The organism is Halomonas sp. ATBC28 (assembly GCF_005937175.1).
Lineage (GTDB): Bacteria > Pseudomonadota > Gammaproteobacteria > Pseudomonadales > Halomonadaceae > Vreelandella > Vreelandella titanicae.
On record NZ_VCQL01000025.1, the window covers coordinates 1 to 57671 of the forward strand.

Consider the following 57671-nt stretch of genomic DNA (forward strand, 5'->3'; position numbering starts at 1 on the left):
GGCAATTTCGCAGAAAGGGTTCATGGCCATTTTGACGTTGGTAAGATCGACGTCCGAATGATCCGCCTTAACGCGGATTTTGACGTTATAGTCGATGACGCGTTTCACCGCGACGAGTACTTTCATAAGGCGTGCTCCTGGCGATTAAAAATATTCAACCTAGATTATTTCGCATAGCAGAATTATGTTTCACTTTATAAAAAGAACAATAAAAAAACACTGCACAAAGGTCAAGCGCTTCCTCATTCTTACCCCCCTTTAAAAGGGTGCCCATACAAACCACGCTGCCAATAGCGGAATCGAGGCGACCAGAAATCTGCCGTTCCAGCGGTAGCCGATACGCGTGGCGGGTACACCGGTAAATCGGGACAAAATCAGCATTGATGCGGTCATCGGCGACGACATTAGCGCCAGCGCCCAGCCTACCATCAGCGATGCACCTATCAGCGCAGGCGTTAGCCCCTCAATGGCTAGCTGTGGTAGCAGCCCCACCAGCAGCGTTACCGTCACGATAGGATTAACGCCTACCTGGGCTAGCCCCACTACCATCAGCATCGCCAGCACGGCATTGAAGGCGCCCCACGGGTTCAACACCGTTAGTAGCGGCGCCAACTGCTGAGTGTCCACCAGCCCAACGCATAAATGCCCCAAATAGCCCGCCGCCCCTAGCACCACGATCTCATTGGCACTGGGCGAAAGCAGCCACGGCAACTGACGATGCACCGCGCTAACCGCTGCAGGCAGCCCGCCGAAGCCAAGCCTGCGCCGCTGCCAGGCAAGCCAAATCAGCGCCCCCGTGGGCGCACCTAACAGCGCGGCAATGGGTAAGCGCAGTGTTAATAGCCAGGCAAGGCTAAACACCAGCGCCACAATTCCCAGCAGCAACACGCTGAACTGAGCCAGCGGGCGTAACGAAGGAGCAGCTACCGGGGCTTTATTGGCAGGTGGATGCGGGCCGGTGAGAAAATCTACCGCCCATCCGGCCAGAAAAATTAGCACAGCGGCACCCAAAATATACGGCGCAAGCTCAAGCCAAGTGACCTGGGGAAGGCTCGACAGTACGACGGCAACGCCGATACCCATGGGCGAAATAAGCGGCGCCAGTGAAAACCCGCGCAGCAGCGCCAACATCATGCGCCGCTGACGAGCCTCTCGCACCCAGGCACGCCCCTGGGCCGCGCCTAGGGTGTTACTCTTCTCAATCATGGCAGCAAACAAGTTAAGCACGCCGATATTGAGAATAATGCCAAACAGTGCTGAACCGAGCGATAAAATTGGGTAGCGGCGGCTAGGCGGTTGAAGCAGCATGCTTTGCCCACAGCGGCGCACCAGGCGTGAACGGTAGGCAGGCAAACGTAGCATGCTCAACGCCACCACAAAGGTAGCAAAAAACGCAAAACGCCCACTGGCTTCAAACAGCAGTTGGCCTGGGTTCGACGAGTGCCAGAGCGATAGCAGCGACACTATCCCCGCGGCTAGCAGTAACCCTTTGGCCATCCGCGTTAGCTTGCCAACAAGCGTTAATAGATAGAGCGCCAGCGCGGCAATGCCGACGGCTTGCCAAAACAGGCTGCCAACCACCAGATGAAACAGCGTTGCCAAGGTGACCAGCAGTAACAGAGAAACCCGCAGGCGGGCTGGGCTCACTCAGTTGGCTCCCGGGGTTTGTTTTCTGGAAATCCCTCTGTGGATTCACTGCCACTGCGACGCCGAAAGGAGCCTTCTCCCATGGCCACTAAGCTGCCCTGCTCATCGACTATCTCACCGCTGCTCATATAGGTTTTCTGTCCGCCGCCGCGAACCGTGCCGATTGCCTTCAACACACCTTGCCGGGCAGGGCCCACAAAGGTCGTGGTTAATGAGAGTGTCATTCCTCGGCGAATATTGCCCGGTACATCGCAGTGCAGACCGGCAAGGCTTAAAGCGCTATCCAGCATTGAAGCCAATACGCCGCCGTGAACATTACCGCTGCGGTTTAGATGTTTGGGCTCGATAGTGAGCTCCACCACGGCACGATCTTGCTGCCACTCAACCACCTGCATACCTAGCAACTCGTGATAGCCCATAAGTGCTTGTTGAGGCGTATCTGGCCTGTGTATTTGCGAAGAACTCATGAGGCGCTCTCCTGCTGGGCTAAATCCCGCAGCCGCCCTTTAAGAATTTTGCCGCTGGCAGTGGAAGGTAGCGTATCCATCAATACAATTTGAGTAGGTCGTTTGTAAGGCGCCAACCGTTCGGCGATAAACGCCTTTAGCTCCGCCACATCAACGTCAACGCCTGGCTCACACTGCACAAACGCCACGACTTCTTCATTACCGGCGATTTGACGCCCCACTACGGCGGTAAGCGTTACCGCAGGGTGCTCGTTAATCACCGCTTCCACATCCGGCGGGTAGATATTGAAGCCAGAGCGGATAATCAGCTCTTTGCTACGCCCTACAATATAGAGTTGGTCATGGTGATCGAGTTTGGCGATATCACCGGTATTGAGCCAACCATCTTCGGTTAGGGTGGCGCGGGTAGCTTCCGGCTGGCGGAAGTAACCCTTCATAATATTAGGCCCGCGCACCCATAGTTCACCCACTTCATCTCCAGGCTGCTCGGCAGTTCCGCTGTCGCTAAGCGGTTCCAGGCGGTACTCAAGTAAAGGCAATACCCGGCCAACGGTGCTAGTTGCATGGTGGTCATCGATGCGGGTCTGGCTGATGGTAGGGCTGGCCTCGGTTAAACCGTAGCCGTTATGCAGCGTCAGCCCAAAGGCTGCCTCTACCCGCACTTTGGTGTCGCTATCTAACGGTGAACCTCCTGCTGACATATAAATTAGATCAGGCGCTTCTAACGGGCGCTGTTCACGTTTTAAAAACTCTAACGCCCGGGCATACATCGCCGGCACTCCCTGGAGAACGGTAATGTGCTCCTGCTTTAGCGTCGCCAACATATGGGCGGCATCGAAGCGCGGCACGGTATACAGGCAGGCGCCGTTATAGAGCGACCCCATACATACCGAAGAGAGGCCAAACACATGAGACATGGGCAGCACGCCGTAGACCCGCTGCCCTTCGCTTAAATGACGCATGCCCCCAGAGATTGAGGCAATATACAGAATGCCACGATGGGTCAGCATGACGCCTTTAGGTGTGCCAGTGGTGCCTGAGGTGTAGATCATCGCCGCCACCTGTTCGGCGCCGCTCGCGCAGACCGGCTCGGGCTCGCTGTCATACAGCTTCGAAATGGCCAGCCCACCCAACTGAGGGTGCTGGTAGCAGTCAGCCGCGTGGCGCTCGGCGTGCTGACACGCCTCTGGGGATGCTTCACAGGTATAGAAGACTCGCCGGGGCAGGCAGTTGCCCTGAATCAGGTCAACTTCCTGTGCTGACAGGCGCGAGTTCACAATCGCTACCCAGACATCCAATTCACTGGCAGCCAACAGCAGCACGACCAGAGCGCGGCAGTTTTCACTCACCGTCATAATACGGTCGCCGGGACGAATACCTAGATCGCTTAACCAGTCACAGGCAGCGTGTATCTCTTGGCCAAGCTCCGCATAACTCCAGCGCACATTGCCATCCACGATAGCGGGGTGCTCGCCAAGCAGTTTGGCATTTTCAAGCACGCGGGTACTGAGGCGCTCGGGAAGCTCGGCCACCAGCTCGCTGGCAAGGCGCCCAAAAATAGCCTCGTCCGGCGCTTGGTAGGAAACCGATAAAGCCATTAGGACGCCTCCCGCACCATGTTGCGAGCAATGACGATTTGTTGAATCTGGGTAGTCCCTTCGTAGATACGAAATAGCCGCACATCGCGGTAGAAACGCTCAACCGCGTATTCCGACATGTAGCCCGCCCCACCGTGAACCTGCACCGCGCGGTCTGCTACCCGGCCAACCATTTCGGCGCAGAACAGTTTGCAGCAGGAGGCCAGTGTCGAAACATTTTCGCCATCGTCTTTACGCCGTGCAGCGTCCATCACCATGGTTTTGCCTGCATAGGCTTCGGTTTTGCTATCCGCCAGCATGGCTTGGATCAGTTGGTGCTCGGCAAGCGCCGCACCAAACTGCTTACGCTCCATGGTGTAGCGCAACGACTCTTCCACTAAGCGCTCGGCTACGCCTACGCAGACCGCCGAGATATGCAGTCGCCCGCGGTCTAGCACCTTCATCGCCGTTTTAAAGCCTTGCCCCTCTTTTCCGCCAATAATATTTTCAGCGGGTACCCGGCAGTTGTCGAAAATAATATCGCAGGTGTGGGCGCCCTTCTGGCCCATCTTGTTATCCGCAGGCCCGCGTACTAACCCTGGCGTGTTACCTTCGACGATAAAGGCTGAAATACCGCCTGCGCCTTTATTCTCTGGGTTGGTACGCGCCATTACGGTAAACAGATCGGCTTCTGGGCCGTTGGTGATATAGCGCTTGGTGCCGTTCAAGATATAGTCATCGCCATCCCGCACCGCCGTCGTGCGCAGGCTGGCGGCGTCGGAGCCGGAATCGGGCTCGGTGAGACAGAACGAGCTAAGAATCTCGCCCGTGGCCAAGCGTGGCACATACTTGGCTTTCTGCTCATCAGTACCATCAATCAAAATACCCTGGGCGCCAATGCCATTATTAGTGCCAAACACCGAGCGAAAGGCAGGCGAGGTTTTACCAATCTCCATCGCCACCAGCGCCTCCTCCTCCATCGTCAGGCCTAGACCGCCGTACTCTTCTGGAATCGATAGCCCGAAAAGCCCCATCTCTTTCATTTCCGCAAGAATTTCCGGGGGCACCGCATCCTCTTCGGCTAGGCGTGCCTCATTAGGAATTAAGCGCTCACGGACAAAGCGGGCGATGGTATCGACAAGCTGGTTAATCAATTCGGGATCGCGAATCATGACGGCTCCTGGTGGTAACGGGTTTTATAGTTAGAGTTATCATTCGAAGTAGCGCTGGGCGTGGACAGTGCGTGCATTTTGCATAGCAAAACTATTGTCCACTATTCTTGTCAGGCACTTTTGCATAGCCTAGGATGGCAGTCAATAATTGAAACACCATTTTGCAATGCAGAATCACAATACTAAATATACACCCATTTGCAGAGAGGACTTAGCGTATGGCTAGCGAATCAACACCTTCCCTCTTTACCACGCTTGGCATCGTCGGCACCGGTGCCATGGGGCGTGGCATCGCACAGTTGGCTGCCCAGGCCGGTCTAGACGTCATGCTTTTTGACGTTAAAGAGGGTGCCGTACAAGAAGCTAAAGCCTTTATTAATGGCTTATGGCAGAGAAGTGTCGAAAAGCAGCGCATTAACGCAGAACAGGCTCAGCACTATAGTGAACGGTTGATTGAAGCCAGCGAGCTTGCCGCGCTCGCGCCCTGCGATATTGTGGTGGAAGCCATTGTCGAGAAGCTGGAGGCCAAGCAGGGGCTGTTTAGCGATTTAGAAGCAATCCTCAGCCAGCAGGCTGTGTTGGCGACCAATACCTCTTCACTCTCCGTCACGGCCATTGCCGCCGCCTGCCAGCACCCTGAGCGGGTTATTGGCTTTCACTTCTTTAATCCCGTGCCGCTGATGAAGATTGCCGAGGTCATCCCTGGCTTGCGTACCACCGATGAGGTGACTCAGCGGGTCAATGCTCTAGGACAAGCCATGGGCCACTTTACGGCCCAAACCACCGATACACCTGGGTTTCTGGTTAACCATGCCGGTCGTGCCTTCGGCACTGAAGCGCTGCGACTGTTAGGCGAAAGCGTCGCTGACCCGGCCACTATTGACCGTATTATGGTTGATCAGGGCGGATTCCGGATGGGGCCCTTTACCCTGCTTGATCTTACCGGGCTGGACGTTTCCCACGCCGTGATGGAGTCGGTGTATCACCAGTATTATGAAGAAGCGCGTTTTCGCCCTTCACCGTTAACCCGACAGCGCTTGGCCGCGGGCTTGCTGGGGCGTAAAACCGACGAAGGCTTTTACCGCTATGTGGAAGGCAAACAGCAGATGCCGGATGAGCCGGTCATCAAGCCTGCCTCACCTTGCCCGGTATGGATTAGCCAGGAAGACCCCGAAAGTGCCAAGGCACTCACCGCGCTGGTGCATGCGGCGGGCTGGCCATTAGAAACTGACCCACTACCCACTGCCCAAGCGCTATGCCTGCTGACTCCCTTTGGAGAAGATGCCACTAGCTGCGCCCTGCGCCAGAGGCTAGACGCTGAGCAGTGTGTAGCGGTGGATATGCTCGCAGGGCTCGATAAACGCCGCAGCCTCATGGCCACGCCAATCACCCACTCCGCTTTCATTCAAGCAGCGCAAAGCCTGCTCAATCATGACGGTACGCCGGTAAGTACTCTGCAGGACAGCAACGGCTTCGTTCTTCAGCGCATTATTGCCTGCATCGTCAACGTCGGTGCCGACATTGCCCAGCAAGGCGTGGCAGAACCCACGACTATCGACCGAGCGGTTGAGCTGGGTTTGGGCTACCCCTTCGGCCCGCTACGCATGGGCGACCATTACGGCGCCACGCGCATCATGACGATATTGACCAACCTGCTTGAGGCCACCGGCGACCCACGCTATCGGCCTAGCCCCTGGCTGCGCCGCCGCGCCGCGCTGCAAATGTCGTTAACCGCCGCTTAACCCTACCAATAACAAGGAGCATCACCATGCAAGACGCCTATATTTACGACGGTTTACGTACCCCTTTTGGTCGCCACGGTGGCAGCTTAGCGGCTATTCGCCCAGATGAGCTGTTGGGGCTGACGCTTAAAACACTGGTAGCCCGCAACCCATTCGCGCCAGCAAGCTATGAAGAGGTGCTGGCAGGCTGCACCAACCAAGCGGGGGAAGACTCCCGCAACGTAGCCCGTCACGGCGCACTGTTGGCAGGTCTGCCCATCGAAGTGGCAGGGCAAACCGTTAACCGGCTTTGCGGCAGTGGCTTGGCAGCGATGATGGATGCGGCCCGGGCGGCACGGCTAGGTGAAGGCGAGCTGTTTTTAGCAGGCGGCGTTGAGTCCATGTCCCGTGCACCTTATGTGTTGGGTAAAGCGGACTCTCCCTATGCCCGCAACCAGCCGTTGTACGATACGGTGATTGGCTCACGCTTTCCCAACCCCTGGATTGCTAAGGAGTACGGCAGCCACAGCATGCCGGAAACTGCTGATAACATTGCCCACGACCTGAATATTAGCCGCGATGAAAGCGACACCTTTGCCGCCCGCTCTCAGGCCCGCTACGCCCAAGCGCTGGCCTCAGGCTTTTACGACGGCGAGATGTTTGGCGTAGAGGTGCCCCAAGGACGTAAACAGCCGCCACTGATGGTAGATAAAGACGAACACCCCCGCCCACAAAGCAGCGAAGACAAACTGGCCCAACTGGGCGCGCTGTTTGAGGGTGGCATTGTCACCGCCGGCAATGCCTCGGGTCTGAATGACGGCGCCGCTGCCATGATTGTCGGCACCATGGCCGCCGGTGAACGTATGGGCCTAGCACCACGCGCGCGCATTGTCGCCAGCGCCGTTGCCGGTGTTGCACCGCGGGTTATGGGGTTGGGGCCAGTACCCGCTTCGCAAAAGGCGTTGGCGCGTGCAGGGCTTACCCTTGAGCAGATGGATGTAATTGAAATCAACGAGGCGTTTGCCGTTCAGGTGCTTGGCTGCGTGCAGCAGTTAGGGCTCTCCGTTGATGATCCACGCTTGAACGCCAACGGCGGCGCCATCGCCATTGGTCATCCTCTGGGGGCTTCAGGAGCACGCTTGGCGCTTACGGCTCTCCGACAGCTTGAGGCGACCGGTGGGCGCTACGCGTTGGTCACCATGTGCATCGGCGTCGGTCAGGGTATTGCCACAATTATCGAGCGTCTGGACGGCTGATTTAGCGTCAAACAGCCGCTATTTCGTTGATAGGCATGAACGCTGCGTCTAAGTAGATATGCGATACTGGGCGCCATAAGCCACCTATTGTTGGGATATTGAATGCACCCCACCGACACTGATGCTGACGACCCGCAGTTGCCAGGAAAAGATCGTAACTTTGTGACTGCCCTCGCGCGCGGTTTAGAGTTACTGCGCGCCTTTGGCGCAGGTGAAGAGTATTTAGGCAATGCTGAGCTCTCCAACCGTACGAGTATCCCTCGCCCGACGGTGTCACGTTTAACCTATACCCTGACGCAGTTGGGCTATCTCCAACACAATACCCACCTGGAAAAGTACCGCCTTGGGCCAGGTGTCTTAGCCTTGGGATATCGCTTTCTCGCCAATATGGGCATTCGCGAAATTGCTCGCCCGCATCTGCAGAAATTTGCTGATGCCACCGACTGTAACGTTAGCCTGGGCGGGGCCGACCGCAGTGACATGGTTTATTTGGAAACCTGCCACGGCCATGGCCCGCTAATCATTCGCCTGGACACGGGCTCCCGCCTGCCCATTGCCACTTCCGCCATTGGTCGTGCCTGGCTATGCGGTTTGTCTGACGAACGGCGCCAGCAGGTGCTCCAAGAGTTGGCCAGCGAGTATGGTAGCGACTGGCCGCGTTATGAAGCGGGTATACAACAGAGTTTCAAAGACTATGCACAGTACGGTTTTTGTCTCTCTGAGCAGGATTGGCAGCGCGATATTAGCGCGGTGGCGATGCCGCTAATTTTAGAAGATGGCGCCGAGGTCATGGCGATTAACTGCGGCGGCTCCAGCCTGCGCTTGGATCACGACCGCTTGGTTAATAACTTAGGCCCACGTCTCAAAGAAGTCGCTAATCAGATTAAGCAGGAACTCGCGCCAAGAAACCGCTCGGCAAGGTAAATTCAAGCTAGGGAGACTTTAACTAACGCCCGTTTGAATGCATCATAGACTTCTAAACAAGCGCAGCGATACCAAGAGCGCCGAGGAGTGGGGATGCCAAGCGAGTGGATAGCGCGTCATGATCAAACAGTCACCCTTAAAGGCGAGTGGACACTTGCCAATTACCGCTATATCAAAGCGGCGCTTAATCACAGTGAAACTCGAACCGAACTTGGCAAGCCAACGGGTGCGACGGTTTCGTTAGACGCAATAACTCGCCTTGATACCGCCGGTGCCATACTCATTGTAGAGCTGATTGGCGTTGAGAAAGCACAGGCGGTAGCGGATTGGGCAGCAGAACTGCCGAAAGAGCAGCAGGCGCTGCTGGTGCGTATTGCCGAAGCCATGGAAGCGCCGCTTGACGTTGATCCCCCCTCCTATTCGCGTATTAGCCAAGCGCTTGCCAGCGTGGGCCAACACATGGCGGGGCTTTGGTCTCAGCAGCGCCAGCTGCTGGCCTTTATTGGTCTCGTCGTGGCTACCCTATTCCATCTGGCATTGCGGCCACGCCACTGGCGCCTAACGGCCACCGTTGCCCATATTCAGCAGAGCGGTCTTAATGCCGTACCCATCGTCGCGCTACTCACCTTTATGGTGGGTGCCGTTGTGGCTTTCCTTGGCGCTACCGTTTTGCAGGATTTTGGCGCCACGATTTATACCATCGATCTTGTTGCGTTCTCATTCTTGCGAGAGTTCGGCGTTCTGCTTGCTGCAATTTTATTAGCGGGACGAACCGCCAGCGCCTTTACTGCCCAGATCGGCGCCATGAAATCCAATGAAGAGATTGATGCCCTGCAGGCCCAAGGGCTAGATCCTATCGAACTTTTGGTGCTGCCACGGGTAATGGCGATGTTAATTAGCCTGCCCATGCTAGCGTTTGTGGGCATGCTCAGCGGCTTAGCGGGTGGTGCCATGGTCACCTCTTTGTCACTGGATATTTCACTTACCCAGTTCATGGCCACGCTGCAAAAAGACGTATCGGTGACACACTTTTTGGTAGGGCTTAGCAAAGCACCGGTGTTTGCCTTTGTGATCGCCGTTATCGGCTGCCTTGAAGGCTTTAAGGTCAGCGGCAGTGCGCAGTCGGTGGGAGAACACACTACGTCAAGCGTCGTTCAGTCGATTTTTATGGTGATTCTGATTGATGCCGTCGCCGCGCTATTCTTTATGGAGATGGGCTGGTGATCAATTCAGATAAACCGACAGAGCAAAACGACCTACCGGTCATTAAGGTTCGAGGCTTGGTGAACCACTTTGGCGCTCATGTGGTTCACGAAAACTTAGACCTAACCCTTGAACGTGGAGAAATCCTCGGCGTTGTAGGCGGTTCTGGTACCGGTAAATCAGTGCTGTTACGCAGCATCGTTGGTTTGAAGCGCCCCAATGACGGCACGGTTGAAGTCCTAGGCACAACCCTTAACGAGCTTAACGAGGCACAGCGCAGTCAAATAGAGCGGCGCTTTGGTGTACTGTTTCAACGCGGTGCGCTGTTCAGCTCGTTGAACCTGCAAGAAAATATTGCCCTACCGCTAATTGAACACGCCAGGCTACCCCGTGAAGACGCCGAGCATCTTGCCAGGGTAAAGCTAGCGTTGGTCGGGCTGCCGCCACAGGCCGCGCTGCAGTTTCCTGAGTCGCTGTCTGGCGGCATGGTCAAGCGCGCCGCCCTTGCCCGTGCCTTAGCGCTTGATCCTGACATTCTGTTTCTTGATGAGCCCACGGCGGGGCTTGACCCTATTGGCGCGGCGGCCTTCGATCAGTTGCTGGTCACCCTTCGCGATGCGCTGGGTTTCAGCGTTTTCCTGGTCACCCATGACCTGGATACGCTCTACGCTGCCTGCGATCGGGTCGCGGTACTTTCACAGAAACGTGTGCTGGTGGTGGATACCATCGATAAAGTGGCGGATACCGACGATGAATGGGTTCAAGACTACTTTCACGGCCCGCGAGGTCGAGCCGCTCAGCGTGCTCATACCGGCTCTTCAAATAACGCTAACGTCCAGGAGTGACTGCACATGGAAACACGGGCGCATCACGTTTTAATCGGTCTCTTCACGCTGGCCACTGCCGCTGGCGCGCTGCTGTTTGCACTATGGATGAGCTATGCAGCAGGCGAACGTAGCTACCAGCCTTATCGTATTCTATTTGAGCGCAGCGTTAGCGGCTTATCGGTCGGCAGCCGAGTGCAGTATAACGGTATTGAGGTGGGGGACGTCACCGAGCTTAACCTTAATCCTGATGACCCTCGGCAAGTGATTGCCCATATCCGCGTCTACGATGACGCACCGATTAAGACAGACACCCGGGCAAAACTTGCCTTTGCCAGTATCACCGGCAGCATGTCCGTGCAACTTCACGGCGGCACCCCTGAAGCCCCACTGCTAATTGACCAAACCAATATCGAAGCACCGTTTATAAACGCAGACCCTTCGCCCATCGCTACGCTGTTTGATGAGGGCGAAGATATGATCGAAAACATCAATTCAATCCTGCAAAACGTCAACGAACTGTTTGACGATAATAACCGTGACCAGGCAGGCAGTATTTTAACCAACATTGCTCAGATCACCGAAATGATTGCCGCCCAGCAGAACGCCCTAGACCAGAATATGGCGCTTTTCGGCGAAGCCACTCGCCAGGCAACTAACACGCTTAGCAGCATCGACGAACTTAGCCAGGAAGCGACACAGCTACTGCGTCAAGATGGCCGGCTGGTAATGGAGAGCGCCGCTGATGCGAGTCGCGATGTGGCCCGGGCAGCTCAACGCATTGAGCAGTTAGTGGAAACTAACGCTGGTGCCATCGAAGGCAGCCTGCAGGGCGCGCAAGATATTGCCCCAGCGCTCTCTTCGCTACGCTCCACGCTCGATACATTGGATCGTATTACCCGCCAGCTAGAGGAGAGCCCAACAGACTTTTTCCTGGGCCGTGATCAGGTAGAGGAGTTCCGCCCATGACATTACGCTCCACCGCCATCGCTTTAGTTAGCGCTGCGCTGCTACTCAGCAGTGGCTGCTCAATATTGCCCGAAAGTGAGCCAGCGACCCTGTATCGTCTGCCCAGTAGCGATATACAGCCCGTCACATCAGATTCTATGACCACCCGCCAACGCCTGGCAGTGGCGGCCCCACAGGCGGGGCATTTACTGAGTAGCAACCGCATTGTGGTTTACCCAGAGGGTAATGTGGTTAATGTGTACGAAGCTGCCCGCTGGCAAGAGAATGCCCCTGCTTTACTCCAATCGCGCTTGATCACTGGGTTACAGCAGAGCCGCCTATTTGCCAGCGTGGGTAGCGATAGCCTGCCTTCCGAGCTATTGCTACTGAGTGAACTACGTCACTTTCAGAGCGACTACGCTACCCGTCCGCCCACGGTGAAGGTTCAGCTCGATGTTCAGCTCGTCAGCACTCAAAACCGCGCTTCAATCGCTACTCAGAGCTTTACCACCAGCGCGCAATCTATAAGCACCGATATTCCTGATGTGGTTGATGCATTTGGTGCTGCTAGCGACGAACTTACTGAGCAGCTGGTCAACTGGCTGGCCAATCAGCAGGAAGCCACCATTGACTAAGCTAGAACGGACTAAACCAGACCTAACTAAGCCGTGTAATTAGGACGTTGTTGCCCTTCGGACATACTCCCGCGGGTCGCGGGGGTAGTAGCGCTCTGGCTGGCTTTCCAGATGCGCAAAGTAGCGAGTGTCCTTGTAGGGCATTTTCATGTAGCCCGAGACGCCTAGGCCCTCGATTTGGTCTACCGAGGCGAGAATGCGCGCCAGCAGCGTGCGGAACTCGTCCTCTCGAGCCGGATCCAGCAGACGATAGTAGCTATGTATTTTGAGGTGTTGTGGCAGCGCTTCAAAAATGATCATGCCGGTATGGTGAATGTCATTGAGCTGCTGCAGCACATGCATAATCGCCTCGGGCAGCACCAATAGCTCTTCTGGGTCGGGGCCATCTTCGAAGTAGCTGTGCTGACGGGTGCGATCTTCAAGCTCCGGTACTGCGCTCAACTCATAGCCTATCGCCATGCTGGGTTCGCTTACGAAGGCTTCATCCACGGAAGTACGTTCTAAGTGCAGTGTTTGGCGGGCATTAAACAAGCAGCTTTTAAACACGCCCTGACGATGAATCGCCCGCGCCAAGTGCACCATATTATTGACCGCTTCAATAAAGGCGGGCTTCAGCGTAGGGTCGTGTAAATTTAACGACGAATCGATATACACACCCTCACGCTCCCAGCGTACCGCCAAGCCCCCCACTACCGGATATTTGCCCAGGCGGCTCACCGACGCCAAAAAGGCTTTTTCGGTTTCCCCCATACCCTGCATAAACTGCTTGTAGTAGCGGTCTAACTGCACATCATTGACATCATTCAGGGTTTCCTGTGCATTCGCTTCGCGTAGAAAGGCTTTGCGCGAGCTATATACCACGGTATCGATCTCCTGATGCGCAGGACGCGCCCATACCGGTACCAGCGGGACACTGAGCGATGTGGGCAGATCGATCATTACTACCCTGGCCATTCGCGGCATGTTTTTTAAAAAGTAGTCGCCCGCTTTGCGCCGTACCTGAGGGTCGGGGTCGAGCATGCCATCCAGGGTGCGGGCAAACTCCATCGGCAACCCCAGCGAACTGGCGGGAATCGCCCGATGGCCAAATCGACACGACTGCGCCGACGCCAGCGCATACAGGGTACCCGCCGCGCCCTGCTCGTCGAATCGCGGCGATGACAGTGCGCCGTTCAACTGCTCTTCGCCGATAAAGTAAACATCGCCCAGGCGGGCATTGGTTTGCTGCAAATTGTCCGACATCAGCTCCATCACGTTGGCGCCCACAAACTGCAGTTGCGCGTCTAGTTGGGCAAATACCGATGAGCCCCAGTCGATTAACGCAATAGACTCCTGCTCGGCGTCATACACCAAGTTAGAAGGCTTAATATCGCCATGCACCACCGGACGTGCCTGGGACCCTGACTCCCGCCGCAGGGCAAGCAGGATGTCGGCCAACTGCGCCGCAATGCGCACAATCAAGCGTGGAGAGAGGCGCCCCTGCTTAAGCGATACCTGCTCTAAATTCCAGCCGGGGGCGCGCTCCATTACCAGAATGGACTGCCCCCGGGAGCGCTGGTAAGCAATAAGACCTGGAATGCGTGGATGGGACACCTGTTCCAGCATAAACGCCTCTTCTTCGAGGCGCTCCTGCAAGTGCACAGGTAGAGTAATGCGAGAGAATTTAAAGACATAATGCGCTTTAGCGCCTTGGTGGACGGTGCTGCCGGCAAATACAAAACCGTAGGCGCCCTTACCAATGAGTTCGATGCCCTGATAGCCCAACTGGGAGAGCTGCGCCTGGCATAGCGCCACCCAGTCTTTAAGCTTACGGGCATCGTGATGGCTCAGCAGATAGACCGACTGCTCTTCAGGTATATAAAACTGCTGAAGCGGTGCCTGGGACATAAGTCGCCTTGCTAGCCCAAGTGAAGCAGCATGGTTTCAGGGGCTTCGAGAAAGCCCTTCCAGACATTACAGAAACGCGCAATGGTACCACCGTCAATAAAACGGTGATCGCCCGCCCAGGTAATGGTCATGATCGCCCGGCGCTGCACCGCGCCCTGCTCATCAAAGCGCGGTAGCCACTGGGTTTTACCAATTGCCACAATGGCGGCTTCGGGGGCGTTAATGATCGGCGCTGCGTAGGTACCTCCCAACGCCCCAATATTGGAAATACTAATGGTGCCGCCTTTTAGATCCGCCTGATCAACCCGCCCATCCCGCGCCGAGGTGGTTAGCCGGCCGACTTCCCGGGCAATTTCCAACAGGGTTAAGCGCTCAACGTTTTTAACATTGGGCACCATCAGGCCCGTCTTGCTATCCACCGCCATACCGATATTGCACTGAGGGTAGTAGTACAGCTCATCCCCAGCCGCATTTAACTGGGCATTAACGATGGGCTCTTCAGCGACGGCTAGCGCCATGGCTTTCATAAAAAACGGCATTAGCGTCAGCCGTTCGCCCTGAGCCTCGGCCAGCGGCTTCAAGCGCTCCCGCAGCGCCAACAGTGCAGTAACGTCGATCTCTTCACCGTAGTGAAAATGGGGAATGGTGCTGGCTGCCTCGACCATGCGCTTGGCCATGACTGCCCGCACACCGCGGAGGGGCTCCACTCTGGGCGCCTGGGTTTCGGCTTGTTTTTTTACAGTTTGGTTGTTCACAACGGTTTGGCTAGATGAGGCTGCTGTTTGCGATGCTTGGTCAAGATGCGCCAACACGTCCTCTTTTAGCACCCGACCGTCTTTGCCGCTGCCAGCGATCTCCGTGAGCTGTAGAGCGTGTTCACGCACTAGACGTCTAACGGCGGGGCTGGCTGGCACCTTGTTATATAATGGGCCAGCAGCCAGAGTACCTTTAGCAGTAGGCGGCTCTGCCGTCTGTGTACTTGCACTGCCAATCGACTGTGCAGCTTCTGACTCGGCCTCGCTGTTTTTCTTGTTAGCTTGCTGGCTGACTTGGTCGACGGCCTGGTTATCCCCATCCACTTGATAGGCATACAGCGGCGCATGCACTTTGGCAATTTGGCCCTGGGCCACATACAGTTTGGTCACCACACCGGCTTCGGGGGCGGTAATCTCCACCAGCGCCTTGTCGGTCATGACTTCAACGATAGGCTGGTCTTCTTCAATTTGATCGCCTTCAGCGACGCGCCATTCGACGACTTCGCACTCGACAATACCCTCGCCAATATCAGGCAATAAAAAATCGCTCATTGTTTTTCTCCCCATGCGTACTTAGGCATTAATAGCCACTAAAAGTTGACGCTTTCGCGAATCGCTTCAAAAATCTTCAGATGATCAGGCAGATACTCTTTTTCCAGCACCAGTGGAAAAGGCGTATCCAGACCTGTCACCCGGGCAATGGGCGATTCCAGGTAGAGAAAACAACGCTCTTGAATAGTGGCAGCGATTTCACCGGCAAAGCCGCCGGTTAACGGGGCTTCATGGCTCACCACCAGCCGGCCGGTTTTTAACACCGATTCAGCCACCGTATCCGCATCCCAGGGCAGCAGTGAGCGCAGGTCGATCACTTCACAGGCGATGCCCTGCTCTTCGGCTAGCTCGACCGCTTTGCCGATTACCTCCATCTGCGCGCCCCAGCCCACCACGGTAATATCCGTGCCCTCTTTGGTGATTTCGGCTTCGCCAATGGGTAGCTGGTAATCCTCTTCAGGCACTTCGCCGACTGAAGCACGATAAAGACGCTTAGGCTCCAGAAAAAGCACCGGATCCGGGTCGCGAATAGCGGCAAGCAGTAGCCCTTTAGCCTGGTATGGGTTGCGCGGCACCACCACCTTTAATCCAGGTGTATGGGTGAAATAAGCTTCCGGTGATTGAGAGTGATAAAGGCCACCAGCGATACCGCCACCGTAAGGAGTGCGAATCGTCAAACCACCAACGTTAAACAGATCGCCTGAGCGGTACCGGAACTTGGCGGTTTCGTTAACGATCTGGTCAAACGCCGGAAAGATATAGTCGGCAAACTGTATTTCTGCCACAGGCACCGAGCCCTGGGCCGCCAAGCCATTGGCAAAGCCGATAATGCCCTGTTCGACAAGTGGCGTATTGAAACAGCGCGCTTTGCCGTACTTCTCCTGCAGGTGACTGGTGGCCCGAAATACGCCGCCAAAAATACCCACATCTTCACCAAAGCAGATGACTTTTTCATCCTCTGCCATGGCGATATCCAGTGCATTATTAATTGCCTGGAGCATGTTCATGGTAGCCATGTTACGCCTCTCCCTGAGTATCAGTCTCGGTGCCCACGTCTAAATCCAACGACTGCGCCCCGCGGGGATAAGCCTCTGGGTAGCGACGGATATGGCGTTTTAACTGATCGAATTGGCGCTGCAGCGATGGGGTTATATCGGCATACACATCGCTGATCAGGCTCTCTAGCGGCGGCGATGAGCGCTTCTCAGCCCGCTTCATGGTTTCCAGTACTTCACGGCGCAGGGTTTCCTGCTGGGTAGCCTCCTCCTCTTCGCTCCACCACTGTTTCTTCAAGAGCCATTTTTGCAGCCGCAGCAGTGGGTCTTTGGCGCGCCACACCTCCTCCTCATCTTTCGAGCGATAGCCAGAGGGGTCGTCGGAAGAGGAGTGCGCGGCAAGGCGATAGCTCATGGCCTCGATCAATACCGGCTGATTTTTCTCAACGGCGATCTTGCGTGCCTGCCGCGTCGCTTCGTAGACCGCCAGCACATCGTTACCATCTACCCGGATCACGTGCATGTGGTAGCCAAAGGCTCGGGGGGCGATACCGTCGGCGGCAAACTGCTCGACGGCAGGCGTGGAAATGGCATAGCCATTATTACGGCAGAAGAAAATCACCGGCACCTGATGCACTGAGGCCATATTCAGCGCGGCGTGGAAATCACCCTCGGAGGCAGCGCCTTCACCAAAAAACGTTAACGTGCAGTGACCGTTACCAGCCAATTTTTGGCCGTAGGCGTAGCCCGTGGCCTGAGGAATCTGAGTCGCTAAGGGGGACGAGATGGTCATGTAGTGCAGCTTGCGCGACCCATAGTGAATCGGCATTTGGCGGCCTTTGCCGTAGTCCAGCTCGTTGCCGAACAGCTGATTCATGAATTCGTCGATCGAGAAGCCGCGATACATTAAAGCGCCCTGCTCGCGGTACTGCGCCATAATCATATCGGCGTCATTTAGCGCAGCAGTGGCGCCCACTACAGCGGCCTCTTCCCCGGTACACTGCATATAAAAGCTCAACCGCCCCTGGCGCTGAGCAGCCATCATACGTTCATCGAGAATACGCGTGGCCAGCATCGCCTGATAGATACGCCGGGCGTGATCACGCTCAAGCGCGGGCTCATCAGCGTCGCTATGCAGCTCACCTTCTGGGTTAAGCAGGCTGAAAGTAGGAATTGAAAATTCGTCGCCGGTCATGAAGTCCGGCTGGTGTACGTACTGTGTCATCATTATTGTCCTTGTTTTGCCCCTTTTGAGGGCAGTGTTGTTGGTATTGACCGTTTATGCCAGTGGATTTATCTGTCATAGGTCAACGCAACATCTATCTACCACAACATTTAGGACAATAACGCAGCGCAAGGACTTTAGGGATGCTACTTAAGATGCAGAGAGGTTAAAACGCAGAAAAATCAGTCATCAGAGATACGCGCACGTAGTTGACGCTGCAACACTTCGAACAAGCTATCAATCGTCAGGGCCAACAATGCAATGGTCAGCGCCCCTTGAACCACATAGGCCATATTGCCGTTCACGATGCCGGAGATAATCGGGTCACCAAGGTTACTTGCTCCCACGGTAGCCCCTAACGCGGCAGTGGCAATATTGATGGTCACCGAGGTTCGGATGCCCGCCAGAATGACCGGTGCTGCCAGAGGGAGCTCAACTTGACACAGGATTTGCGTTGGCTTCATGCCCATAGCGTGAGCAGCCGTTTTAATATCGCCTTCGACGCCCTGCAAACCAGCAAGAGTATTGCGCACGATAGGCAATAGCCCGTAGAGCATTAAAGCGACAATAATGGGCAAGGTGCCAAACCCCAGAACGGGTACCGCCAGCGCCAGAACCGCCACTGGAGGAAACGTTTGCCCTAGTGATGCCAACTGGGCCACCAGTGGTAGAAAATCACTCCCCCACCTGCGGGTAACGGCGATACCCGCCGCGACTCCCACGATAATGGTCACCACCGCTGCAATGCCGACGACAAAGAGGTGGCGGCCTAGCAAAGTGACAAAACCGGCGCGATCGTAGATGACTTGCCGGGCATCGGGCTCAATCCAGCGAAATAGGGGCTCGGCAGCCGACATGGCAAAGACGCTCATCATTAGCAGCGCCCCCCAAAACAGTGGCCATAGCCATTGTGGGGCTTTTTTGTGGGGCTGGGCGACGCTTAGCGAGTTACTCACGCGGGTTTCCATTGTCCAGTTGAGCCTCCTTGATAATTCTCCGCAACGATAGCTCACCGACCGGCACATCATGTTGGTCAACAACGGTCAACCGGTCGCTATGATCGCGCAGCATCATGGAAAGCGCCTGACGTAGCGAGAAAGTCCCAGGGATGCGCGACTGCGCGGGCAAGGTAGGCCCCATAGAGGTCATATGATCTTTCACACGGGTTAACGCGGCTTGTTTAAGGCCTCTTTCCAGCCCACCTAAAAGCGACTCGACAAAAGGGTCGGCAGGGCTTTGTAATAGCGCCAGCGGTGAACCTTGTTGCACGATTCGACCTTCGCGCATCACCACTAAGTGATCCGCCAGCTTAAGCGCTTCATCCATATCATGGGTCACAAACACTACGGTTTTATGCAGCCGTGCTTGTAGCTTGGCCAGCTCATCCTGTAGCTTTTCACGGGTAATAGGATCAAGCGCGCCGAAGGGTTCATCCATCAACAAAATATCCGGGTCTGCCGCCAGGGCACGCGCAACACCCACTCGCTGCGCCTGCCCCCCTGAAAGCTGATGCGGGTATTTATGCCCAAACTCATCCACTGGCAAACCGAGCAAATGCATTAGCTCGGCCACCCGTGACTGGACGTCCGTTGCTGACCACTTCAATAACCGTGGCACCAGACCGATGTTGCGCGCAACGTTCCAGTGGGGAAACAGCCCGGTGTGCTGTATCACATAGCCAATCCGGCGACGTAGTTTTACAGGGTCATACGCGTCTATCGCCTGCCCATCGAGGATGATGTCGCCTTCGCTGTGCTCAATTAAGCGATTGATCATGCGCAAGGTGGTCGATTTACCACAGCCCGAGGTACCCACTAACGCACAGAATTTACCCTTCGCCACCCGTAGAGAAATATCGTCCACCGCGGTTTCATCCCCAAACCGCTTGGATACGTGGGATAGTTCGATCATCTTGTTCCTCCGGGGCGCAGCGCTTCTGCCAAGGCACCTAAGCCCGCATCCACCACCAGAGCCAGCATTAAAATAGGCAGTGCGCCAAGCAGCACCATATCCATGGCGGCCTGACCTAAGCCTTGAAAAATAAAAGTACCTAACCCGCCCGCACCAATCAGAGCGGCAACGGCGGTAAGCCCAATGGCCTGAACAGTGGTAATTCTCACCCCTTCCAACAGCACCGGCAGCGCCAGCGGTAACCGCACCTGCCAAAAACGCTGCCCGGCACGCATGCCCATGCCTTTGGCGGCTTCTAATGTATCGGGACTGACTTGTTCAAGCGCGGTATAGGTGTTGCGCACAATGGGCAGCAGGCTGTAGCCAATCAGTGCAATTAAGGCGGGCGTAGTGCCAATACCGCTAACGCCAAGCTGGGCTAAAAAAGGCACGTTGGTGGCAAGCCAGGCTAGCGGCGCCAGCAGTAGACCGAATAGCGCCAAACTGGGAATGGTTTGAAGAAAATTGAGCACAGCAAACGCGCCCTTCTGCAGCCGGGCATAGCGGCGCATCAGCATGGCAAGTGCCAGCCCAAGCACAATGCTGACACTGACGGCGATACTGACCAGCTTAATGTGCTGCGCGACGGCGCTTAGAAACTGTTGATCACGGGCTTTAAATTCTTGAACGAGGGCAAGCGTTTCCAGCCCAAAAGCTGCACAGAGCCACCACATCAGCGCGACACCACATAGCAATAGCGTGGGCCATACCCGCGTGAGGTTTAAGCGCAAGCGTAGTTCTACTAAACACAGCAGCAGTACAAACAGAACAACCCAATACGCCGCTCCCATGCCTAAACGCGCTTGAGGCATCTCAGGGTCAATCAGTAAATAGCTGCTCGCCATCAACCCCACTGGCATTAGCGCCATGATCACTATCACCGCCGCTAACAGCGCTCGGTAGTGACGATGGGTTGGCTGGCACGCGAGAATACCGATAAAGGAGAGCAATAGCGTTGCCAATAGCGCACCTGGCCAGCCAAAAGCCTCCAGTGCGCCATGCCCCGTCCCTAACACAATCCGGTTGGGGGCCATGCTGACCACATCAAGTAACCAGAATGCAGCCAGCATAATAAGGCTCAGGCTAACGAGCACAACGTTAGGGTGCCACCCTTCCCAACGAAGCCGCGGGGTGGGCAGTGCATCCATCAACGACATTAATTAGTTATCCCGAGCGTTAGCATTAAATTATAAGATTACCAGGCATTAATTATTAAGCGAATCGAGGTAGTCGCTGGCCACTTGGGATGGAGACAACCCGTTAACGGCGACATCGGCATTGAGCGTTTGCAGAGTGACCAGATCAAGGCTAGTGAAAACCTCATTGAGCAGCGCTTCTATTTCTGGATAGGCTTCAAGTACGCTTTCACGAACCACGGGGGCAGGCTGATACACCGGTTGCACGCCCTTGGTATCTTCCAGCACGACCAGCCCCAGCGCACTTAAGCCACCGTCCGTACCATAGGTCATCGCGCCATTAACACCGCTGGTCTGTTGGGCGGCCGCACGCATGGTAGCAGCGGTATTACCACCAGAGAGCACCAACAGTTGATCATCACTCAACTCAAAACCGTAGGCTTCCTGAAATGCGGGCAGTGCTTGTGAAGACTCGACAAACTCAGCGCTTGCAGCAAATTTGAACTCGCCGCCGTCGGCCAAATAGGCGGCTAGATCTTCTAGACTCACCAGCTCATTTTCCTCGGCAACATCCTCGCGGACGCTCATTGCCCAAGTGTTATTAGCGCTGGCAGGCTGCAGCCATATCAAGCCTTGCTGCGCATCACGCTCGCGCACTGTTTCATAAGCCTGATCTGCATTATTCCATACTGAACTGTCGGTCATATCGAAAAAGAACGCGCCATTACCCGTGTATTCTGGATAAAGGTCAATCTCGCCCGCTTCAAGCGCAGTGCGGACAACGCTAGTGCCGCCCAGCTGTAAGCGGTTTTCGGTCGCAATGTCATTGCGCTCCAGGGTCTGAATAATCAGCTCGCCCAGAACAGAGCCTTCTGTATCGATTTTGGATGACACCACCACAGGCTCGTTAGCGCTGACTTGGGAGAATGCCGCGAGGGATACGGCACAAGCAGCGATTAAGGGCTTAGCAATGAAAGAATTGGCTGAAAAGCGCATCTTTGAATTCCTTTTGAAGTGGGCTTTAAACGACCGAGGCTCTTATAGTCATTATAAGAGCCATCAGCGTTTAAGTTAGCGCATAAGCCACCAACGAGAGATGAAGGTTTTTGGGTTAAGGTGCTTCTAATACCCAAGACGTGCCTTCTCGGGAGTCCTTGAGAATAATCCCTAAAGCGGCAAGCTCATCGCGGATCGCATCCGCTTGGGCGAAGTCTTTATTCGCCTTAGCCTCAATGCGCTGAGCAATTTTCGCTTCGATCTCGCTCTCGCTGAGCGGCATACCCTGCTGCTGCGTGCCTTTTAAGAACGTTTGTGGCTCTTGCTGAAGAAGCCCCAAAACTGACCCAAGCTGCTTTAACTCGCCCGCCAGCTTGGCAGCTTCATTAGGCTGTTCTTGCTTGGCGCGATTGACCTCGCGAGCCAGCTCAAACATCACCGCCAAAGCTTCGGGGGTATTGAAGTCATCGTCCATTACCTGAGTAAAGCGCTCACGGTAAGCTGAAGCGTCATCACTATTTGCCGCGCCTAGCTCAAGACCTTCCAGCGCGGTGTACAAGCGCGTTAGCGATTTACGCGCCTCGGTCAGTGAATCAACCGAGTAGTTGATCGGGCTACGGTAGTGACTCGCCACCAGCAGAAAACGCACCACTTCTGGGTCGTGCTCGGCCAGCACGTCGCGAATGGTGAAGAAGTTGCCCAGGGATTTGGACATCTTTTCCTGATTCACCCGCACAGCGCCTGCGTGCATCCAGGTATTGACGTAGGTTTTGCCAGTGGCCGCCTCGGATTGAGCGATCTCATTTTCATGGTGCGGAAAGGTTAAATCCGGCCCGCCGCCATGAATGTCGAAAGTGTCACCCAGGCAGCAGGTCGACATCGCCGAGCACTCGATGTGCCAGCCAGGCCGGCCGTTACCCCAGGGCGACGCCCAGTGCGCCTCCCCCGGTTTGGCTGCCTTCCAGAGCACGAAATCGAGCGGGTCTTCTTTATGAACATCCACATCAACCCGGCTGCCTGCACGCATATCGTCTAACTGGCGGTTATTGAGCTTGCCGTAATCAGCGAATTTGCGCACCCGATAGTAGACATCACCGTTATCGGCCGCGTAGGCAAAGCCTTTTTCAATCAGCGTTTCAATCATTGCCACGATATCGTCGATATGGCCGGTGGCGCGCGGCTCATGGCTGGGCGGCAATACAAATAGGCGCGCCTCATCTTCGTGCATGGCATCAATCATGCGCTCTGTCAGCGCAGTGATACTTTCGCCATTTTCGTCGGCGCGCTTGAGTATCTTGTCGTCGATATCGGTAATGTTGCGCACGTAGTTAACGTCATAGCCGCGTTCTCGAAGATAGCGGGTGATGACATCAAAGGCGACCATTACGCGAGCGTGCCCTAGGTGGCAGTAGTCATACACCGTCATGCCGCAGACATACATGCTCACTTTACCCGCTTCTAGTGGGGTGAAAGGTTCTTTGCGGCGCGTCAGCGTATTGTAAATATGCATATGGCTATCCATGTTTGTTTTAGCCCTTCTGCTTGATTTTAGCCCAGCTATCTTTCAACCCCACGGTACGGTTAAACACCAAATGCTCTGGCGTAGAGTCGTGACGGTCAGCGCAGAAGTAGCCGACGCGCTCGAACTGGAAGCGTGACTCGGGCGTTGCGAAGGCTAAGCTTGGCTCTCCGATGGCTTGGCAAACGACCAGCGACTCCGGATTAAGATGCTCTAGAAAATCGACATCTTTATCGCGATCAGGCTGCTCAACGGTGAACAGGTTGTCGTAAAGACGGACTTCCATTGGCACGCCGTGTGCAGCGCTGACCCAGTGAATAACGCCTTTGACCTTACGCCCTTCGGGGTTTTTACCCAGCGTATCGAAATCCACCGAACAGTGCAGTTCGCTGATCTCACCGGCGGCGTCTTTGAACACCTCATCACAACGAATCACGTAGCTATTGCGCAGGCGTACTTCTTTACCGGGTGCCAAGCGGAAGAACTTTTTAGGCGCGTCTTCCATAAAGTCGTCTTGGTCGATATACAGCTCGCGACTAAACGGCACCTGACGCACCGTCATATCTTCACGGGCGGGGTGGCCAGGAACCTCGTACACCTCCTGGTGATCTTCCGGCACGTTGGTGAGCACGACTTTCAGCGGCTTTAACACACACATGGCGCGCGGGGCATTGTCCTCAAGATCCGAGCGAATGGCGTGGGTCAACATGGCGATATCCACCAGGCCACCGTCGGCACGGGTGACGCCAATCATCTCGCAGAATTTACGAATTGACGCGGGCGTATAGCCACGGCGACGCATGCCGGAGATCGTCGGCATCCGCGGATCGTCCCAGCCATCGACGATTTGTTCATCCACCAGCAGCTTCAGCTTACGCTTGGAAGTCAGGGTGTAGTCGAGATTCAGCCGTGCAAATTCGATCTGGCGCGGCTTCGCGGGTACTGGCAGATTATTTAAAAACCACTCGTACAGCGGGCGGTGATCTTCAAATTCCAGGGTGCAGATCGAGTGGGTAATACCTTCAATAGCATCCGACTGACCATGGGTGAAGTCGTAAGAGGGATAGATTTTCCACTTGTCGCCAGTCTGGTGATGGCTGGCATGACGAATACGGTAAATAATCGGGTCGCGTAGATTGATATTGGGTGAGGCCATGTCAATCTTGGCGCGCACGACCTTTTCACTTTCGCCAAACTCACCTTCACGCATACGCGCGAGCAAATCCAGGTTCTCCTCGGCGCTGCGTTCGCGATAAGGGCTGGGTTTACCCGGCGCCGTCAGGGTGCCGCGATACTCGCGGATTTCATCCGGCGACAGGTCGTCAACGTAGGCTTTGCCTTCACGCATTAAGTGCTGCGCCCAGGCATAGAGCTGGTCGAAGTAGTCAGACGCAAAACGCACCGGGCCTGCCCATTCAAAGCCTAGCCAGCTGACGTCCTCTTTGATCGCATCGATGTAAGCCTGCTCTTCTTTGGCAGGGTTGGTGTCGTCAAAACGTAGATGACACTCGCCACCCAGTTGCTCCGCCAACCCGAAATTTAGACAGATCGACTTCGCATGGCCGATATGCAGGAAGCCATTGGGCTCCGGGGGGAAGCGCGTCACGATTTTAGTGACCTGGCCGCCCTCGATTTCGTCGCGTACTTGGTTGCGAATGAAGTTCGGCGCTGGGGTGGTCTCGTTGGTCATGATGGTGTTGATAACCTCGTGGTGGATGGCGTGCTGCGCCGTGAGGACATAGGATACTCCTATGGCCCTTCGCGGTGCAGGGCAAAACCGCTATTATAACGTGACGCCGATGCACAGCGCCAAGGCGAACGCCTTTATTGAACAGGAATTTATCTATGATCGTATTACAAACGAACCACGGTGACATCACCATCGCTCTTAACCACGAAAAAGCGCCAATTAGTGCGGCGAATTTTGAACAGTATGTGCGCGACGGGTTTTATGATGGCACCCTGTTCCATCGCGTCATTGACGGCTTCATGGTGCAAGGGGGTGGTTTCGATAAGGAGTTCAACCAAAAACCGACCCGCGACCCTATCGACAACGAAGCCGACAACGGCTTGAAAAATACCGTTGGCACCCTGGCCATGGCACGCACCCAGGATCCCCACTCTGCCACTGCGCAGTTTTTTATCAATGTGGGCGATAATAGTTTTCTTGATCACAGCGGTAAAAGCCTTCAAGGCTGGGGCTATGCGGTATTTGGCGAAGTCGTTAACGGGATGGATGTGGTCAATGAGATTAAAAACGTAGCCACGTCTCGCCGCGGCATGCACGCCGACGTCCCCTCCGAAGATGTCATTATCGAGCGCGCGTACGTCAAAGACGCGGAATAACGCCGGGAGCCTTATGCGCACACTGCTTGTTGCCGACCTTCATCTAAGTAGCGATACCCCCGAGATCAATCAGGGGTTTTACCGCTACCTAGAGCACACTGCTCCAGGAGCCGACGCGCTTTATATTCTTGGGGATCTTTTCGATGCCTGGATTGGCGATGATCTACTGGACGCCAATACACATCCGCTTAGCGTTGTTGCACATGAAGTAATTCGCCATTTGCGCAGACTTAGCAGCGACGGTACTGCGGTGTACCTAATGCACGGCAACCGAGACTTTCTGCTGGGCGAACGCTTTATAAATGCGTGCCAGGCATTTCTGCTACCGGATATTGAGGAAGTGGAAATCCAAGGCATTCCCGTTTTACTGCTACATGGCGATAGTTTGTGTACTCAGGATGAAGCGTATATGGCTTTCCGCAAGCAGTCGCGCAATCCAGAGTGGCAGGCGCAGATGCTTGCGCTACCTTTGGAACAACGTGTAGCACTTGCGCAAAGCTTGCGTACTCAATCTGGCGAAGCCAATGCTAATAAAGCTGAAGCGATTATGGATGTGACGCCACAAGAAGTCATTGCGCTGATGGAGCACCATGGCTTGACTACCATGATCCACGGTCACACCCACCGCCCCAGAGTACATGACTTGACGGTTGAAGACGTGCCTGCCAAGCGCTATGTACTAGGCGACTGGGATGCCCAGCACGGCTGGGATATTATCATTGAGCGCGCCGACCATACCGCGCCCCGACTACGTCAGTTCTCTTTAACGGAATTACCTGATTCCTGACCGCAATTTACGAGTATAAAAAAGCCGATCATGTGATCGGCTTTTTGCTCTTGCTGTTTTTAACTTGGGCTTAAGCGACTCTAGCGCTCTATATCGGCATCGCTGCGCAGGTCATCAATCAATCCCTGCAATACCGATTGGGCACGCAACTGCTCGGCCATTTGCGCAACAAATGTCTCCATCTGCTCATCGACCTCACCTACACTGACGCTATCAAGCGCTACCACAGCCACTCCTTGCGGCAGTTCAACCGTGCGATAGACGCTCTCACCCTCTTCAGGGCGCTCCATGCGGAAGGCTTCCTGAACAATCAGCTGAGGCACAGTGCTATCGGCTTGGCGGCTTACGCTGTTGGCTTCTAGCCAATCAACATCTGCCGACTGACCGTCTCGCAAACTTGCAACCAGTGCCTGTGCCTCTTCACGCAGCGCCGCTTGCTGCTGTTCTGCGGCCACTGACATTTCAACGTCCTCGCGCACTTCATCAAGCGGCAGCAGAGTCGCATCACGCTGCTCAGCAACTCGCAGTACCAGGCGACGATCCTGATCCAGCTCAATCACTTCGCTGTTGTAGCCCTCTTCAAATACGTCGTTGCTAAAGGCCGCCGACATTACCCCAGGCTCAGATAGCACTCCGTCAGTCTCATCATCACGAGCAAGCCAGTCGCTCTCCTGCAGCGTTAGACCGAGCTCATCGGCAACGCTCTGCAAGTCGTCGGCAGCGAAGCTCTCGTCGATCAGTTGTTGAACCCGCTGGTTAAACTCATCATCAATGTCACGTAGTGCCACTTCCCGCGCTAGCTCATCGCGCTGCTCTTCAAAAGTAGGGCCCTGAATATCCGTCACCTGGATAATGTGGAAAGCGTTATCCAACTCAACAGGCTGGGATACATCACCCTCTTCGAGACCAAAGGCCGCTTCATCAAAGGCGTCACCAAAGAAGCCACGGCTGATCACACCAAGATCACCGCCCTCTTCTGCACTGGCCGTGTCGTCAGAATAGCGCAAGGCGGTATCTGTAAACGAATCACCGCTGTCCAGTGCTTCCCGAGCGGTCTCGGCTAATTGCTGCGCTTCATCGCGGGTGCGCTCATTACCAAAGGTGATCATGATATGCGACACACGGCGGTCAGCATTGCGATTTTTCTCGCGCCAGGCGTCACGCAGGGCCTCTTCATCCACGTCACGACCCTCTGCCATGGCCTGGCGGTCAATCAGCACATACTCAAGACGCACCTGTTCCGGGCGTTCATAGCGCTCCTGGTGGGCATCGTAATATGCTTGGAGATCGTCATCGCTAACGCTGATATCAGCGTCCACATCGTCACCATCCAAAACTATATAGCGGAAACTACGCTGCTGGCGCTGTAATTCGGCCAGGCGCTCTTGCTCGTTCGGCAGGCTAAAATCACTGAAGGCTAAGCCTTGCTGTAAATGCTGGCGCTGGATATCGACGCGCAACTCTTCACGAAAGGAGATCGGCGTATAGCCAGCACCGGCGAGACGATTTCGGAACACCTCTGCAGAGAAACGGCCATCCTGATCATGAAATTCCGGCAGGCTGACAATTAACTGATCCAACTGCTGTTCAGAAACGGCAAAACCACCCTCTTCTGCATACTGGGACAGCAGTTGCTGCGTGATAAGCTGGTCAAGTATATCGTTGCGCAAGGCACGCTCTTGCTCAGGCGGCACTTGTCCTGAACGCAGCGCGCGCTGAACCTCTAGCTCAACTTGCTGACGCATAATCGGCTGCCCGTTGACGCTCGCCACTTCGTCCGGATCGCTGCCAAAAAGCCCAAACAGTGACTCAATCCCGAAAAGTGCCATGGCCGCGACCATGACACCGATAATAATTTTGGCACCCCAGCTCCTGGAGCCATCTCGAATACTTTGCAGCATGCTAGCCTCAGATAGTCACAGCCAAACAGATCGGCCCGCTCAACCCAAATAATAAAAAGTGGGCCAGAAAATAACATGGGCGCATCGCCAATGCGATGCGCCCATTAGGTTACAGCAAACGCGGTCAAATTAGTTGACGGCGTCTTTCAGCGCTTTACCTGCTTTGAAGCTGGGTACTTTGGCGGCACTGATCTGGATTGGCTGACCCGTTTGTGGGTTACGGCCAGTACGAGCAGCACGCTCTTTGATCGCGAAGGTACCAAAACCTACCAGAGATACGCTTTCGCCTTTCTTAAGGCTATCGGTGACAGACTCCACCATGGCATCCAATGCGCGGGTTGCCGCTGCTTTCGGAATATCTGCAGACGCGGCAATGGCTTCAATCAGCTCGGACTTATTCACTCTTCACCCCTTGACTGTTTCAAAAAATGGCTCTGAACGGCATGGTCACCGATGGATACGACGATCAAAGCATAGCTGCGTTTTATAGCAATGCCTTGAAACATCTGTCAAGCAACCATGCCGCGAGATACCCGCTATTCAAAGCAGCGGGCACATATTAAGTAAAATTAAAGACCAGCGAGGACTTTAACAGCTTAATGGGTACTAGCAACAACGGTATTACTAAACGATGCTTCGGTACTTTTCAATGGCGCACCGTCTTCTACCTTATCAGCTAGCGCTACGGCTAAGACATCATCTATCCAACGTACCGGACGAATATCCAATGCACCTTTGATATTGTCAGGTACTTCCTTGAGATCACGGCGGTTTTCCTCAGGAATTAGCACTGTCTTTATACCACCGCGGCGGGCTGCCAGCAATTTCTCCTTCAATCCGCCTATCGGTAATACCTCACCGCGCAGATTGACTTCACCGGTCATTGCCACGTCGCAGCGTACCGCACGCTGGGTGTATGCGGAAACAATCGCCGTCACCATGGCAATACCTGCACTGGGCCCATCTTTAGGTGTTGCCCCTTCAGGAACGTGGATATGCAGGTCCTCTTTTTCGAATCGTTCGGGGTCAATGCCATACGCTTCTGCCCTGGCGCGCACCACCGTATGAGCGGCACTCACCGACTCTTTCATTACATCGCCAAGCGAACCGGTCTTGTTAATTCGCCCTTTACCCGGCGTCACGACAGACTCGATGTTGAGTAACTCGCCACCCACTGATGTCCAGGCAAGCCCCGTCACTCGGCCGATCTGGTCGTCTTGTTCCGCTAAGCCGTAACTGTAGCGGCGAACGCCTGCGTAGTGCTCAATTTGTTCAGCCGTTAAGCTCTGCCCCGCCTGGTCGACTTGCGGCTCACGCTCTTTCTCAAGCCGCTCACGCAAGACTTTACGCGACACCTTGGCAATCTGTCGCTCTAACTCACGCACACCCGCCTCTCGCGTGTAATAACGAATAAGCTCTAAAAGTGCGCTATCTTCCAGCGTTAACTCATCGTTTTTCAAGCCATTTGCGACTAATTGCTTAGGTAATAAATAGCGCTTGGCGATCGCCAGCTTCTCATCTTCGGTGTAACCCGGCAGACGAATAATCTCCATGCGATCAAGCAGTGCGCTGGGAATATTCATCGAGTTAGCAGTACAGATGAATAGCGTCTCAGAGAGATCGTAATCGAGCTCCAGATAGTGATCGCTAAAGCTGTTGTTCTGCTCAGGATCGAGCACTTCGAGCAGAGCCGAAGCCGGGTCACCGCGGTGATCCATGCCCAGCTTGTCGACCTCATCCAACAGGAAGAGTGGGTTTTTAACCCCTGCTCTGCTCATCCGCTGCATCAACTTGCCTGGCAATGAGCCAATATAGGTACGCCGATGGCCGCGAATTTCCGACTCATCGCGCACCCCACCCAGGGCTAAACGCACATATTTGCGATTGGTGGCACGGGCAATGGACTGGCCAAGCGAGGTCTTGCCCACCCCAGGTGGCCCAACGAGACATAGTACTGGGCCTTTCATCTTGCGCACGCGCTTCTGTACGGCAAGATATTCCAGGATGCGCGCTTTGACCTCTTCCAGGCCGTAATGATCTTCATCGAGCACCTGCTGCGCTTTAACGAGATCATGCTTTACCCGGGTACGTTTTTTCCATGGAACAGCGACTAACCAATCCAGGTAGGAGCGCACTACGGTAGCTTCAGCAGAGTTCGAGGCCATCATTTTGAGCTTATTAAGCTCTTGAGTGGCTTTCTCGGACGCCTCTTTCGGCATACCGGACTCTTTAATCGCCAGCTCGTACTTCTCAGCCTCATTGGGCACATTATCCAGCTCACCCATCTCTTTCTGGATAGCTTTCATCTGCTCATTGAGGTAGTACTCGCGCTGGGTCTTTTCCATCTGCTCTTTGACCCGCGAGCGGATACGCTTCTCTACTTGCAGTAGGTCGATTTCAGATTCGATCAGCGCCATCAGGTGCTCAATACGATCGCGCACCCGATCCATCTCAAGCAGCTCTTGCTTGTCGCCAATTTTAAGCGACAGGTGGGCACAAATGGTGTCCACCAAGCGGCTTGGATCTTCAATCCCCGACAGCGAATTAAGCACTTCGTTGGGGACTTTTTTGGAGAGTTTGACGTACTGCTCGAACTGATTGAGCAACACGCGTACCAGCGCTTCCTGCTCACGGCTGGTCAGCGGTTCACTCTCTCGGGGCGTTAAATGCGCCTGGGTGTAACCTGCGGCATTCTCTTCGACATTGAGAACATCCGCTCGGAAATTCCCCTCAATGAGTACCTTGACCGTACCATCGGGCAACTTAAGCAGTTGCATGATATCGGCCACGGTGCCCATAGCGTAAAGATCCGCATTGTCAGGCTCATCTTGAGACGCTTCACGCTGAGCCACCAGTAGCACACGTTTATCAGCCTCCATCGCCGCTTCGAGCGCCTGGATAGACTTTTCACGACCTACAAAAAGGGGGATGACCATTTGCGGATAAACAACCACATCGCGCAATGGCAAAAGGGGTAGACATTGTGTCTGTTCGGCGTTCTGCTGCATCGCAGACGTTCCTCGACAAATCGGATGAGTACTTAAAAGAGTACTTAGAAAAGTACTGCACACTTTTCAAAATGCTGGCGTTTAGACGTTAGCATTGAATAGGCTAGGCAGTAACACTTCACGAATTAGGCTTTATAACTCTCTCGCTAGATAACCAGGCTTCACAACACGCTTTATAAGGGCTCTCTACAGCAGAGCCCTACAAGAACACTCTACAACAACAAGGGGTCGCCTTGGCGACCCCTTGATTTAGCGCAAGCGGTTGAAGCTGGGCCGCGATACTCGACTAGCCACTAACCATCAGTGCCGTCGACACGTGCATCTTCCTGCTGAGAGTAGATCAACAGAGGTTCGCTTTCTCCGGCTATCACAGATCCGTCGATGACGACCTTGCTAACACCTTCAAGCGAAGGAATTTCATACATGGTATCCAACAGTACCGACTCTAGAATAGAGCGCAGTCCGCGAGCACCTGTCTTACGCTCCATGGCTTTTTCAGCCACCGCACGTAACGCTTCATCTCTGAACTCTAGCGTTACATCTTCCATTTCAAACAGCTTGGCGTACTGCTTAACCAGCGAATTCTTCGGTTCTGTAAGAATCTGCACCAGGGCGTCTTCAGTGAGCTCCATCAGTGTTGCGATGATGGGCAAACGACCCACAAACTCTGGAATCAAGCCAAATTTAACCAGATCATCAGGCTCTACGTCGGCCAGCAGTTCACCCACCCCACGGGAGGACTCTTTGCTTTTCACCGCCGCATTGAAGCCGATGCCGCCTTTCTCAGCGCGGTCACGAATAACTTTATCCAGCCCTGCAAAAGCACCGCCTACGATAAACAGAATGTTGCCCGTATTGACTTGGACAAACTCCTGCTGTGGGTGTTTGCGTCCGCCTTGAGGCGGCACGGAAGCTGTCGTTCCTTCAATAAGCTTCAGCAGTGCTTGCTGAACGCCTTCACCCGAGACATCACGGGTAATAGAAGGGTTATCCGACTTGCGTGAAATCTTGTCGATTTCATCGATATAAACAATGCCACGCTCGGCTTTCTCGACGTCGTAGTCGCACTTCTGCAGCAGCTTCTGGATGATGTTTTCGACATCTTCACCGACATAGCCGGCTTCCGTCAGCGTGGTTGCATCCGCAATGGTAAAAGGTACATTCAGTAACCGTGCCATGGTTTCCGCAAGCAGCGTTTTACCGCTACCGGTGGGGCCAATCAGCAGAATGTTTGATTTACCTAGCTCTACATCGCCGTCGCGTACATCTGTTTTCAAACGCTTGTAGTGGTTATATACCGCTACGGAAAGCACCATCTTGGCGCGATCCTGTCCGATAACGTAGTCATCAAGCGTATGACGTATTTCGCGTGGCGTAGGTAAACGCTCCTCATCGCTCTCGGCATCGGCTTCGAGAACTTCCTCGCGAATGATGTCATTACACAAGTCGACACACTCATCGCAGATATAGACGGATGGGCCCGCAATCAACTTACGTACTTCGTTTTGGTTTTTGCCACAAAACGAGCAGTAGAGCAGTTTGCCACCTTCGTCTTTGCCTTTGCCGTCGGCCATTCGCATACCTCTATCACTGCGGCGGCTTTCGCCGCCGGAAAAGCTCGTTAGAAAAGCAGAATCCTATCACGCTATCAGGATGTAGGCCGCTTATCCAGCACTGCATCAATCAGGCCATACTCTTTGGCTTGATTGGCGCTCATGAAATTATCCCGATCAGTATCACGTGAGACAGCTTCAATTTCCTGGCCCGTGTGGTGGGCAAGAATTTGGTTCAGTTTCTCACGAATACCGAGAATCTCACGGGTATGAATTTCAATGTCAGACGCTTGGCCTTGATAACCACCCAGCGGCTGGTGAATCATGACGCGTGAGTTGGGAAGGCAATAACGCTTGCCAGCAGCACCCGCTGTCAATAACAGCGCACCCATGCTGGCCGCCTGACCAATACACACCGTAGAGACATCTGGTTTCACAAACTGCATAGTGTCATAAATCGACATACCCGCAGTGACCGATCCACCTGGCGAGTTAATATACAGGTGAATATCTTTATCGGGGTTTTCCGATTCCAGGAACAGCAGTTGGGCAACAACCAGATTAGCCATGTAGTCTTCTACAGGGCCTACCAAAAAGATCACACGCTCTTTTAACAGGCGTGAGTAAATGTCGTAGGCTCTTTCCCCTTTGGCGCTCTGCTCAACCACCATGGGCACTAAACCGCCGGCGTTTTGAATATCAAACTCACTCATTCAGGTGATTCCTTGCGTCCGGGAAGGGAAAGGCGCACCGACATATTAGGTGCGCCGCGTTCCAGGGTGTTAGGCGCTCGCTTGCTCGCCCTCTTCAGCACCCTCATCTTGCTCTGCCTGCTGTTGCGCAGCGGCAAGGGCTTGCTGGTAAGACATTTCAACGTCTTTAATGTTCGTTTGTTCGAGCAGCTTAGCTACCGCTTTCTCTTCGAGAATGGCAGATTTTACTTGGGTTTTCATCTGCTCGTTACCCATGTAGTAGCTAACCACCTCATCAGGATCTTGGTACTGCTCAGCAAGCTCGGTCACTTTTGCTTTGATAGCATCATCGTCAGCATCGAGTTCGTTAGCTTTGATTACTTCAGCCAGCAACAAGCCGACCTGAACGCGGCCTTTGGCCTGCTCTTCAAACAGTTCGTTGGGCAACTGGCTGACATCAAAATCTTCGCCTAGACCAAACTGCTGCGCCGCTTGGCGCTTCATGCCGTCAGTCTCTTGTTGAACGAGCGCGCTAGGCACAGGAATTTCGTTAACCTTTTTCAGCGCATCAAGCACTTGCTGCTTAACCCGGTTATCAACGGCTTGTGACGCTTCACGGGTCATGTTCTTCTTGATTTCAGCGCGGAATTTTTCCTGATCGCCGCCTTCAACGCCAAAACGCTCGATAAACTCAGCATCTACCTCGGGCAACTTCTGGCTGCTGACCTTATGTACGGTTACCTTGAAGGTGGCTTCTTTACCGGCTAAATGTTCGGCCTGGTAATCCTCAGGGAAGGTGACGTTAAGGGTCTTCTCTTCGCCCGCTTTAGCGCCAATTAACTGCTCTTCAAAACCAGGAATAAAGCTATTGGAACCAATGACCAGCGTGTGGCCTTCGGCACTACCGCCTTCAAAAGGCTCGTCACCGATGTAACCCTGGAAATCGATAGTGACTTGATCGCCGTCAGCTGCAGCAGCGTCCACTTCTTCCCAGGCTGCATTTTGCTTACGCAGCGTATCGATCATCTCATCGACATCCGCATCACTCACCGAAACCACCGGGCGCTCAATCTCTGTACCTTCGATAGAGTTAAGCTCAACCTGCGGGTAGATCTCCATAACCGCAACGAACTCTAGGTCTTTACCAGACTCATTGACCGATGGCTCAATTTTCGGGAAGCCAGCAGGGTTCAACCCTTCTTCGGTAATAGCGCGCACATAACGCTCACGCATTACTTCGCTGACAACCTCGTTACGTACGTCTTGGCCGTAGCGCTGCTGGACTACTGCCATTGGCACCCGGCCCTGGCGAAAACCATTCAAGCGAACGTTCTTCGCAGTGTCTTTCAAGCGAGCGCTAACGGCCCCGTCAATTTCGGCCGCCGGCACTTGAATGGTAATGCGGCGTTCGATCTGGGAGGTCGTCTCGACAGAAACTTGCATGAATTGTCCTCTAACGGCTGGGCGTTGTGTTGATTGCATATAATAAGTTCAAGGGGGCAATTTTAAGAACCCCAACGCATAGTGGCAAGCGCCATGCTCGCAACATGGGGGCAGTGATTTTAAAAACAAGGCAATAAGCGAGCAATTAACCACTTTAAGGCGTGTTTAGCTTCATTATTCGCCCCACGTTGCGTAATTTTTACCATTCTACTGCTTTGTGCGTCTTGCAGCGACTTTTTCAATCACTACCGCAAAAAAAGCTAACCTGCATGACGCTCACCCGACCACCATAAGCTCAGCGCATGAAGAAGCACCCCAAGCGTAGCACCATGAGAAATGAATACCTGCCAACTGATCCAGTCCGTAAACAGCGCATGCCAGCCACCCATCACCACCATTCCCAGCAGCAGCATAACGACTAACCGTTTACATAGTTGTGGCAGACGACGACGCGCCTCCACGGCCAGTAAGCGCCACTGAACAATAGCCGCAAAAGCCACCAGCGCTAAGGCGAAGATAATCAGCGTCTGGCGGGTTTCATGCCCTCCCGCCATGTAGCGCGGCAAAGTTGCCAGCATAACGACACATAAGCCCAGCGCAACGCTGATGCGCTCAGGCGAGGTGGGGGCTCGCTGCATCGCTCAAGCCACCTCTAATTGCTGGGCAACGATCCACTCTTCCACCCAGGGCACAGCAGCATCGTCGGCCATAAAGGTCTCCATGGCATCGATCTCTAGGCGCTCCCCTAAACGCGTCGCGCCATGATCCGCCAGCAGCTCATCAAGCGCGCGGCCAGCGCCACAAAATGTATCACCATACGAGCTATCACCGAGTGCAATGAGTCCGTAGCGAAGTGTGGTAAGCGCAGGACTTTGGTCACGCAACTGCCGGACAAAGGGCACAAAGCTGCCGGGAAAATCACCACTACCAGTGGTCGATACACAAAAAAGCGCCAAATCGGCGTCACCGCTGACAATATCATCAACAGATGGCTGTTCAATAATCTCCACAGCGTAACCGGCCTGTTCAAATAGGGGTTTCACCTGCTCTGCCACATCAAGGGCACCGCCATACATGGTACCCACTAAAATATTTAGCTTCGGCATCGTCACTCCCCTGTCAAAGTGTCACAGTGCCAACCGTCAAGTCGACAAATACCTGATGAATTTGCTCAAATATTAACATGGCTGGTTAGAATGAGACACATCGCCCAAACGGGTGACCCACACGCAGCGCACAGGAGTGGCTATGCAGCAAACCTTCGAGGCTTGGATCACCCCGCTAATGATTAGCGGCCTGATCATATTTATGTGTTTTATTATCTGGGATTTGGCCAAAAAATCGAACGCAGGCAAATTTGGTACCATCATGCTGTTTGTGGTGCTCGGCGCAGGCATGCTGGGTTACGTCATTAAGGTGGTGATTACCTGGCTAATCGAAGGTGGCGGCATGCAGGGGTAGCAAAAGCCATCACTCCACAGGCTCGCTTATCACTATACTCATCACAACAACGCCCATCATAAAAGAGAAAAGGAGCGCCCGAAGGCACTCCTTTTTTATGAAGGGGAGTCTTGCATGACACGAGAGCAGCTACTGAACTGAGAGTACCAGCATTTCTCAAACCAAAAGACTATTCACCGCCTTCATAGTGTTCAACCTGCTGCTTAAGCTTTTGCCCTGGGCGAAACGTCACGACTCTTCGAGCAGAAATGGGAATTTCTTCACCGGTTTTGGGGTTACGCCCTGGTCGCTCGCGCTTATCTCGCAGATCAAAGTTACCAAAACCCGATAGTTTTACCTGTTCGTTCTCACGAAGGCAGGCTCTAATCTCTTCAAAAAAAGCTTCGACCATAGCCTTCGCTTCTCGTTTGGACAGGGCTAGCTCTGCATGCAAATGTTCGGCTAGCTCTGCTTTGGTCAACGCACCCATAAGGCTTCTCCTTATCCTTGAAGCAAACACAGCAACAAACGCTCTGTACCAAACGTACAGTAGCAAACGCATTGCCAAGAACGTGATAAGCATCGTGGCGTAGCCCAGGCACTCACATAGCTACTTAATTAGCCGCGCAGCTCAGCATCTAACTTGACACGCACTTGTGTCACAATTGAATCAACCAACTGATTGATTTCCTCGTCGTTTAGCGTGCGCGATGGATGCTGCCAGGTCAAGCCCAAAGCAATACTCTTGTGCTCTTCGGCCACACCTTTACCTGAATAGACGTCAAATAGCTTGATATCTTGCAGATACTCACCTGCTTGCTGCTTGGCGCAATCCAACAGCGCCTGCACAGGAGTCGCCTCTTTGAGTATAAACGCCAAATCACGGCGCACCTCAGGAAAGCGTGATAACGGTTCAAAGGCAGGAATACGGCCTTGGCTAAGCGCATCCAGACGCACTTCGAAGAGCACCGCATCCATCTTCAAGCCAAGCGTTGCGCGCACCTGAGGGTGCAGGGTACCGATCCAACCCGCAGGCTCTCCACGATGCAGCAGCTGCGCACACTGCCCCGGATGAAGGGCCGGGTGCTCTGCAGGCTCAAAGCGCCATGCGTCAGCGTCACCGCCCAAGGCCAGGACACTCTCCAAATCGCCCTTTAGATCGTAGAAATCCACCCGCCCTTTCGCATCACTCCAGCCCTCTGCTTCCCGCGCACCACAGACCAGAGCACCAAGCATCGGGACTTGTGACAACGCATCCAGTTCGCCGTTGAAAACCAGCCCGGTTTCAAACAGCCGCACGCGGGTTTGCTGACGGTTAAGATTATACTCCATGGCGCGCACCAAGCCGGGAAACAAACTAGCACGCATCACCGACAAATCAGCCGAGATAGGGTTAGCTAGCGCGGGGCTTACAGCATCGGGCAGCATGGTCGCTTGCAGCTCAGGAGCCACAAAGCTGTAGGTAATCGCCTCTTGGAAGCCGCGGGCAACCATCTGGCGGCGCAGCTGTGCCTGGGTAAGCGTTGCCTCGTCTGCTGAACGGAGCGCCAAGCGTGCCGCCGGCCGGCGCACCGGCAAATTATTGTAGCCATGGATACGCGCTACTTCTTCGATGAGATCCTCTTCGATGGCCAGATCAAAACGCCAACTCGGCGCAGTGACTGCCCAGCCGGCATCCTGCACGCTGACTTCAAGCCCTAGGCGTTGCAAGATATCAGTTACATCATCACTATCGAGAGCCTTGGAAAGCGCTTTTTCTAACCGTTCACTGCGCAAGAAAATAGCGCGCTCAGCAGGCATACGCTCAGCACTTTGCGCTTCAACAAGAGGCCCTGCTTGGCCGCCGCAGATATCAATCAAAAGCTGTGTGGCGCGCTCAACGGCAACTGGTGTCAATTGCGGATCGACGCCGCGCTCAAAACGGTGCGATGCATCTGTGTGTAGCCCGTAGGAGCGCGCCTGCCCCGCAATGGCAAGCGGAGTGAAGAACGCTGATTCAAGGAAAATAGTCTGGGTATTTTCATTAACGCCGGAGTTTTCCCCACCCATCACACCTGCCATGGCTAGCGGGCCTGAGCTGTCGGCAATGATCAACGTTTCGGGGCGCAGCGCCATATCACTACCATCAAGCAGTGTTAGCCGTTCGCCCGGCTTGGCCATGCGAACCACTATGCCCTCTTGCAGGTTGTGGCGGTCAAAGGCGTGCATCGGCTGGCCCAATTCCAGCATGACGTAGTTGGTAATATCCACCACTGGGTCAATCGAGCGCACGCCACTGCGGCGAAGACGTTCTACCATCCACAGCGGTGTTTCAGCCTTAACATTAACGCCCTTGATTACGCGACCAATATAGCGCGGGCACTGCTCTGGTGCCTCTACGCTCACCGCGAAGCTATCCTCAACCTCCGCGGCCACCGGTGCGATTACGGGCCCGTTAACCGGCAAACGGTTAAGCACGCCGACCTCTCGCGCCATCCCCTTAATACTCAGGCAGTCTCCCCGGTTGGGCGTCAGATCGACCTCAATCGTCATGTCATTAAGATGCATGAACTCTCTGAAATCGCCCCCCACCGGCGCAGATGACGACAGCACCAGGATGCCGGGCGAGGTCTCTTCTTCAAGCCCCAGCTCCGATGCAGAACAAATCATCCCGCGTGATTCAACGCCGCGTAGCTTGGCTTTTTTGATTTTAAAATCACCTGGCAGCACGCCACCCACCTGGGCAAAGGGGATCTTCTGACCAACATCAACATTGGGTGCACCGCAGACAACCTGCACAGGCTCGCCACTACCGTCATCAACGGTGCACACATTGAGCTTATCCGCGTCAGGGTGCTTCTCTTTACTCAGCACCTCAGCCACCACTACACCGCTGAATGCGGCGGCTACCGGCTCAATAGCGTCGACTTCCAAGCCCGCCATGGTGATTTGGTCGGCCATTGCCTGCGTTTCAAGCTGCGGCGAAACCCACTCACGCAGCCACTGTTCTGAAAATTTCATCGTTGATCCTGTATTCGGCGGCGGTCTTAAGCGAATTGACGTAAAAAACGCAGATCGTTTTCAAAGAACAGGCGTAAATCATTCACGCCGTAGCGCAGCATTGCCAAACGCTCAGCCCCCATTCCGAAGGCAAAACCGGTATAGCGCTCGGTATCAATACCCGAGTGACGAAAGACTTCAGGATGCACCATGCCGCATCCCATCACTTCCAGCCAGCCGCTGTGGGAACAGACACGACAACCTGATCCACTACACATCACACACTGAATATCCACTTCGGCGGAGGGCTCAGTGAATGGAAAGTAGGATGGACGGAAACGCACCGAAAGGTCGTCGCGCTCAAAAAATGCCTGCAGAAAGTCTTCGATCGTTCCTTTAAGGTCGGCAAAGCTAACCCCCTCATCGACCAGCAAGCCCTCCACTTGGTGGAACATGGGGGTGTGAGTCAAATCTGAATCGCTGCGATAGACCCGCCCCGGGCAAACGATACGGATAGGTGGCTCACTACTTTTCATAGTACGCACTTGCACCGGCGAGGTGTGAGTACGCAGCAAGCGCGTGGCGTCAAAATAGAAGGTATCAGCCATACCGCGAGCGGGATGGTGCGCGGGAATGTTGAGGGCTTCGAAGTTGTGATAATCGTCTTCAATTTCAGGCCCTACCGCCACGTCATAACCAATACGTGTGAACAGCCCCTCTATGCGCTCAAGCGTACGCGTGACGGGATGCAACCCACCGCTGGCCTGACCACGCCCTGGCAATGTGACATCGATACTTTCAGCGGCCAAACGGGCATTCAGCGCCTCACTTTCAAGCTGTTCGCGCTTAGCATCAATTTCGTCGGCCAGCGTTTGCTTGGCTTGATTAATACGCTCGCCTGCTGCCGGGCGTTCTTCGGCTGACAGCTTCCCCAGGCCCTTCAGCAAGGCAGTTACCTCACCTTTCTTACCTAAGTAGCGTACTCGTAACTCGTCTAGTGCGGCGACACTCTGCGCAGCCTGAATGGCGTCGCGAGCCTCAGATACCAGAGTAGGAAGGTGATCCATCCGTTTCACTCCGAATTAAGCGGTGTCCATCCGTGAAGATGGCGTGGCACGTTGAAGGTGACAAAAAAACAGGGGAAGAGCGGCTGCTCTTCCCCTGGATGGGTCACTCTGAAATGACCTCAGGCACGTAACACGGGCACAAGCCCTATGCATATTACCTTATTGGGCAGCCTTGGCTTTTTCCACGATGGCAGCAAATGCAGCCTTCTCGTGTACTGCCAAATCGGCCAATACTTTACGGTCGATTTCGATACCGGCTTTCTTAAGACCGCCAACAAAGCGGCTGTAAGACATACCGTTAACACGCGCACCAGCGTTAATACGCTGGATCCATAGCGCGCGGAACTGGCGCTTACGATTGCGACGGTCACGGTAAGCGTACTGACCAGCTTTGATTACAGCTTGCTTGGCAACACGGAAAACGCGTGAACGGGCACCGTAGTAACCTTTGGCAAGCTTCAATACTTTTTTATGGCGACGACGCGCTACTACGCCACGTTTAACTCGAGTCATAACACACTCCTGACTTTAAGGCTGAGGCAAAAAAATTGTGCACTCAGAAAAACGAAAACCCGACTTATAGATTCGGCAGCATACGCTGGATGAGCGCTTTATCAGACGCGTGGATCTGCTTCATTCCACGCAATTGACGCTTACGCTTGGTCGATTTCTTGGTCAAGATGTGGCTACGGTGAGACTGCTTGTGCTTAAAGCCATTAGCAGTCTTCTTGAAGCGCTTGGCAGCGCCGCTGTTGCTTTTGATTTTCGGCATGAGGAAAACTCCGCTCGATATTTTTTAGAAAACCCAGGGCCGACCACCGGTTTAACGGTGGCCCGTTGACATCGCCGTTGGATCACTTCTTTTTCGGGGCAATAATCATGATCATCTGGCGGCCTTCCATTTTAGGAAAGGCCTCTACCACTCCGATCTCTTCCAGGTCTGCCGCGATCCTTTCCATCAGCTTACGGCCGATATCCTGGTGCGCCATTTCACGACCACGGAAGCGCAGTGTGACTTTGCCCTTGTCACCACCTTCCAAAAAGCGCGTCAGGTTTTTAAGCTTGACCTGATAATCGCCTTCATCGGTGCCAGGACGGAATTTGACTTCCTTAACCTGGATTTGCTTCTGCTTCTTCTTTTGAGCCGCTTTCTGCTTCTTGGTCTCAAAAACGAATTTGCCGTAATCCATAATCTTACAGACGATGGGATCGGCATTCGAAATTTGCACGAGATCTAAGCTTTCAGATTCAGCACGCTCTAGCGCTTCGGTGGTGGGCACAACGCCCAACTGCTCACCGTCGCTACCAATAAGGCGTACTTCTTCTTCGACAATTCGCTCGTTCATTGGTGGGCGTTTGTCTGCTGGACGCCCGCGCTGGTTGCTTCTCTTGATCGTTCCGTCTCCTTAGGCCATTGACGATGTCGCCAGGGCTGCTCTCTCGGCAGTATGGCGTTCAATAAATTCATCGACCGTCATTGTACCGAGGTTTTCGCCGCTGCGTGTTCGCACGGCCACTGAGTCAGCTTCGACTTCCTTATCTCCCACCACAAGGAGATAGGGAACTTTCTGTAATGTATGCTCACGGATTTTAAAGCCGATCTTCTCGTTCCTCAAGTCCGCTTTAACACGCAAGCCACTTTTTTGCAGACGTTTCTCCAATTCGAGCGCATATTCACGCTGCGAATCGGTGATAGTCATGACAACCGCCTGCTGAGGCGCAAGCCATAATGGCATAGCGCCCGCATAATGTTCAATCAAGATGCCAATGAAGCGCTCCATGGAGCCTACAATAGCACGATGCAGCATTACCGGCGACTTACGCTGACCTTCTTCAGTCACATACTGAGCCCCAAGCCGCTCTGGCATCATAAAATCGACCTGCATAGTGCCGACCTGCCATTCACGCCCCAGACAGTCTTTCATATGATATTCAATCTTGGGGCCGTAGAACGCGCCTTCGCCAGGAAGTTCCTGCCACTCGACGCCACAAGTTTTCAATGCGCTACGCAGCGCATCTTCTGCCCGATCCCAAACCTCATCACTTCCAATGCGCTTTTCCGGGCGAAGAGCAATTTTAATAGCTATATCTTCAAAGCCGAAATCACTATACACCTTTAGCGCTTGGCGATGGAAATCAGTCACTTCAGGCTCAACTTGAGCTTCAGTACAGAAAACATGGCCATCATCTTGCGTAAATGCCCGCACACGCATAATGCCGTGTAAAGCACCTGAAGGCTCGTTACGGTGGCATCCACCAAACTCACCAAAACGAACGGGCAATTCGCGATAGCTACGCAAACCAGAATTAAACACCTGAACATGTCCAGGGCAGTTCATCGGCTTAAGAGCATACTCACGCTTTTCGGATTCAGTAAAGAACATGCCGTCCGCGTAGTTATCCCAGTGCCCTGATTTTTTCCAAAGCGATACGTCCATAATCTGAGGACAGCGTATTTCTTGATAACCACCCTCTTTATAGACGCCCCGCATATATTGTTCGATCTGCTGCCATAGCGCCCAGCCGTTTGGATGCCAGAATATCATCCCCGGCGCCTCTTCCTGCATGTGGAAGAGATCCAACCGACGCGCCAACTTACGGTGATCGCGTTTCTCCGCCTCTTCGAGACGTTTGACGTAAGCCTTCAGCTGTTTTTTATCACCCCACGCGGTGCCGTAGATACGCGTCAACATAGTATTTGCAGCGTCACCGCGCCAATAAGCACCGGCCAACTTGGTCAACTTAAAGGCTTTTAAGTGGCGGGTATTTGGCACATGAGGCCCGCGGCACATATCGGTGTATTCTTCGTGATGATAAAGCCGGATGGTCGCGTCATCGGGAATATCGCGAACAATTTCCTGCTTATAAGGTTCATCGCGGTGTAAAAAAGTCAGCATTGCCTGGTCACGATCAACATACTCGCGTACCACATCGTACTCACGCTCTATCAGTGACTGCATACGCGCTTCGATGGCTTCCAGGTCTTCCGGTGTGACAGATTGACCAAACTCAATATCGTAGTAGAAACCATCTTCAATAACTGGCCCGATGGCCATTTTGGCCTCGGGGTACATCTGCTTAACCGCATGACCAATGAGGTGAGCGCAGGAGTGGCGAATAATTTCCAGCCCTTCAGCGTCACGGGCAGTAATTATCGCCACCGTTGCGTCTTGCTCGATCAGGTCAGCGGCATCTACCAGCACACCATCGATCTTTCCAGCGATACAGGCCTTAGCCAAACCAGGGCCAATGGATTCTGCGAGCTGCATAATGGTTAGCGGTGCTTCAAACGTCTTTTGACTGCCGTCAGGCAGAGTAACAATAGGCATTCAGATTCCTTGAGCGCAGTGGTGATCCATACCAAGGATCACATATCGCTATCAATGGTCTTGGGAGAGGTGTAAATGTACCAACATAAAACAGCAGCAAGACTAGCAGACTTGCCGACCGCTTAAAATAAAAACGGGAGGCATAAGCCTCCCGTTTCTTTACCTGTGGATTGCCGCTAGCACTTTATAACCAAACCGCAAACCTCAGATGATAAGTGAACTTAGTTCCACTCATCCAGTTCAACGCGACGGTTCTGGAAGCGACCTTCTTCAGTCTCGTTAGAGGCGACCGGACGCTCTTCACCGTAACCTACCGCACGCATGCGGTTAGCTTCTACGCCACGGCTCGCCAAGTAGTTAGCAACAGATTGAGCACGCTCTTGTGACAAGTTTTTGTTGTACTCGTCAGAACCGCGTGAATCAGTGTGGCCTTCGATGCTTACGCGAACATCAGGGTTGCTGACCAAGCGCTCTGCAACACCGTTAAGCACGCTCTGAGCGTTAGAGGTTAACTGAGCAGAATCAAACTCGAAGTTAACATCTTCCAGAACTACGCTATCCGGGCAACCCAGGGCGTTCACTTCTACACCAGCAGGAGTGTTCGGGCACTGATCACGGTAATCGGGCACACCGTCGTTATCGGAGTCAAGCGGGCAACCGTTGGCATTAACTTCAACGCCAGCGGGAGTGCCTGGGCACTGATCGCGGTAGTCCGGCACGCCATCACCGTCAGAATCTAACGGGCATCCCTCGGCGTCAACTGCGACACCAGCAGGCACTTCGCCATAGCTCGGGCACTGAGGTGCAACCGGCTCAGGCGTACGATCAGCACATAGCAGACCGCCGATAGCAGCACCAGCTGCGGCACCAGTAGCAGCGCCGCTCTCTTCATCAGAACTACTGCTGGTGGCGTAGCCAATGCTGCCACCGATAACGCCGCCTGCCAGACCACATACCGCAGGGTGCTGGTACCAGCTGCGGTCGCTGCTAGCGCTTGCTTGGCCGGAAGACTGTGAGGCCGAGCTGGCACAGCCAGATAGACCTACTACCAGTGCGGAACCGATGAGCAAGCCAGTCGTTGATTTTTTCATGCAAGACTCCTTCTTGATCCAATGCTGAAATGGCCATAAGTGACCAAATCTATCCAATGCTTCTTATTGCGAGAGCATCCATTTTTCGCCTGCTCCATATCGCTGTTGATAGTATCAAGCTCCCAGTACCAATAATCACGTACTAATTACTCAACACCCAGTCGATATAGAGCGATGTGCCTATCATTCACGCTTAAGCGCAGGAAGGCAACAATGCCAAGATATCAACTTCTTGCCAATACCGACATCCTTCAGCATAGCAAAATTGCCGCAATGGGCACTAAAAATTAGCTTGCTATGCTTTTGAGCGGTTTAAACCGCTCAAAACCTGTCATTAATGCAGCGCTTTTCTGCCTTGGGCACGCCATTTCAGCACTGCCCGAGCTGCCTCCAATACGGCATCGCGCATATCATTTTCTACCATCAGCCGCTCTTTGTCTTCCTGCATACGCTCTCGGGGGGACAACTGTTGACGAGCGGTATGGGTATTCAGGTGTTGAGTGCGGCTGTAGTGCTCGGCAAATGCCTTAAATTCAGTTCGTTCCGTTAAACTAGGATCAATGATTTCCAGTAACACCTTGCACCGCCAGGCGCCTTCGGTAATATCGACCTGCTCCTGAACCAGTGCGCTTGCTACATAATCGAGGTTTTCTAAGCTATTTTGTTGGGCGCGAGCGTCTTCATCGCGACGATAAGCTTTTCGACGACTCACCTCTTTGCGTAACGACCATGCGTAGAAACACAACCCTACAATGACTGCAATCGCCACGGCGAGTAATACCAGCGCTACCGTTGAGCTCATGAAACTCCTCATTCAGCGGATAAATTGCTTGACGAAAATTGTACACCCTTATACCACTATTCTGCCAATAGCATCTAGGCTTGCTTCTCTTCTGACTGCATAGCTGTCCAACTCTTGTTTGGATCACCAAGCAAGCGCCGCGGCGTAGTGATCAAGTAATAGCGCCCCAAAAACACCTAATAAATAGCGAATTGAGAACCAGAATGCGCCGATAGGAGCAGCAGGATCCTGACCACGCCACACTCGCCAATTCCACACCATGAAGCGCGCATTCAGGCACAGCACGACCACTAGGTAGAGCGCGCCGCTCATGCCTATCATCACCGGCAGTAAGGTGGCTAACACCGTTAACCACCCATACAGCCAAATTTGCAGCCGCGTAAAAGGAATGCCGTGGGTAACGGGCAACATGGGGATACCAGCCCGGGCATAATCATCGCGCTTGTGAATGGCCAGCGCCCAAAAATGGGGCGGCGTCCAGGCAAAAATAATCAGCATTAAAAGCAAAGGCTCGGGGGTAATTTGCCCAGTAATAGCGACCCACCCCAGCAGTGGCGGCGCAGCGCCAGCAACGCCTCCAATGACGATATTTTGCGGTGTCGCCCGCTTTAAAAAAGCGGTATAAATCAGCGCATAACCAATTAGGGAGGCAAAGGTTAGCGCAGCCGTTAAATGGTTAACCTGCCACACCAATAGCGCAACACCTGCGACTGAAAGCAAGCACGCCCAAGCTAGAGCGATTGCCACGGGTAGACGTTTACTTGCCAAAGGACGACGAGACGTTCGTGTCATTACCGCGTCCAAGTGGCGGTCGATGACATGGTTAAAAGCCGCCGCACCGCAAGAGGCCAAGCCGATACCGGCTAGCCCAAGGACTACGTTCGTCAATGGTGGTAGGCCCGGGGTTGCTAACGCCATTCCTACGGCAGCACACACCAACATAACGGCAACAACTTTCATCTTGCACAGACCAAGGAGCTCTTTCCAGCCCCACACCATAGAAGGCACTGCCGTGGGTAGCGTCATTGTTATATTTCGCATGGCATGCTTCCCTTTTATTGAACGATAACGTTGTTATAAGGTGAATGAGTCGTCGTTGAGTAAACGCCAGCCTCATGATAGCGCCAACGCCACCAGGCCCAAACGAGCCCAACGGCCAACGCAATGGCGCCCGCTGTGTGCAGTAGCGCCAGCCAAAGCGGCAACCAAAGCACCACATTGGCCACCCCCAATGCAGCCTGCAGCACATACAAACCGACGACAATCGCTAGCGGCCTTACCACATTCTGCCACTGTCGATAACGCCACCAGAGCACTATTAGCCCAACACCAAGCAACAATGCCCCCAGGCGATGTACCACTTGAATCGCGGTACGTGCATCGGCATGTAAATGCCCATGTAGGTAATTGGGCCCCACGGTCTGGGTGAGATGAAAGCCCTCGCTAATATCCATCGCGGGCATCCATTGGCCATTGCAAGTGGGAAATCCTTGACAAGCGATACCGGCATAATTGCTGGACACCCAGCCGCCTAGCGCCAATTGCACAACCAGCAAACATGCCGCAATCCCCCACCATGCATTAGCCCGCCGAGGCTCACTTGTTGACTTTGGCGTTGCGGCGACGCGTAAGCGAAGATGCAGCCAAAAAAACAGCAGCAATACGCTCAACCCGCCCATTAGGTGCAGGGTAACAACTTGAGGCCATAACTTGAGCGTAACGGTGAAGGCACCAAAGGCACCCTGGAACAAAATAACCACTAGCAGCAACAGGCTCATTCGCCACGGATAATCGCGACGATGACGCAGCGACCAACCTAAGGCGACGACGCTAAGCACCACCAGCCCCAGCAGAGTCGCGATATAGCGATGAACCATTTCCACCCACGCTTTAAAGGGCTCCAATGGCACATCTGGGTGGCGCAGCGTGGCAAAGTCACCATCAGGAACTAGTAGCTTACCGTAGCAACCTGGCCAGTCAGGGCAGCCCAAACCAGCATCGACTAAACGCGTCCAGGCGCCTACTAACATAACCACTGCGGTAAACAGAGTACCTACCAGCGTTAATCGCACTAACCAACGTAAGCGGCGTTCACATGAATCGTGCATGGCGTTTCCTTAACAACAGGGAGTTAGCCCGTTTTTATTGAGGATTCACTTTAAGTAAATGCTGGATATCGTCGAGCACGTACTTAGTGGCTACATTGGCATCAAATGCCAATGCCGGGCGCCCCATAGGATCAAGCAGCCACACTGAGTTATCTTCGCGCCATGGAGGTAGTTGCTGCCATTCGCTGGTCATCTCTCCCGGAAGCGGTTCGGGATCACCTCCAATTCTAAGGCGGGTTAACCGCGGCGCTTCGCGGCCTAAGGCGCGATGTAAACGCCAAAGCTCATCCTTACGCTGTTCACACTGCTGAGCACAGTCAAAGGCCAGTATCCACGCCTCTGGGTCATTGACAGCGACGGTTGTTAAAGGCCACTCATCAAGAACGGGTAATTCCACATCCACCTTTCCATGGGCTGTATGCTGGTCTGGGATACCAATGCGGAACTCGACCATCCCCCAAGCAGCTACCATGGGCGCCGCAAATATTGCAAAAATAAGGATTAATTTTAGCCGCTGGCGGCGAATGTGCTTGGCATCCTGCATAGGTCTTCACCCCTGTTTATTTTTATTACTTAAACGCTTTGTTGTGCCTTATCACGACGCAATTTCCGGCCGCCAATGAACATGACCATCAAGGCCGCCAGTGCTAACCCCCACCACTGAAAGGCGTAGCCCATATGCCGACTAGGCGGCATTACATTGGCCTCCCACCAAGGAATCAAAACCCCATCACCCTCGCTGGCGTGCAACCAGCCGGAATAGCTAAATGAACCTAATGAAGCGCGCCAGGGGTCATGACTCAGCTGTTGCAGCCTCACACCTTCTCTATTCTCTCCATATAACGGCCCGCCCGCCTGCACCTCTTGCCATTCACCAGTCAACTCAACCACGCCACTGGGTGTGGCTACATGAGGTGCTTCGCGACGCGGCCCGGTGGCTAAAAAACCTCGCTGTACAAGCCAAAGCTGCCCGTGGGTATCACGTAGCGGCGTTAGTACCGCAACGCCCACCTTTCCGTCTACCACACGGTTATCCAAATAGAGCGTTTGCTCGGCTAAATACTGCCCCCGCAACGTCACTTGGGCACCTTGAGCTGGCGACTCGGTGGGTTGTACCAAGGCAGGGGCTGCATCACGCAGAGCGATAGCTAACCGCTTGTCATCTGCCCTCTCCCACTGCCATAGTCCTAGATAGGCGCCTAACGCCACCAGCAAACTCCAGAACAGACACCAACTATAAAAACGCCATTGCCGAGAGGGTTTCATCATGTGGTTACAACTACTCATTGCCGCCGTATTCATTGCGATGGTTATCAGCTTGGCCGTAGGCGCCATTTTCCTGATTAGAGATAACGTCTCTTCCCGCCGCCTACTACTCTCTCTCAAATGGAGAATTGGATTAGCCTGTCTGCTCATGGCCCTCATTATTTTCGGCTATTGGTCGGGCCAGTTAGGCTAATGCGGTTATAAGACGTAGACAAAAATAAACAGCCCAACCCACACCACATCAACAAAGTGCCAGTACCAGCAAGAGGCTTCAAAACCAAAATGGTTTTCGTCGCCAAAGTGGCCCTTGATAATGCGTACCAGCATGGTGGCTAAAATCAGCGTGCCGATAATCACGTGCACACCATGAAAGCCGGTCAAAATAAAGAATGTTGCCCCGAAAATTCCGGCTTCCAAGGTAATGCCATAATGGGCGTAGGCCTCGTAGTATTCGACACCCTGGATCATGATAAAGCAGCAACCCAATAGCACCGTTCCCGTTAGCCAGTTGCGGCAAGTCTTCCGGTCACCCACTTTTAAAGCTTCGTGAGCAACGGTGAGCGTGATGCTGGAAGTTATCAAAATCAGCGTGTTGACGAGAGGCAGTTGCCACGGGCTAAAGACTTGTTCAGGGCCTGCAATGGATGAGTCCGGTGGATTCAACAACGGCCAAGTGGCGACAAAGTCAGGCCATAGTAATGCGGAAACACCTTTTGCCCCCTCTCCCCCTAACCATGGGATAGCAAACATGCGTACGTAAAACAGCGCGCCAAAAAAGGCGGCAAAAAACATTACTTCCGAAAAAATGAACCAGCCCATCCCCCAACGAAATGAGCGATCCATCTGCTCATCATAAAGCCCTCCCCGAGACTCACTAATGACGTCACGGAACCAGAGCCCCATCACCGCAAGAATGCCTACCACACCGATTAACACCAGCGGTAACCCGGTGTCATAAACGAGTTTAATGCCCGTGCCGACCATCATGGCGCCTAGGGCAACCGAGCCGAGAACAGGCCATCGGCTACTCGCCGGAACATAATAGCTACCACTGCTCATATCGCTTCTCCCGCCGCTTTATTGTTTTTAGGCGTGTTACTGAGATTGTTTATAGGGTCGTTTACAAGCTCGTTGTTAGCGCTGCTCTTAAGCGTATTATCCAATGCAGCATTTTGAATCACATGCTCTATCGGGTAGAGGGTATACACCAGTGTAATAGTATTAATATCGTCGGGCAGATCACGCGCTAGCTGGAATACCAGCGGTATGGTTAACCGCTCATTACCCTGCAACTGCTGCTCCTGAAAGCAGAAACAGCTGATTTTACGTAGATGCGTCGTGGCAGTAGAGGGAGACACACTGGGCACTGCTCTCCCCCAGCTTTCGCTACTGCTATTATTGGTGAAGGTAAAATCGACTTCCGCCATTTGCCCGGGGTGCACACTCATCTGGCGCATTTCAACGCTCATTTGCCACGGCAGGCCCGGGCTACCACGCGTGATAAATTGCACATTTATATAGCGCGACTCATCGACTTCTTCGTGCACGACGCTCTTCGCAGTGGCGTCCACCTTGCCGTTAATACCAGTAATGCTACAAAAAACGTCATAAAGCGGCACTAGTGCAAAGGCAAAGCCAAACATGCCTATCAATACGGCGATTGTTCTAATAACCGTGCGGCGCACACCTACCTTTGCCTGCTCTTGGCTATCCATAACACCTCTTAGGCCAGTGACCCATGTGCTTTATGTCATTGCTAGTGGGACGTACGATGAAACACTGGCGGCGTTTCAAACGTATGCAGTGGTGCTGGACTAGGCACCGTCCATTCTAAATCCTCGGCCCCCTCCCAGGCTTTTGCTGGCGCTTTTTTGCCACCGCGCACGCACAGTATGACGCCCAATACAAAGAGCAGTTGAGATGCGCCAAAGAAGAAGGCACCGATGCTTGAGAGTAAATTAAAGTCCGCAAACTGAAGGGCGTAGTCAGGGATCCGCCGCGGCATTCCCGCCAAGCCTGCGAAGTGCATGGGGAAGAAGGTTAGATTGACACCAATAATCGAGAACCAGAAGTGCCACTGGGCCAGCTTCTCATTGGGGTAATGCCCGGTCCATTTAGGCAGCCAGTAATAGACCCCCGCCATAATCGCAAAGATTGCCCCCGGGACTAGCACATAGTGAAAGTGGGCAACGACGAAGTAGGTATCGTGATACTGAAAATCCGCCGGTGCAATCGCCAGCATAAGCCCTGAAAAACCACCAATGGTAAACAGCACCACGAAAGCCAGAGCAAACAGCATCGGCGATTCAAAACTAATCGAGCCGCGAAACAGTGTGGTTACCCAGTTAAATACCTTCACGCCGGTTGGCACGGCGATCAGCATGGTGGAATACATAAAGAACAACTCTGCCACCAAAGGTAGACCCACTATAAACATGTGGTGGGCCCAGACTAAAAATGACAGCAGTGCAATGGCCGCAGTGGCGTACACCATGGAAGCGTAACCAAACAAAGGCTTACGCGCGAAGGTGGGGATAATCGCTGAGACAATACCAAAAGCTGGCAGAATCATAATGTATACTTCGGGATGCCCAAAGAACCAGAATAGATGCTGGAACAACACCGGATCCCCACCACCTGCCGCATCAAAGAAGCTGGTGCCAAAGTTGATATCCATCAACATCATCGTGATGACACCCGCTAGCACCGGCATTACCGCAATTAATAGGAAAGCGGTAATCAGCCATGTCCATACGAATAGCGGCATATCCATTAAACGCATACCCGGCGCACGCATATTCAAAATGGTCGCGATGATGTTGATGGCACCGAGAATAGAACTAATACCGGCAATATGTAGCGCAAGAATAAAGAAAGTTGTCGAAGGTGGAGCAAAATTCGTCGACAGCGGTGCATAAAACGTCCAACCAAAATTAGGGCCGCCGCCGGGCATTAGTAGCGTTGAAAGTAGCAGTGTGAATGAAACAGGAAGAAGCCAAAAACTGAAGTTATTCAACCGAGGTAACGCCATATCTGGCGCGCCAATCTGTAGCGGTATCATCCAGTTGGCTAAACCGGTAAAAGCAGGCATTACCGCACCAAACACCATGATCAAGCCATGCATGGTGGTCATCTGGTTGAAAAATTCAGGCTCGACCAGCTGCAGGCCGGGCTGGAAAAGTTCCGCCCTAACCACGAGGGCGAATATCCCCCCGATGAAAAACATCGTCAGCGAAAAAATCAAATAAAGGGAGCCAATCTCTTTATGATTGGTGGTCAGTAGCCAGCGAAAAATGCCTTTCGGCGGCGCAGCATGACCATGGGACTGCCCATCGGCGACGGCCGTGGTGCTATGTTGCAGCGGTGGCTGAGGAGGTAGTTTGGGCGCCATGTGTCTCTCCGAAATATTGTTGTCTAATTGAGTGGCAAACCAACATCACTGGGCAATTAACTCAGCTACTGCAGAGGGCTGCACGACATCACCCGTATCATTACCCCAGGCGTTACGCGTATAGGTGACCACAGCCGCTATCTCAACAGGGTTCAAGGTGCTACGGAAAGCAGGCATAGCAGCACCCGATACACCGTTGACGACCCTATCTAGATGCCAATCCACATCATTGATGAGCTGTTCGTTATTTGCCAACGCGGGAAAGGCGGGTGGAGAACCTTGGCCTTCGGCCTGATGACAAGAGGAGCAGATCGATTGATACACTGATTCGCCGCGCTCAACTAGCTCATCCATTGCCCATTCACGGTCAACCCCCATGGCTTCCTGCTCAGCAGCCTCTTTGCGCTCAGCTAGCCAGCCATCAAACTCCTCCTCCTCCACAGCGTGCACCACCACAGGCATAAAGCCGTGGTCGATACCGCACAGCTCAGCGCACTGCCCGCGGTAAATACCCGGCTCGTTGATCTTCACCCAATTCTCATTGATAAAGCCGGGAATCGTATCCTGCTTAACCGCTAAATCCGGCACCCACCAAGAGTGAATAACGTCATCTGAGGTCATTAGAAAGCGCACTTTACGATTTATCGGCAGCACCAGCGGCTCATCAACCTCTAATAGGTAGTGCTCTCCGCGAGTTTCTTCTCCGCTGATTTGCGTTCTCGGCGTACTCATATTGGAGGTGAATGCCACATCTTCCCCCAGGTATTCATAGCGCCAACGCCACTGCTGGCCGGTAATCATTACATCCAACTCGGCGTCTGATGAGTCATACATGTTTTTTAAAGTTGCGGTGGCGGGCACCGCCATACCTACCAGGATCAAGATAGGGATAGCTGTCCATAACACTTCCACACTAGTGTGCTCATGAAAGTGGGCGGCCTTTGCACCTTTGGAATGGCGATAGCGAAACAGGGAGTAGAACATTGCCCCAAATACCACCAATCCAATCACGACACATATCCAGAATATAGTCATGTGCAGGCCGTAAATATCGCTACTCACATCGGTAACGCCGACAGGCATGTTCCAACCGTTCGTTTGAGCCTGCGATCCACTTGCAGCAAGGGATACGGCCATTAGCCACCACCGTGAACGCATAGAGACCTCCAGTTTTATTGTTGTTATTTCTTATCGTTAGATTAGGGTAGGATGAAATTAGATATTAGCAGTATAGAAAATATGTGCGATTCGTCACGCTTTGCTTATTTAACGCTATCAACGCTTTTCAGCGGGCCGCAAACATGGCCAAAAAAACAAGCATCAAAACGAACAGTAGCGTGATCACCACCCCCGTAACGAGGTAGGCTGCGGGCCTGCCACTGCTAAAGTCCTCTTCCCGCTTTTGATTACTTTGAACGCCTAGTAGGGCTGCTAACACTGACTTGACTACAGACCACATACCACCTCCGGTTTTCTTTGGCTCTCGTATCAGTCTAAGGCTGAAGGGTTAGCCACTATTATCATAGACCTACATAAGCATTTACAGCCACGTAAATGACCACCTATAGTTTCTCAATGTGAGATACTCAGCCAATTCTCAGGATCAGCGCCACCCAATGGAGTGCCTTATGCTCAAGCGCCACCTCGCCTTACCCATCACACTGTTTTTGATCATTCCCCTGCTGCTGGCAGGCTGCACGACTTACACTTGGCCGGATGGGTCTAAGGAAACCGTCATCGGCGTAGTGCCTGAAGAAGAGAATCAACGCTATGAGGAAGAACGCGTAGATGGGGTGCGCTATCGCATTCCCGATGAAATCCCGGAAAAGCGCAGCGAGTAATTATCGGAGTCGAAGCAGCGAAACTGGTCACGCCTTTCGCTTGGTATGCGCAGTGGCGGGGGCTGTCAGTGGGTCTTCAGGCCAGGGATGCTTTGGATAGCGACCGCGCATCTCTTTGCGTACTTCAGGATAACCCTTCTGCCAAAAGCTAACCAAGTCCTGGGTGACTTGCAACGGCCGACGCGCGGGAGAAAGCAGATGAATCATTACGGCAACGGCACCATCGACAACGGTGGGCGTTACCCGCCAGCCAAAGGCCTCTTGCAGTTTCAACGCTAACACAGGTGGCCGCTGGGAAAGGCACGGCAGGTAGTCTAAGCCAACCTGTTTGCCGCTAGGAACCTCAAGCGCTAATGGGGTTAACTGCTCGAATTCACGTTGTGCTTCCCAGCTCAGTGAATTGAGCAAATAGCGCTCTAGCGGCAATTTCTCAATTTGACTCAATCGTTTAATACCTATTAGGTAAGGGGCTAGCCAGCTCTCTAATGAGGCTAATAGCGCTGGCTCGGACCAGTCGGGCCACTCGTCCCCCTGGTACTCGCGAAGTAGCGCCATTCGCCCGCGCAACTGCTGTAAATTATCGCCAAATAACTGCTCGGGCCTCTGGCGTAGTGCATTCAATAGCGCCTCTTTCACCGCCTCCTCGGGTAAGTGTGCTAGAGGTCGTTTGGCAATGACGAGGCTGCCGTGAGCTTGCACCTCTTCACCAATTAAACGGCCCTGTTCTTGCGACCACGCCACTCGTGGCTGCCATTGGCGAATACCAGGATATAGCGAAAGCAGCGACTCAAGTGATAACGGTTCACCTGAGATGATCCGCGCCTGGTCGCCAGCCGCACTATTTAATGCGACAGCGACAACGTAGTCTTGATGCGCCAACGTATCGTTTAACGGCAGCGTAGCGGTTTTGCCATTGGCAAGCCGAAACTTACCCGGCTCAATTGACTGGCCAAGGCGCTCAGGGTACGCCAGCGCTAAGAGTGGCCCAAGCGGTACTAGCACGGCGTCATTAAGTGCCACTCCTGCTCGCTTAGCCAGCCTAAGCGCTTCACGCTGCCAACTGGGGAAGCGTTTAGGCTGACGAAGACGCAGTGCTAACGCATCATGCAGGGATCGCTCGTTGCTGTCGCGCTCTTCAAGGAGTGCCGCTATTCCACAGGCTAGTGGTACAGTATTAAACTCTGAAGCCCGCTCCAGCATCACGGCAACTCTCGGTTCAACTGGCCATTTGGCACAGCGGCTACCTAGAGGAGTAAGCTTATGCTCATGATCTAACACGCCTAGTTGCTGGAGCAGCGATTGGCCACTGCGCCAGGCTCCCTCCGGTGGCGGCGTTACCCAGCTTAGCGATTGGGGTGATGCGATGCCCCAGCACGCCAGTTCGAGCACTAGCGATGAGAGATCCGCTTGCTGAATTTCAGGCTCACCATAAGGCGCCAACGGCTGCTCCTGGGCCCAGAGCCGAAAACAACTGCCTTCCCGCTGACGCCCTGCACGCCCCCGACGCTGATCGGCACTGGCGCGATTGATCCGCCGGGTCGTTAAACGGGTTAGCCCGGTACGCGGCTGAAAAAGTGGCACCCGCTCCAGGCCACCGTCAATCACCACATTCACACCATCCACGGTAATGCTCGATTCGGTGATGGCGGTGGAGACGATAATGCGCTGTTTCGATGTATTCGCCGCCAAGGCTGCCTGCTGTTCAGCAATACTCATTCTGCCGTGCAGCGGCCGAATCGCCAGATGGGGCAGCTTTTTTTCCAGCGCCTGAACCAAGCGATTAATTTCGGCGACACCGGGCAAGATTACCAGTATGCCTTGAGTACCAGGCAGTGATAGCGCTTCCTCAACCACCCGAAGTGCGTGGCTAATGCTCTCCTCACCACTCAGGGAAGGACGATAAGCCGTCGCCACAGGATACTGACGCCCATGGCACTCAATAACAGGTACTTGCTCGCCCAACACCCGCTTGAGCGCTTCGACATCCAAGGTTGCCGACATCACCAGTAGGCGCAAATCATCGCGAATACTGGTCTGCACATCCAGCGTTAGCGCCAATCCCACATCAGCTTCTAAACTGCGTTCATGGAACTCATCAAAAATGATCCCGGCAACGCCTTCTAACAGCGGGTCATCTTGCAGCATGCGAGTGAGTACGCCCTGGGTCACTACTTCCAAGCGGGTTTGCGCGCTCACACAGCTATCACCGCGCATGCGATACCCCACCGTTTGGCCAACGTCTTCACCCAATTGCCGGGCCATAAAGCTGGCTGCCAAACGCGCAGCTACACGACGAGGCTCAAGTAACAGTAGTTTTTGCCCTTTGACCCACTCTTCTTCAAGTAAACAGAGCGGCACGCGGGTGGTTTTACCCGCACCCGGCTGGGCAATCAGCATCAGCCGATTATGGGTAGTCAAGATGGTTTTAAGCGGATCAAGATACTGATCAATAGGCAAAGCGCTCATGTGAAGGTCACTTTTCCACACTGTGAGCGTCTGCACTGCTTTTAGGTGCAGAATTATTGGGCGCGGGTGAAGTAACGCCGCAGCCTTTTAGAATAACGTGCTCAAGAAAGCTGGAGATGGATTCAAGGTCATCCTCGGTTAACGCATCGCGGCCTAGAATACCGCTGACCTGGGCACTATATTCAGTGTAGTGCTGGGTGGCAGACCAAATCAGGAAAATAAGCCAGCGCGGATCGACAGCATCCATTTTTCCCTGGACTGACCACTGGCGAATGATCGCGGCACGAGAGGAGACCCAATCGCGTAACTCGCCGCCCAGATAATCACTTAAGAAGGGAGCACCGGCTAAAATTTCCGCCGCAAAAAGTTTTGAGCCTTCGGGATAGCGCTGCCCCAGCACCATTTTAGTGCGAATAAAGTCACTGAGTACCGTCGCGGGATCACTATCAGGAGTAATGTCTTCAAGCACTTCGTTCCAGCGGCGCATCATGCGGTTAAGCAGTCGCACATAAAGCGCTTGCTTACTGCCCATGTAGTACAAAATATTGGCTTTGGGGAGACCGACTCGATCAGCGATCATTTGCAAGCTCGCCCCGCGGTAGCCGTGCTGAGAGAACACCTCCTCAGCGGCCACCAGAATACTTGTTTCTATTCTTTCCCGGCTAGGGCTTTCATGAGTGGCAGAGACGGCGGTCATTAACAGTATTCCCCTATAGCGTGAGTGATTGTTAGCTTGAATGTTTAATTACACATGAATGCTTAGCTGGGTGAG

The 57671-nt window shown here is 53.8% G+C and carries 54 protein-coding genes and 1 pseudogene; 12 read left to right on the forward strand and 43 right to left on the reverse strand.

Annotated features, from left to right (window positions below):
* From E0L35_RS21875 to E0L35_RS21895, 5 genes and pseudogenes are all read right to left on the reverse strand, one after another.
* Positions 1-126: pseudogene (locus tag E0L35_RS21875) on the reverse strand (electron transfer flavoprotein subunit beta/FixA family protein); the annotation flags it as partial.
* A gap of 132 nt (positions 127-258) precedes the next feature.
* A complete protein-coding gene (locus E0L35_RS21880; protein WP_138801422.1) occupies positions 259-1647 on the reverse strand; it encodes a hypothetical protein in 1389 nt (462 codons plus the stop codon).
* A complete protein-coding gene (locus E0L35_RS21885; RefSeq protein ID WP_138801423.1) occupies positions 1644-2114 on the reverse strand; it encodes a PaaI family thioesterase in 471 nt (156 codons plus the stop codon). Before E0L35_RS21885 ends, E0L35_RS21880 begins: the two co-directional genes overlap by 4 nt.
* Positions 2111-3712, reverse strand: a complete 1602-nt coding sequence (locus E0L35_RS21890) for a class I adenylate-forming enzyme family protein (protein WP_138801424.1) — start codon at positions 3710-3712, stop codon at positions 2111-2113. Before E0L35_RS21890 ends, E0L35_RS21885 begins: the two co-directional genes overlap by 4 nt.
* Positions 3712-4863, reverse strand: coding sequence for an acyl-CoA dehydrogenase family protein (locus tag E0L35_RS21895; protein WP_138801425.1), 1152 nt, complete (start codon positions 4861-4863; stop codon positions 3712-3714). Before E0L35_RS21895 ends, E0L35_RS21890 begins: the two co-directional genes overlap by 1 nt.
* 218 nt (positions 4864-5081) lie before the next feature.
* Between E0L35_RS21895 and E0L35_RS21900 the strand changes: the two genes are divergently transcribed.
* From E0L35_RS21900 to E0L35_RS21930, 7 genes are all read left to right on the forward strand, one after another.
* Complete coding sequence (locus E0L35_RS21900) at positions 5082-6605, forward strand: 3-hydroxyacyl-CoA dehydrogenase (RefSeq protein WP_138801426.1); 1524 nt, start codon at positions 5082-5084, stop codon at positions 6603-6605.
* A gap of 26 nt (positions 6606-6631) precedes the next feature.
* The gene (locus E0L35_RS21905) at positions 6632-7840 is read left to right on the forward strand and encodes a 3-oxoadipyl-CoA thiolase (RefSeq protein ID WP_138801427.1); all 1209 of its coding nucleotides are present in this window, start codon (positions 6632-6634) and stop codon (positions 7838-7840) included.
* Positions 7841-7942: 102 nt separating this feature from the next.
* On the forward strand, positions 7943-8764 hold the full coding sequence (locus tag E0L35_RS21910; RefSeq protein ID WP_027959572.1) for an IclR family transcriptional regulator: 822 nt from the start codon (positions 7943-7945) through the stop codon (positions 8762-8764).
* 93 nt (positions 8765-8857) lie between these two features.
* Positions 8858-9988: an ABC transporter permease gene (locus tag E0L35_RS21915; protein ID WP_022523323.1), complete on the forward strand. Its 1131-nt coding sequence runs from the start codon at positions 8858-8860 to the stop codon at positions 9986-9988.
* Positions 9988-10812: an ATP-binding cassette domain-containing protein gene (locus E0L35_RS21920; protein ID WP_138801448.1), complete on the forward strand. Its 825-nt coding sequence runs from the start codon at positions 9988-9990 to the stop codon at positions 10810-10812. The genes E0L35_RS21915 and E0L35_RS21920 overlap by 1 nt, the downstream gene beginning before the upstream one ends.
* A gap of 6 nt (positions 10813-10818) precedes the next feature.
* Complete coding sequence (locus tag E0L35_RS21925) at positions 10819-11760, forward strand: MlaD family protein (protein ID WP_041159455.1); 942 nt, start codon at positions 10819-10821, stop codon at positions 11758-11760.
* A complete protein-coding gene (locus E0L35_RS21930; protein ID WP_138801428.1) occupies positions 11757-12374 on the forward strand; it encodes an ABC-type transport auxiliary lipoprotein family protein in 618 nt (205 codons plus the stop codon). Before E0L35_RS21925 ends, E0L35_RS21930 begins: the two co-directional genes overlap by 4 nt.
* A gap of 39 nt (positions 12375-12413) precedes the next feature.
* Here the strand turns inward: E0L35_RS21930 and E0L35_RS21935 are convergent, their stop codons facing one another.
* The 10 genes from E0L35_RS21935 to E0L35_RS21980 form a co-directional block, all read right to left on the reverse strand.
* The gene (locus E0L35_RS21935; protein ID WP_138801429.1) at positions 12414-14261 is read right to left on the reverse strand and encodes a phosphotransferase; all 1848 of its coding nucleotides are present in this window, start codon (positions 14259-14261) and stop codon (positions 12414-12416) included.
* 11 nt (positions 14262-14272) lie between these two features.
* Positions 14273-15568, reverse strand: a complete 1296-nt coding sequence (locus tag E0L35_RS21940) for a 2-oxo acid dehydrogenase subunit E2 (RefSeq protein WP_138801430.1) — start codon at positions 15566-15568, stop codon at positions 14273-14275.
* Between the two features lie 38 nt (positions 15569-15606).
* Entirely contained in the window at positions 15607-16584 is a 978-nt protein-coding gene (locus E0L35_RS21945; protein WP_009287805.1) for a transketolase C-terminal domain-containing protein, read from the reverse strand.
* Position 16585: 1 nt separating this feature from the next.
* Entirely contained in the window at positions 16586-17788 is a 1203-nt protein-coding gene (locus tag E0L35_RS21950) for a thiamine pyrophosphate-dependent dehydrogenase E1 component subunit alpha (RefSeq protein ID WP_027959577.1), read from the reverse strand.
* Between the two features lie 182 nt (positions 17789-17970).
* Positions 17971-18756 carry an ABC transporter permease gene (locus E0L35_RS21955; RefSeq protein ID WP_022523316.1) on the reverse strand — a complete coding sequence of 262 codons (786 nt, stop codon included), beginning with the start codon at positions 18754-18756 and terminating at the stop codon, positions 17971-17973.
* Positions 18737-19699 (reverse strand): ABC transporter ATP-binding protein, encoded by a 963-nt coding sequence (locus tag E0L35_RS21960; RefSeq protein ID WP_022523315.1) that lies wholly within the window; start codon positions 19697-19699, stop codon positions 18737-18739. The genes E0L35_RS21955 and E0L35_RS21960 overlap by 20 nt, the downstream gene beginning before the upstream one ends.
* A complete protein-coding gene (locus E0L35_RS21965) occupies positions 19696-20895 on the reverse strand; it encodes an ABC transporter permease (protein ID WP_039859820.1) in 1200 nt (399 codons plus the stop codon). Before E0L35_RS21965 ends, E0L35_RS21960 begins: the two co-directional genes overlap by 4 nt.
* A 48-nt stretch (positions 20896-20943) precedes the next feature.
* Positions 20944-21870 (reverse strand): ABC transporter substrate-binding protein, encoded by a 927-nt coding sequence (locus E0L35_RS21970; RefSeq protein WP_009287804.1) that lies wholly within the window; start codon positions 21868-21870, stop codon positions 20944-20946.
* A 115-nt stretch (positions 21871-21985) separates the two neighbouring features.
* The gene (gene cysS, locus E0L35_RS21975) at positions 21986-23380 is read right to left on the reverse strand and encodes a cysteine--tRNA ligase (protein WP_022523312.1); all 1395 of its coding nucleotides are present in this window, start codon (positions 23378-23380) and stop codon (positions 21986-21988) included.
* Between the two features lie 19 nt (positions 23381-23399).
* A complete protein-coding gene (locus E0L35_RS21980; RefSeq protein ID WP_138801431.1) occupies positions 23400-25079 on the reverse strand; it encodes a glutamine--tRNA ligase/YqeY domain fusion protein in 1680 nt (559 codons plus the stop codon).
* 155 nt (positions 25080-25234) lie between these two features.
* Between E0L35_RS21980 and E0L35_RS21985 the strand changes: the two genes are divergently transcribed.
* Complete coding sequence (locus tag E0L35_RS21985; RefSeq protein ID WP_138801432.1) at positions 25235-25735, forward strand: peptidylprolyl isomerase; 501 nt, start codon at positions 25235-25237, stop codon at positions 25733-25735.
* Between the two features lie 13 nt (positions 25736-25748).
* A complete protein-coding gene (locus tag E0L35_RS21990) occupies positions 25749-26522 on the forward strand; it encodes a UDP-2,3-diacylglucosamine diphosphatase (protein ID WP_022523309.1) in 774 nt (257 codons plus the stop codon).
* Between the two features lie 80 nt (positions 26523-26602).
* Here the strand turns inward: E0L35_RS21990 and E0L35_RS21995 are convergent, their stop codons facing one another.
* From E0L35_RS21995 to E0L35_RS22030, 8 genes are all read right to left on the reverse strand, one after another.
* A complete protein-coding gene (locus E0L35_RS21995) occupies positions 26603-28423 on the reverse strand; it encodes a SurA N-terminal domain-containing protein (RefSeq protein ID WP_138801433.1) in 1821 nt (606 codons plus the stop codon).
* A gap of 129 nt (positions 28424-28552) precedes the next feature.
* Entirely contained in the window at positions 28553-28825 is a 273-nt protein-coding gene (locus tag E0L35_RS22000; RefSeq protein WP_007114333.1) for an HU family DNA-binding protein, read from the reverse strand.
* 194 nt (positions 28826-29019) lie between these two features.
* Positions 29020-31431, reverse strand: a complete 2412-nt coding sequence (gene lon, locus E0L35_RS22005) for an endopeptidase La (protein ID WP_138801434.1) — start codon at positions 31429-31431, stop codon at positions 29020-29022.
* 293 nt (positions 31432-31724) lie between these two features.
* Positions 31725-33005, reverse strand: a complete 1281-nt coding sequence (gene clpX / locus E0L35_RS22010) for an ATP-dependent Clp protease ATP-binding subunit ClpX (RefSeq protein WP_022523306.1) — start codon at positions 33003-33005, stop codon at positions 31725-31727.
* A gap of 74 nt (positions 33006-33079) precedes the next feature.
* Positions 33080-33697, reverse strand: coding sequence for an ATP-dependent Clp endopeptidase proteolytic subunit ClpP (gene clpP / locus E0L35_RS22015; RefSeq protein WP_009287800.1), 618 nt, complete (start codon positions 33695-33697; stop codon positions 33080-33082).
* Between the two features lie 69 nt (positions 33698-33766).
* The gene (tig, locus tag E0L35_RS22020) at positions 33767-35119 is read right to left on the reverse strand and encodes a trigger factor (protein WP_138801435.1); all 1353 of its coding nucleotides are present in this window, start codon (positions 35117-35119) and stop codon (positions 33767-33769) included.
* A gap of 260 nt (positions 35120-35379) precedes the next feature.
* Positions 35380-35757, reverse strand: coding sequence for a hypothetical protein (locus E0L35_RS22025; protein ID WP_022523304.1), 378 nt, complete (start codon positions 35755-35757; stop codon positions 35380-35382).
* Between the two features lie 3 nt (positions 35758-35760).
* Entirely contained in the window at positions 35761-36225 is a 465-nt protein-coding gene (locus tag E0L35_RS22030; protein ID WP_022523303.1) for a flavodoxin, read from the reverse strand.
* A 142-nt stretch (positions 36226-36367) separates the two neighbouring features.
* Here E0L35_RS22030 and E0L35_RS22035 point away from each other — a divergent pair, with 142 nt between their 5' ends.
* Positions 36368-36580: a DUF2788 domain-containing protein gene (locus E0L35_RS22035; RefSeq protein WP_022523302.1), complete on the forward strand. Its 213-nt coding sequence runs from the start codon at positions 36368-36370 to the stop codon at positions 36578-36580.
* A 169-nt stretch (positions 36581-36749) separates the two neighbouring features.
* Here E0L35_RS22035 and E0L35_RS22040 read toward each other — a convergent pair whose 3' ends face one another.
* The 13 genes from E0L35_RS22040 to E0L35_RS22100 all read right to left on the reverse strand — a co-directional run bounded on the left by E0L35_RS22040 (position 36750) and on the right by E0L35_RS22100 (position 49204).
* Entirely contained in the window at positions 36750-37049 is a 300-nt protein-coding gene (locus E0L35_RS22040; RefSeq protein WP_022523301.1) for an integration host factor subunit alpha, read from the reverse strand.
* Positions 37050-37177: 128 nt separating this feature from the next.
* The gene (pheT, locus tag E0L35_RS22045) at positions 37178-39559 is read right to left on the reverse strand and encodes a phenylalanine--tRNA ligase subunit beta (RefSeq protein WP_138801436.1); all 2382 of its coding nucleotides are present in this window, start codon (positions 39557-39559) and stop codon (positions 37178-37180) included.
* Between the two features lie 26 nt (positions 39560-39585).
* Positions 39586-40605 carry a phenylalanine--tRNA ligase subunit alpha gene (gene pheS / locus E0L35_RS22050; RefSeq protein ID WP_022523299.1) on the reverse strand — a complete coding sequence of 340 codons (1020 nt, stop codon included), beginning with the start codon at positions 40603-40605 and terminating at the stop codon, positions 39586-39588.
* Positions 40606-40764: 159 nt separating this feature from the next.
* On the reverse strand, positions 40765-41118 hold the full coding sequence (rplT, locus tag E0L35_RS22055; RefSeq protein WP_007114344.1) for a 50S ribosomal protein L20: 354 nt from the start codon (positions 41116-41118) through the stop codon (positions 40765-40767).
* Between the two features lie 64 nt (positions 41119-41182).
* Positions 41183-41377, reverse strand: a complete 195-nt coding sequence (gene rpmI / locus E0L35_RS22060; protein WP_027959586.1) for a 50S ribosomal protein L35 — start codon at positions 41375-41377, stop codon at positions 41183-41185.
* Between the two features lie 82 nt (positions 41378-41459).
* Positions 41460-41951, reverse strand: coding sequence for a translation initiation factor IF-3 (infC, locus tag E0L35_RS22065; protein WP_009287797.1), 492 nt, complete (start codon positions 41949-41951; stop codon positions 41460-41462).
* Between the two features lie 60 nt (positions 41952-42011).
* Complete coding sequence (gene thrS / locus E0L35_RS22070; RefSeq protein WP_009287796.1) at positions 42012-43934, reverse strand: threonine--tRNA ligase; 1923 nt, start codon at positions 43932-43934, stop codon at positions 42012-42014.
* A 221-nt stretch (positions 43935-44155) separates the two neighbouring features.
* Positions 44156-45025, reverse strand: coding sequence for an OmpA family protein (locus E0L35_RS22075; RefSeq protein WP_022523297.1), 870 nt, complete (start codon positions 45023-45025; stop codon positions 44156-44158).
* A 334-nt stretch (positions 45026-45359) separates the two neighbouring features.
* Positions 45360-45827, reverse strand: coding sequence for a DUF2489 domain-containing protein (locus tag E0L35_RS22080; protein WP_138801437.1), 468 nt, complete (start codon positions 45825-45827; stop codon positions 45360-45362).
* A gap of 123 nt (positions 45828-45950) precedes the next feature.
* Positions 45951-46868 (reverse strand): heme o synthase, encoded by a 918-nt coding sequence (cyoE, locus tag E0L35_RS22085; RefSeq protein ID WP_138801438.1) that lies wholly within the window; start codon positions 46866-46868, stop codon positions 45951-45953.
* 14 nt (positions 46869-46882) lie between these two features.
* Positions 46883-47935, reverse strand: a complete 1053-nt coding sequence (locus E0L35_RS22090; protein WP_138801439.1) for a COX15/CtaA family protein — start codon at positions 47933-47935, stop codon at positions 46883-46885.
* Positions 47936-47969: 34 nt separating this feature from the next.
* Positions 47970-48479, reverse strand: coding sequence for a hypothetical protein (locus tag E0L35_RS22095; protein ID WP_138801440.1), 510 nt, complete (start codon positions 48477-48479; stop codon positions 47970-47972).
* Between the two features lie 29 nt (positions 48480-48508).
* Entirely contained in the window at positions 48509-49204 is a 696-nt protein-coding gene (locus E0L35_RS22100; RefSeq protein WP_138801441.1) for an SURF1 family protein, read from the reverse strand.
* On the opposite strand from E0L35_RS22100, the gene E0L35_RS22105 reads away from it, so the two are divergent.
* Entirely contained in the window at positions 49203-49394 is a 192-nt protein-coding gene (locus tag E0L35_RS22105; RefSeq protein WP_022523292.1) for a DUF2909 family protein, read from the forward strand. The two genes, E0L35_RS22100 and E0L35_RS22105, sit on opposite strands and share 2 nt — an antisense overlap.
* Positions 49395-49399: 5 nt before the next feature.
* On the opposite strand, the gene E0L35_RS22110 is transcribed toward E0L35_RS22105, so the two are convergent.
* The 5 genes from E0L35_RS22110 to E0L35_RS22130 all read right to left on the reverse strand — a co-directional run bounded on the left by E0L35_RS22110 (position 49400) and on the right by E0L35_RS22130 (position 54051).
* Positions 49400-50260 (reverse strand): cytochrome c oxidase subunit 3, encoded by an 861-nt coding sequence (locus E0L35_RS22110; protein WP_022523291.1) that lies wholly within the window; start codon positions 50258-50260, stop codon positions 49400-49402.
* The gene (locus E0L35_RS22115) at positions 50257-50916 is read right to left on the reverse strand and encodes a cytochrome c oxidase assembly protein (protein ID WP_022523290.1); all 660 of its coding nucleotides are present in this window, start codon (positions 50914-50916) and stop codon (positions 50257-50259) included. Before E0L35_RS22115 ends, E0L35_RS22110 begins: the two co-directional genes overlap by 4 nt.
* A 41-nt stretch (positions 50917-50957) precedes the next feature.
* Positions 50958-52592: a cytochrome c oxidase subunit I gene (ctaD, locus tag E0L35_RS22120; protein ID WP_009287788.1), complete on the reverse strand. Its 1635-nt coding sequence runs from the start codon at positions 52590-52592 to the stop codon at positions 50958-50960.
* Between the two features lie 45 nt (positions 52593-52637).
* Positions 52638-53750 (reverse strand): cytochrome c oxidase subunit II, encoded by a 1113-nt coding sequence (gene coxB, locus E0L35_RS22125; protein ID WP_009287787.1) that lies wholly within the window; start codon positions 53748-53750, stop codon positions 52638-52640.
* Positions 53751-53877: 127 nt separating this feature from the next.
* Positions 53878-54051 carry a DUF2970 domain-containing protein gene (locus E0L35_RS22130; protein WP_081742603.1) on the reverse strand — a complete coding sequence of 58 codons (174 nt, stop codon included), beginning with the start codon at positions 54049-54051 and terminating at the stop codon, positions 53878-53880.
* Between the two features lie 169 nt (positions 54052-54220).
* Here E0L35_RS22130 and E0L35_RS22135 point away from each other — a divergent pair, with 169 nt between their 5' ends.
* Positions 54221-54433 (forward strand): hypothetical protein, encoded by a 213-nt coding sequence (locus tag E0L35_RS22135; RefSeq protein ID WP_022523287.1) that lies wholly within the window; start codon positions 54221-54223, stop codon positions 54431-54433.
* 27 nt (positions 54434-54460) lie between these two features.
* Here E0L35_RS22135 and hrpB read toward each other — a convergent pair whose 3' ends face one another.
* Both hrpB and E0L35_RS22145 read right to left on the reverse strand, forming a co-directional pair.
* The gene (gene hrpB / locus E0L35_RS22140) at positions 54461-56899 is read right to left on the reverse strand and encodes an ATP-dependent helicase HrpB (protein WP_138801442.1); all 2439 of its coding nucleotides are present in this window, start codon (positions 56897-56899) and stop codon (positions 54461-54463) included.
* A gap of 7 nt (positions 56900-56906) precedes the next feature.
* On the reverse strand, positions 56907-57596 hold the full coding sequence (locus E0L35_RS22145) for a TetR family transcriptional regulator C-terminal domain-containing protein (protein ID WP_138801443.1): 690 nt from the start codon (positions 57594-57596) through the stop codon (positions 56907-56909).
* Positions 57597-57671: the final 75 nt, after the last annotated feature.

Coding starts and splice junctions, on each gene's coding strand:
- E0L35_RS21885 (WP_138801423.1), bottom strand. CDS start 2,114: ATGAGTTCTTCGCAAATACACAGGCCAGATACGCCTCAACAAGCACTT.
- E0L35_RS21890 (WP_138801424.1), bottom strand. CDS start 3,712: ATGGCTTTATCGGTTTCCTACCAAGCGCCGGACGAGGCTATTTTTGGG.
- E0L35_RS21895 (WP_138801425.1), bottom strand. CDS start 4,863: ATGATTCGCGATCCCGAATTGATTAACCAGCTTGTCGATACCATCGCC.
- E0L35_RS21900 (WP_138801426.1), top strand. CDS start 5,082: ATGGCTAGCGAATCAACACCTTCCCTCTTTACCACGCTTGGCATCGTC.
- E0L35_RS21905 (WP_138801427.1), top strand. CDS start 6,632: ATGCAAGACGCCTATATTTACGACGGTTTACGTACCCCTTTTGGTCGC.
- E0L35_RS21910 (WP_027959572.1), top strand. CDS start 7,943: ATGCACCCCACCGACACTGATGCTGACGACCCGCAGTTGCCAGGAAAA.
- E0L35_RS21915 (WP_022523323.1), top strand. CDS start 8,858: ATGCCAAGCGAGTGGATAGCGCGTCATGATCAAACAGTCACCCTTAAA.
- E0L35_RS21925 (WP_041159455.1), top strand. CDS start 10,819: ATGGAAACACGGGCGCATCACGTTTTAATCGGTCTCTTCACGCTGGCC.
- E0L35_RS21930 (WP_138801428.1), top strand. CDS start 11,757: ATGACATTACGCTCCACCGCCATCGCTTTAGTTAGCGCTGCGCTGCTA.
- E0L35_RS21935 (WP_138801429.1), bottom strand. CDS start 14,261: ATGTCCCAGGCACCGCTTCAGCAGTTTTATATACCTGAAGAGCAGTCG.
- E0L35_RS21940 (WP_138801430.1), bottom strand. CDS start 15,568: ATGAGCGATTTTTTATTGCCTGATATTGGCGAGGGTATTGTCGAGTGC.
- E0L35_RS21945 (WP_009287805.1), bottom strand. CDS start 16,584: ATGGCTACCATGAACATGCTCCAGGCAATTAATAATGCACTGGATATC.
- E0L35_RS21950 (WP_027959577.1), bottom strand. CDS start 17,788: ATGACACAGTACGTACACCAGCCGGACTTCATGACCGGCGACGAATTT.
- E0L35_RS21955 (WP_022523316.1), bottom strand. CDS start 18,756: ATGGAAACCCGCGTGAGTAACTCGCTAAGCGTCGCCCAGCCCCACAAA.
- E0L35_RS21960 (WP_022523315.1), bottom strand. CDS start 19,699: ATGATCGAACTATCCCACGTATCCAAGCGGTTTGGGGATGAAACCGCG.
- E0L35_RS21965 (WP_039859820.1), bottom strand. CDS start 20,895: ATGTCGTTGATGGATGCACTGCCCACCCCGCGGCTTCGTTGGGAAGGG.
- E0L35_RS21970 (WP_009287804.1), bottom strand. CDS start 21,870: ATGCGCTTTTCAGCCAATTCTTTCATTGCTAAGCCCTTAATCGCTGCT.
- cysS (WP_022523312.1), bottom strand. CDS start 23,380: ATGCATATTTACAATACGCTGACGCGCCGCAAAGAACCTTTCACCCCA.
- E0L35_RS21980 (WP_138801431.1), bottom strand. CDS start 25,079: ATGACCAACGAGACCACCCCAGCGCCGAACTTCATTCGCAACCAAGTA.
- E0L35_RS21985 (WP_138801432.1), top strand. CDS start 25,235: ATGATCGTATTACAAACGAACCACGGTGACATCACCATCGCTCTTAAC.
- E0L35_RS21990 (WP_022523309.1), top strand. CDS start 25,749: ATGCGCACACTGCTTGTTGCCGACCTTCATCTAAGTAGCGATACCCCC.
- E0L35_RS21995 (WP_138801433.1), bottom strand. CDS start 28,423: ATGCTGCAAAGTATTCGAGATGGCTCCAGGAGCTGGGGTGCCAAAATT.
- lon (WP_138801434.1), bottom strand. CDS start 31,431: ATGCAGCAGAACGCCGAACAGACACAATGTCTACCCCTTTTGCCATTG.
- clpX (WP_022523306.1), bottom strand. CDS start 33,005: ATGGCCGACGGCAAAGGCAAAGACGAAGGTGGCAAACTGCTCTACTGC.
- clpP (WP_009287800.1), bottom strand. CDS start 33,697: ATGAGTGAGTTTGATATTCAAAACGCCGGCGGTTTAGTGCCCATGGTG.
- tig (WP_138801435.1), bottom strand. CDS start 35,119: ATGCAAGTTTCTGTCGAGACGACCTCCCAGATCGAACGCCGCATTACC.
- E0L35_RS22025 (WP_022523304.1), bottom strand. CDS start 35,757: ATGCAGCGAGCCCCCACCTCGCCTGAGCGCATCAGCGTTGCGCTGGGC.
- E0L35_RS22030 (WP_022523303.1), bottom strand. CDS start 36,225: ATGCCGAAGCTAAATATTTTAGTGGGTACCATGTATGGCGGTGCCCTT.
- E0L35_RS22035 (WP_022523302.1), top strand. CDS start 36,368: ATGCAGCAAACCTTCGAGGCTTGGATCACCCCGCTAATGATTAGCGGC.
- E0L35_RS22040 (WP_022523301.1), bottom strand. CDS start 37,049: ATGGGTGCGTTGACCAAAGCAGAGCTAGCCGAACATTTGCATGCAGAG.
- pheT (WP_138801436.1), bottom strand. CDS start 39,559: ATGAAATTTTCAGAACAGTGGCTGCGTGAGTGGGTTTCGCCGCAGCTT.
- pheS (WP_022523299.1), bottom strand. CDS start 40,605: ATGGATCACCTTCCTACTCTGGTATCTGAGGCTCGCGACGCCATTCAG.
- rplT (WP_007114344.1), bottom strand. CDS start 41,118: ATGACTCGAGTTAAACGTGGCGTAGTAGCGCGTCGTCGCCATAAAAAA.
- rpmI (WP_027959586.1), bottom strand. CDS start 41,377: ATGCCGAAAATCAAAAGCAACAGCGGCGCTGCCAAGCGCTTCAAGAAG.
- infC (WP_009287797.1), bottom strand. CDS start 41,951: ATGAACGAGCGAATTGTCGAAGAAGAAGTACGCCTTATTGGTAGCGAC.
- thrS (WP_009287796.1), bottom strand. CDS start 43,934: ATGCCTATTGTTACTCTGCCTGACGGCAGTCAAAAGACGTTTGAAGCA.
- E0L35_RS22075 (WP_022523297.1), bottom strand. CDS start 45,025: ATGAAAAAATCAACGACTGGCTTGCTCATCGGTTCCGCACTGGTAGTA.
- E0L35_RS22080 (WP_138801437.1), bottom strand. CDS start 45,827: ATGAGCTCAACGGTAGCGCTGGTATTACTCGCCGTGGCGATTGCAGTC.
- cyoE (WP_138801438.1), bottom strand. CDS start 46,868: ATGCGAAATATAACAATGACGCTACCCACGGCAGTGCCTTCTATGGTG.
- E0L35_RS22090 (WP_138801439.1), bottom strand. CDS start 47,935: ATGCACGATTCATGTGAACGCCGCTTACGTTGGTTAGTGCGATTAACG.
- E0L35_RS22095 (WP_138801440.1), bottom strand. CDS start 48,479: ATGCAGGATGCCAAGCACATTCGCCGCCAGCGGCTAAAATTAATCCTT.
- E0L35_RS22105 (WP_022523292.1), top strand. CDS start 49,203: ATGTGGTTACAACTACTCATTGCCGCCGTATTCATTGCGATGGTTATC.
- E0L35_RS22100 (WP_138801441.1), bottom strand. CDS start 49,204: ATGATGAAACCCTCTCGGCAATGGCGTTTTTATAGTTGGTGTCTGTTC.
- E0L35_RS22110 (WP_022523291.1), bottom strand. CDS start 50,260: ATGAGCAGTGGTAGCTATTATGTTCCGGCGAGTAGCCGATGGCCTGTT.
- E0L35_RS22115 (WP_022523290.1), bottom strand. CDS start 50,916: ATGGATAGCCAAGAGCAGGCAAAGGTAGGTGTGCGCCGCACGGTTATT.
- ctaD (WP_009287788.1), bottom strand. CDS start 52,592: ATGGCGCCCAAACTACCTCCTCAGCCACCGCTGCAACATAGCACCACG.
- coxB (WP_009287787.1), bottom strand. CDS start 53,750: ATGCGTTCACGGTGGTGGCTAATGGCCGTATCCCTTGCTGCAAGTGGA.
- E0L35_RS22130 (WP_081742603.1), bottom strand. CDS start 54,051: ATGTGGTCTGTAGTCAAGTCAGTGTTAGCAGCCCTACTAGGCGTTCAA.
- E0L35_RS22135 (WP_022523287.1), top strand. CDS start 54,221: ATGCTCAAGCGCCACCTCGCCTTACCCATCACACTGTTTTTGATCATT.
- hrpB (WP_138801442.1), bottom strand. CDS start 56,899: ATGAGCGCTTTGCCTATTGATCAGTATCTTGATCCGCTTAAAACCATC.
- E0L35_RS22145 (WP_138801443.1), bottom strand. CDS start 57,596: ATGACCGCCGTCTCTGCCACTCATGAAAGCCCTAGCCGGGAAAGAATA.